Annotated in this window: 52 protein-coding genes (2 of these 52 cut by a window edge); 31 read left to right on the forward strand and 21 right to left on the reverse strand. The window is 71.8% G+C overall.

Going from position 1 to position 57671, the window contains the following annotated elements; translation table 11 throughout:
• Positions 1–98: the beginning of a sensor histidine kinase gene (locus tag V6R91_RS00195; protein WP_336393581.1), read on the reverse strand. It extends 1084 nt beyond the left edge of the window; the window shows 98 of its 1182 coding nt (coding positions 1–98); its start codon is at positions 96–98; the stop codon falls past the left edge of the window.
• 294 nt (positions 99–392) lie between these two features.
• Here V6R91_RS00195 and V6R91_RS00200 point away from each other — a divergent pair, with 294 nt between their 5' ends.
• The 9 genes from V6R91_RS00200 to V6R91_RS00240 all read left to right on the forward strand — a co-directional run bounded on the left by V6R91_RS00200 (position 393) and on the right by V6R91_RS00240 (position 10582).
• On the forward strand, positions 393–1241 hold the full coding sequence (locus V6R91_RS00200; protein ID WP_336393582.1) for a nitrilase-related carbon-nitrogen hydrolase: 849 nt from the start codon (positions 393–395) through the stop codon (positions 1239–1241).
• 33 nt (positions 1242–1274) lie between these two features.
• Positions 1275–2717 (forward strand): dihydropyrimidinase, encoded by a 1443-nt coding sequence (gene hydA / locus V6R91_RS00205; RefSeq protein ID WP_336393583.1) that lies wholly within the window; start codon positions 1275–1277, stop codon positions 2715–2717.
• A 32-nt stretch (positions 2718–2749) separates the two neighbouring features.
• Positions 2750–3766: a TIGR03842 family LLM class F420-dependent oxidoreductase gene (locus V6R91_RS00210; RefSeq protein WP_336393584.1), complete on the forward strand. Its 1017-nt coding sequence runs from the start codon at positions 2750–2752 to the stop codon at positions 3764–3766.
• A 13-nt stretch (positions 3767–3779) separates the two neighbouring features.
• On the forward strand, positions 3780–4709 hold the full coding sequence (locus V6R91_RS00215) for an ABC transporter permease (RefSeq protein ID WP_336393585.1): 930 nt from the start codon (positions 3780–3782) through the stop codon (positions 4707–4709).
• Entirely contained in the window at positions 4706–5497 is a 792-nt protein-coding gene (locus V6R91_RS00220) for an ABC transporter ATP-binding protein (RefSeq protein WP_336393586.1), read from the forward strand. The genes V6R91_RS00215 and V6R91_RS00220 overlap by 4 nt, the downstream gene beginning before the upstream one ends.
• Positions 5494–6327: an ABC transporter permease gene (locus V6R91_RS00225; RefSeq protein ID WP_336393587.1), complete on the forward strand. Its 834-nt coding sequence runs from the start codon at positions 5494–5496 to the stop codon at positions 6325–6327. Before V6R91_RS00220 ends, V6R91_RS00225 begins: the two co-directional genes overlap by 4 nt.
• Before the next feature lie 55 nt (positions 6328–6382).
• The gene (locus V6R91_RS00230) at positions 6383–7561 is read left to right on the forward strand and encodes an ABC transporter substrate-binding protein (protein WP_336393588.1); all 1179 of its coding nucleotides are present in this window, start codon (positions 6383–6385) and stop codon (positions 7559–7561) included.
• Between the two features lie 104 nt (positions 7562–7665).
• On the forward strand, positions 7666–8982 hold the full coding sequence (locus tag V6R91_RS00235; protein WP_336393589.1) for an aspartate aminotransferase family protein: 1317 nt from the start codon (positions 7666–7668) through the stop codon (positions 8980–8982).
• 67 nt (positions 8983–9049) lie between these two features.
• A complete protein-coding gene (locus tag V6R91_RS00240) occupies positions 9050–10582 on the forward strand; it encodes a CoA-acylating methylmalonate-semialdehyde dehydrogenase (protein ID WP_336393590.1) in 1533 nt (510 codons plus the stop codon).
• 19 nt (positions 10583–10601) lie between these two features.
• On the opposite strand, the gene V6R91_RS00245 is transcribed toward V6R91_RS00240, so the two are convergent.
• Together V6R91_RS00245 and V6R91_RS00250 are read right to left on the reverse strand one after the other, a co-directional pair.
• Positions 10602–11573 (reverse strand): diacylglycerol/lipid kinase family protein, encoded by a 972-nt coding sequence (locus V6R91_RS00245; RefSeq protein WP_336393591.1) that lies wholly within the window; start codon positions 11571–11573, stop codon positions 10602–10604.
• Positions 11574–11607: 34 nt separating this feature from the next.
• On the reverse strand, positions 11608–12054 hold the full coding sequence (locus tag V6R91_RS00250) for an Lrp/AsnC family transcriptional regulator (protein WP_336395005.1): 447 nt from the start codon (positions 12052–12054) through the stop codon (positions 11608–11610).
• A gap of 114 nt (positions 12055–12168) precedes the next feature.
• Here V6R91_RS00250 and V6R91_RS00255 point away from each other — a divergent pair, with 114 nt between their 5' ends.
• From V6R91_RS00255 to V6R91_RS00265, 3 genes are all read left to right on the forward strand, one after another.
• Positions 12169–13617, forward strand: a complete 1449-nt coding sequence (locus V6R91_RS00255; RefSeq protein ID WP_336393592.1) for a DUF6421 family protein — start codon at positions 12169–12171, stop codon at positions 13615–13617.
• Positions 13618–13777: 160 nt separating this feature from the next.
• Complete coding sequence (locus V6R91_RS00260) at positions 13778–14491, forward strand: SDR family NAD(P)-dependent oxidoreductase (RefSeq protein WP_336393593.1); 714 nt, start codon at positions 13778–13780, stop codon at positions 14489–14491.
• A 40-nt stretch (positions 14492–14531) separates the two neighbouring features.
• Positions 14532–15602, forward strand: coding sequence for a threonine aldolase family protein (locus V6R91_RS00265; protein WP_336393594.1), 1071 nt, complete (start codon positions 14532–14534; stop codon positions 15600–15602).
• A 52-nt stretch (positions 15603–15654) separates the two neighbouring features.
• Here the strand turns inward: V6R91_RS00265 and V6R91_RS00270 are convergent, their stop codons facing one another.
• From V6R91_RS00270 to V6R91_RS00280, 3 genes are all read right to left on the reverse strand, one after another.
• Positions 15655–17355, reverse strand: coding sequence for a hypothetical protein (locus tag V6R91_RS00270; protein ID WP_336393595.1), 1701 nt, complete (start codon positions 17353–17355; stop codon positions 15655–15657).
• Positions 17356–17578: 223 nt separating this feature from the next.
• Positions 17579–19492 (reverse strand): M3 family metallopeptidase, encoded by a 1914-nt coding sequence (locus tag V6R91_RS00275; RefSeq protein WP_336393596.1) that lies wholly within the window; start codon positions 19490–19492, stop codon positions 17579–17581.
• A 61-nt stretch (positions 19493–19553) separates the two neighbouring features.
• Positions 19554–20141 (reverse strand): NUDIX hydrolase family protein, encoded by a 588-nt coding sequence (locus V6R91_RS00280; RefSeq protein ID WP_336393597.1) that lies wholly within the window; start codon positions 20139–20141, stop codon positions 19554–19556.
• Between the two features lie 78 nt (positions 20142–20219).
• Between V6R91_RS00280 and V6R91_RS00285 the strand changes: the two genes are divergently transcribed.
• From V6R91_RS00285 to V6R91_RS00300, 4 genes are all read left to right on the forward strand, one after another.
• Positions 20220–20885, forward strand: coding sequence for an alpha/beta hydrolase (locus V6R91_RS00285; RefSeq protein ID WP_336393598.1), 666 nt, complete (start codon positions 20220–20222; stop codon positions 20883–20885).
• Between the two features lie 271 nt (positions 20886–21156).
• Positions 21157–22812, forward strand: coding sequence for an ABC-F family ATP-binding cassette domain-containing protein (locus tag V6R91_RS00290; protein ID WP_336393599.1), 1656 nt, complete (start codon positions 21157–21159; stop codon positions 22810–22812).
• A 114-nt stretch (positions 22813–22926) separates the two neighbouring features.
• Positions 22927–23109, forward strand: a complete 183-nt coding sequence (locus V6R91_RS00295; protein ID WP_336393600.1) for a PspC domain-containing protein — start codon at positions 22927–22929, stop codon at positions 23107–23109.
• A 48-nt stretch (positions 23110–23157) separates the two neighbouring features.
• Complete coding sequence (locus tag V6R91_RS00300; RefSeq protein WP_336393601.1) at positions 23158–23340, forward strand: PspC domain-containing protein; 183 nt, start codon at positions 23158–23160, stop codon at positions 23338–23340.
• Between the two features lie 9 nt (positions 23341–23349).
• On the opposite strand, the gene V6R91_RS00305 is transcribed toward V6R91_RS00300, so the two are convergent.
• Both V6R91_RS00305 and V6R91_RS00310 read right to left on the reverse strand, forming a co-directional pair.
• Complete coding sequence (locus V6R91_RS00305) at positions 23350–24225, reverse strand: hypothetical protein (protein WP_336393602.1); 876 nt, start codon at positions 24223–24225, stop codon at positions 23350–23352.
• A gap of 249 nt (positions 24226–24474) precedes the next feature.
• Entirely contained in the window at positions 24475–24945 is a 471-nt protein-coding gene (locus V6R91_RS00310; protein ID WP_336393603.1) for a hypothetical protein, read from the reverse strand.
• A gap of 118 nt (positions 24946–25063) precedes the next feature.
• Between V6R91_RS00310 and V6R91_RS00315 the strand changes: the two genes are divergently transcribed.
• The 11 genes from V6R91_RS00315 to V6R91_RS00365 all read left to right on the forward strand — a co-directional run bounded on the left by V6R91_RS00315 (position 25064) and on the right by V6R91_RS00365 (position 40616).
• Entirely contained in the window at positions 25064–29878 is a 4815-nt protein-coding gene (locus V6R91_RS00315) for an ATP-dependent helicase (protein ID WP_336393604.1), read from the forward strand.
• 38 nt (positions 29879–29916) lie between these two features.
• Positions 29917–30705 carry a DNA-formamidopyrimidine glycosylase family protein gene (locus tag V6R91_RS00320; RefSeq protein ID WP_336393605.1) on the forward strand — a complete coding sequence of 263 codons (789 nt, stop codon included), beginning with the start codon at positions 29917–29919 and terminating at the stop codon, positions 30703–30705.
• A gap of 285 nt (positions 30706–30990) precedes the next feature.
• A complete protein-coding gene (locus V6R91_RS00325; RefSeq protein WP_336395006.1) occupies positions 30991–32187 on the forward strand; it encodes an ABC transporter ATP-binding protein in 1197 nt (398 codons plus the stop codon).
• Positions 32188–32271: 84 nt separating this feature from the next.
• Complete coding sequence (locus V6R91_RS00330) at positions 32272–33456, forward strand: extracellular solute-binding protein (RefSeq protein WP_336393606.1); 1185 nt, start codon at positions 32272–32274, stop codon at positions 33454–33456.
• A complete protein-coding gene (locus V6R91_RS00335; protein ID WP_336393607.1) occupies positions 33449–34393 on the forward strand; it encodes an ABC transporter permease in 945 nt (314 codons plus the stop codon). Before V6R91_RS00330 ends, V6R91_RS00335 begins: the two co-directional genes overlap by 8 nt.
• Entirely contained in the window at positions 34390–35319 is a 930-nt protein-coding gene (locus V6R91_RS00340) for an ABC transporter permease (protein WP_336393608.1), read from the forward strand. The genes V6R91_RS00335 and V6R91_RS00340 overlap by 4 nt, the downstream gene beginning before the upstream one ends.
• 20 nt (positions 35320–35339) lie before the next feature.
• Positions 35340–36995: an amidohydrolase gene (locus tag V6R91_RS00345; RefSeq protein ID WP_336393609.1), complete on the forward strand. Its 1656-nt coding sequence runs from the start codon at positions 35340–35342 to the stop codon at positions 36993–36995.
• Between the two features lie 45 nt (positions 36996–37040).
• Positions 37041–37598 (forward strand): isochorismatase family protein, encoded by a 558-nt coding sequence (locus V6R91_RS00350; protein ID WP_336393610.1) that lies wholly within the window; start codon positions 37041–37043, stop codon positions 37596–37598.
• 158 nt (positions 37599–37756) lie between these two features.
• Positions 37757–39187: an NAD(P)/FAD-dependent oxidoreductase gene (locus V6R91_RS00355; protein WP_336393611.1), complete on the forward strand. Its 1431-nt coding sequence runs from the start codon at positions 37757–37759 to the stop codon at positions 39185–39187.
• Positions 39184–39534, forward strand: a complete 351-nt coding sequence (locus tag V6R91_RS00360; RefSeq protein WP_336393612.1) for a cupin domain-containing protein — start codon at positions 39184–39186, stop codon at positions 39532–39534. The genes V6R91_RS00355 and V6R91_RS00360 overlap by 4 nt, the downstream gene beginning before the upstream one ends.
• 41 nt (positions 39535–39575) lie before the next feature.
• The gene (locus V6R91_RS00365; RefSeq protein ID WP_336393613.1) at positions 39576–40616 is read left to right on the forward strand and encodes a zinc-dependent alcohol dehydrogenase family protein; all 1041 of its coding nucleotides are present in this window, start codon (positions 39576–39578) and stop codon (positions 40614–40616) included.
• A gap of 135 nt (positions 40617–40751) precedes the next feature.
• On the opposite strand, the gene V6R91_RS00370 is transcribed toward V6R91_RS00365, so the two are convergent.
• Together V6R91_RS00370 and V6R91_RS00375 are read right to left on the reverse strand one after the other, a co-directional pair.
• Entirely contained in the window at positions 40752–42305 is a 1554-nt protein-coding gene (locus V6R91_RS00370) for a DUF222 domain-containing protein (RefSeq protein ID WP_336393614.1), read from the reverse strand.
• A gap of 90 nt (positions 42306–42395) precedes the next feature.
• Entirely contained in the window at positions 42396–44057 is a 1662-nt protein-coding gene (locus V6R91_RS00375; RefSeq protein WP_336393615.1) for a PucR family transcriptional regulator, read from the reverse strand.
• A gap of 260 nt (positions 44058–44317) precedes the next feature.
• Here V6R91_RS00375 and V6R91_RS00380 point away from each other — a divergent pair, with 260 nt between their 5' ends.
• Both V6R91_RS00380 and V6R91_RS00385 read left to right on the forward strand, forming a co-directional pair.
• Complete coding sequence (locus V6R91_RS00380; RefSeq protein ID WP_336393616.1) at positions 44318–44725, forward strand: transferase; 408 nt, start codon at positions 44318–44320, stop codon at positions 44723–44725.
• Positions 44726–44786: 61 nt separating this feature from the next.
• Positions 44787–45353, forward strand: a complete 567-nt coding sequence (locus V6R91_RS00385) for a thermonuclease family protein (RefSeq protein WP_336393617.1) — start codon at positions 44787–44789, stop codon at positions 45351–45353.
• Positions 45354–45368: 15 nt separating this feature from the next.
• Here V6R91_RS00385 and V6R91_RS00390 read toward each other — a convergent pair whose 3' ends face one another.
• Positions 45369–45767 (reverse strand): DUF1304 domain-containing protein, encoded by a 399-nt coding sequence (locus tag V6R91_RS00390; RefSeq protein ID WP_336393618.1) that lies wholly within the window; start codon positions 45765–45767, stop codon positions 45369–45371.
• Positions 45768–45802: 35 nt separating this feature from the next.
• On the opposite strand from V6R91_RS00390, the gene V6R91_RS00395 reads away from it, so the two are divergent.
• Positions 45803–46552, forward strand: coding sequence for a LysR substrate-binding domain-containing protein (locus V6R91_RS00395; RefSeq protein WP_336393619.1), 750 nt, complete (start codon positions 45803–45805; stop codon positions 46550–46552).
• A 192-nt stretch (positions 46553–46744) separates the two neighbouring features.
• Here the strand turns inward: V6R91_RS00395 and V6R91_RS00400 are convergent, their stop codons facing one another.
• The 4 genes from V6R91_RS00400 to V6R91_RS00415 form a co-directional block, all read right to left on the reverse strand.
• A complete protein-coding gene (locus V6R91_RS00400) occupies positions 46745–49246 on the reverse strand; it encodes a CHAT domain-containing protein (protein WP_336393620.1) in 2502 nt (833 codons plus the stop codon).
• 58 nt (positions 49247–49304) lie between these two features.
• Positions 49305–51086 carry a S8 family peptidase gene (locus V6R91_RS00405; RefSeq protein WP_336393621.1) on the reverse strand — a complete coding sequence of 594 codons (1782 nt, stop codon included), beginning with the start codon at positions 51084–51086 and terminating at the stop codon, positions 49305–49307.
• Between the two features lie 69 nt (positions 51087–51155).
• Positions 51156–51623: a hypothetical protein gene (locus V6R91_RS00410; RefSeq protein WP_336393622.1), complete on the reverse strand. Its 468-nt coding sequence runs from the start codon at positions 51621–51623 to the stop codon at positions 51156–51158.
• Entirely contained in the window at positions 51613–52230 is a 618-nt protein-coding gene (locus V6R91_RS00415; RefSeq protein WP_336393623.1) for an RNA polymerase sigma factor, read from the reverse strand. The genes V6R91_RS00410 and V6R91_RS00415 overlap by 11 nt, the downstream gene beginning before the upstream one ends.
• A gap of 126 nt (positions 52231–52356) precedes the next feature.
• Here V6R91_RS00415 and V6R91_RS00420 point away from each other — a divergent pair, with 126 nt between their 5' ends.
• A complete protein-coding gene (locus tag V6R91_RS00420) occupies positions 52357–53100 on the forward strand; it encodes a glutamine amidotransferase-related protein (protein WP_336393624.1) in 744 nt (247 codons plus the stop codon).
• Position 53101: 1 nt separating this feature from the next.
• On the opposite strand, the gene V6R91_RS00425 is transcribed toward V6R91_RS00420, so the two are convergent.
• From V6R91_RS00425 to V6R91_RS00450, 6 genes are all read right to left on the reverse strand, one after another.
• On the reverse strand, positions 53102–53902 hold the full coding sequence (locus tag V6R91_RS00425) for a tryptophan-rich sensory protein (protein WP_336393625.1): 801 nt from the start codon (positions 53900–53902) through the stop codon (positions 53102–53104).
• Between the two features lie 81 nt (positions 53903–53983).
• Entirely contained in the window at positions 53984–54469 is a 486-nt protein-coding gene (locus V6R91_RS00430; RefSeq protein ID WP_336393626.1) for a glutaminase, read from the reverse strand.
• The gene (locus V6R91_RS00435; RefSeq protein ID WP_336393627.1) at positions 54466–55659 is read right to left on the reverse strand and encodes a cation:proton antiporter; all 1194 of its coding nucleotides are present in this window, start codon (positions 55657–55659) and stop codon (positions 54466–54468) included. Before V6R91_RS00435 ends, V6R91_RS00430 begins: the two co-directional genes overlap by 4 nt.
• Before the next feature lie 62 nt (positions 55660–55721).
• Positions 55722–56522, reverse strand: coding sequence for a GTP pyrophosphokinase (locus tag V6R91_RS00440; protein ID WP_336393628.1), 801 nt, complete (start codon positions 56520–56522; stop codon positions 55722–55724).
• A gap of 58 nt (positions 56523–56580) precedes the next feature.
• Complete coding sequence (locus V6R91_RS00445; protein WP_336393629.1) at positions 56581–57420, reverse strand: transposase; 840 nt, start codon at positions 57418–57420, stop codon at positions 56581–56583.
• Between the two features lie 76 nt (positions 57421–57496).
• Positions 57497–57671: the end of a class I SAM-dependent methyltransferase gene (locus tag V6R91_RS00450; RefSeq protein WP_336393630.1), read on the reverse strand. The gene runs 914 nt beyond the window's last position; 175 of the gene's 1089 nt are visible here — the last part of the coding sequence; its start codon lies off the right edge, out of view; it ends in the stop codon at positions 57497–57499.

Here is a 57671-nt window from a genome sequence, read left to right on the forward strand (position 1 = left end):
CCGGTGACGACGTGCTCGATCGGCCACGCCGCGAGGAAGAAGAGCACGCCCAGCGAGACGTCGACGACGAGCTGGTACGTCTTCAGGCGGCGGAACACCGTTTCACGTTACGGGAGACCAGCGGGCGCGGCATCCGTCCCGCGCTGTACCTGCGGCCCCGATGGCATCCTCCGCCGGATGTATCCATAAGGTCTGCTGGACCCACCATTGCGCGGCACCGGGTGAGGCTTTACTGTCGCGTCACAGGCCGAAACCGACGGGAAACGTGCAGTCGACAGGATCGTGGTGCGGGGCCGCCCCATCGATCGGACCCGTCGGTCCCAGCCCGAGGGATGCCCCCGCGGGGGCGCGGACGACGAGCCGGCGAGCGCCGGCTCACGAACGGAGACACGATGACGACGGTACGCGCGGCGATCTCGCAGACCACCTGGACGGGCGACAAGGAGTCGATGCTCGACAAGCACGAGGGCTTCGCCCGGGATGCCGCGGCGCAGGGCGCGCAGGTGGTGTGCTTCCAGGAGCTGTTCTACGGCCCCTACTTCGGCATCACGCAGGACAAGAAGTACTACGGCTTCGCCGAGCCCGCCGACGGGCCGATCGTGCAGCGGTTCGCCGCGCTGGCCAAGGAGCTGGGCCTGGTCACGGTGCTGCCGATCTACGAGGAGGCCGAGACCGGGGTCTACTACAACACCGCGGTGCTCGTCGACGCCGACGGCAGCATCCTCGGCAAGTACCGCAAGCACCACCTCCCGCACCTCGACCGGTTCTGGGAGAAGTTCTACTTCCGCCCGGGCAACCTCGGGTACCCGGTGTTCGAGACCGCCGTCGGACGCGTCGGGATGTACATCTGCTACGACCGCCACTTCCCGGAGGGGTGGCGCGAGCTGGGACTGAACGACGCGCACATGGTCTTCAACCCGAACGCGACCAAGCCCGGGCTGTCGAACCGGCTGTGGGAGGTCGAGGGTCCCGCCGCGGCCGTCGCGAACGGGTACTTCGTGCTGCAGCCCAACCGCGTGGGGCGCGAGGACAACGAGTACGGCGACCTCGCTGTCGACTTCTACGGCACCAGCCAGGTGATCGACCCGCGCGGGAACTTCGTCGGCGAGCGCGGATCCGGCGACCACGAGGAGCTGCTGGTGCGCGACCTGAACATGGACATGGTGCGTGAGATGCGGGACGACTGGCAGTTCTACCGCGACCGCCGGCCCGACTCCTACACGAAGATCGCGAAGCCCTGAGGGCCTGACAGGCTCGGCCACCGGAGGACTGACATGGCAACGACACTCATCAAGGGCGGCACCGTCGTCTCGGCGACGGGACGCGGCGAGGCCGACGTGCTCATCGACGGCGAGACCATCGCGGCCGTGCTCGCGCCCGGCTCGCAGCTGCTGGGCACGGATGTCGCGGCATCCGTCGACACGGTCATCGACGCGACCGGGAAGTACGTGATCCCGGGCGGCATCGACGCGCACACCCACATGGAGCTGCCGTTCGGCGGCACCAACGCGTCGGACACGTTCGAGACCGGGACGCGGGCGGCCGCGTGGGGCGGCACGACGTCGATCATCGACTTCGCCGTGCAGCGCTACGGCGAGCGCGTGCAGGACGGGCTCGCGGCGTGGCACGAGAAGGCCGCCGGCAACTGCGCGATCGACTACGGCTTCCACCAGATCGTCGGCGGCGTCGACGACGACTCCCTCGCGGCGATGCGGGGCCTGCTCGACGAGGGCGTCTCGAGCTTCAAGCTCTTCATGGCCTACCCCGGCGTGTTCTACTCCGACGACGCGCAGGTGCTCAAGGCCATGCAGGTATCGGCGGAGACCGGCCTGCTCACGATGATGCACGCCGAGAACGGCCCGGCGATCGACGTGCTCGCGGCGCAGCTGGCCGAAGCCGGCAAGAAGGCGCCGTACTACCACGGCATCGCGCGCGCCTGGCAGATGGAGGAGGAGGCCACGCACCGCGCGATCATGCTGGCGAACCTCACCGGCGCGCCGCTGTACACGGTGCACGTGAGCGCCAAGCAGGCCGTCGACCAGATCGCCTGGGCGCGCGACCAGGGCTGGAACGTGTTCGGCGAGACCTGCCCGCAGTACCTGTACCTCTCGCTGGAGGAGCAGCTGGGCGCGTTCAGCGAGGAGTGGGGGCAGTTCGAGGGTGCCAAGTGGGTGTGCTCGACGCCGCTGCGCAGCAGCAAGGAGGGCCACCAGCACCACATGTGGCAGGCGCTGCGCACCAACGACATCCAGATGGTCTCGACCGACCACTGCCCGTTCTGCATGAAGGGCCAGAAGGAGCTGGGTCTCGACGACTTCCGCGCGATCCCGAACGGCATCGGCTCGGTCGAGCACCGCATGGACCTGATGTACCAGGGCGTCGTCACGGGCAAGATCACGCTCGAGCGGTGGGTGGAGCTGACCTCCACCACACCCGCGCGCATGTTCGGCCTGTACGGCAGGAAGGGCGTCATCCAGCCGGGCGCCGACGGCGACATCGTCGTCTACGACCCGAACGGCCACACGTCGATCGGCCTCGGCGAGGGCCGCACGCACCACATGAACATGGACCACTCCGCATGGGAGGGCTACGAGATCGACGGGCATGTCGACACCGTGATCTCCCGCGGCAAGGTCGTGGTCGACGGCGGCCGGTACCACGGCTCCAAGGGCGACGGGCGCTTCCTCAAGCGCGGCCTCTCGCAGTACCTCATCTGATTCCCGGCGATCGAGCGGAGCGTATCGAGATCATGGACTTCGGCGTCGTCCTGCAGACCAACCCGCCCGCCGCGCGCACCGTGCAGCTCGCCAAGCTCGCCGAGGCGCACGGCTTCAGCCACGTGTGGACCTTCGACTCGCACCTGCTGTGGCAGGAGCCCTACGTCATCCACTCGGCGATCCTCGCCGAGACCAATCGCGTCACGGTGGGGCCGTTCGTGACGAACCCCGCGACGCGGGACTGGACGGTGACGGCCTCCGTGTTCGCCACGCTCAACGAGATGTACGGCAACCGCACGATCTGCGGCATCGGCCGCGGGGACTCGGCGGTGCGGGTGACCAACGGCAAGCCGGTGACGATGGCCGAGCTGCGCGAGTCCATCCACGTGATCCGCGAGCTCGCGAACTCGCGGCCCGTCGAGTACCACGGCTCGACGATCCGGTTCCCGTGGAGCCGGGGCTCGCAGCTGGACGTGTGGGTGGCGGCGTACGGGCCGATGGCGCTCACGCTCACCGGCGAGGTGGGCGACGGGTTCATCCTGCAGCTGGCGGACGTCGACATCGCCGCGTGGATGATCAAGACGGTGAAGGATGCCGCGGCCGCCGCCGGCCGCGACCCCGACTCGCTCGCCTTCTGCGTGGCCGCCCCGATGTACATCGGCGACGACGAGGCGCACATGCGCGACCAGTGCCGGTGGTTCGGCGGCATGGTGGGCAACCACGTCGCCGACATCGTCGCGAAGTACGGCCATCACGGCGCCATCCCCGACGCGCTCGCCGACTACATCGAGGGACGCAAGGGGTACGACTACAACACCCACGGCAAGGCCGACAACGACCACGTCGACTTCGTCCCCGACGAGATCGTCGAGCGCTTCTGCATCCTGGGCTCGGCATCCGACCACATCGCCAAGCTCGAACAGCTGCGCGAGCTGGGGGTCACCCAGTTCGCCGGCTACCTGCAGCACGACAACAAGGAGGAGACGCTCCGCGTCTACGGCGAGACCGTGATCCCGGCGCTGCAGACCCACGTGACGGCCAAGTCGTGAAGTCGGCACCGGCATGAGGCCCATCGGCTGGTCGGCGCGCCGTCAGGGCGAGCTCCGCGGCTGGATCGCCGCGGGCTGGGGCGCGGTGGGGGTGGTGGCGGTCATCGTGCTGTGGGAGCTGTACAAGTTCCTCGGACCCGCCGACGGCGTGGTCGTGGGCGCCGTCCCCGGCGAGTCCGGGTCGGGGCTCATGATCCTCCCGCGCACCCATGACCGGGCGATGCCGCACGTGTGGGACATGGTCGCGCGCCTGTTCGCCCCCACGAGCGGCGGCGACACCCCCGCGCTCTGGGTCTCGGTCGCCGGCGCCGCCCTCATCACCCTGGGGATCGCCGCCGTCGGATGGCTGATCGGCGTGGTCGTGGGCGCACTCCTGGGCCTGGTGATGCAGCGGTGGCGCCTGCTGGAGTGGGGCCTGCTCCCCTGGATCGTGGTGAGCCAGATCGTGCCGCTCATCGCGTTCGCCCCCGTCGTCAATGCGATCGGCAACCAGATCGACCGCGGCGGCGGCACGTGGCCGCAGTGGCTGTCGGTGGCGGTGATCGCGTCGTATCTGGCGTTCTTCCCGGTGGCCGTCGGGGTGCTCCGTGGCTTGGCGTCGCCGGACCGCATCCACCTCGACCTCATGAGCAGCTACGCCGCGGGGTACTGGCCGACGCTGTTCCGGCTGCGCCTGCCCGCGGCCGTCCCGCACCTGCTTCCGGCGCTGCGGCTCGCCGCCGCGAACGCGGTGCTCGGCGCGGTCGTGGCGGAGGTCTCCATCGGCATGCGCGGCGGCATCGGCCGCATGCTCATCCAGCTGGCGGGTCAGGCCTCGAGCGACCCCGCCGCTCCATGGGGGCCGACGTTCGGCTCGATCGCCCTCGGCCTGATCGCCGCCGGCTCGGTGGCCCTCATCGGCCTCGGACTTGCCAACTACCGCAGAGGAGAGGCCGCCGCATGACCGACCTTGCCGTTCACGCATCCGGCGTCGGGAAGGTGTTCCCGACGAAGACCGGGGAGGTCGTCGCGCTGACCGACGTCGATCTCGAGGTCGCCGGCGGTGAGTTCGTGTCGCTCATCGGCCCGTCGGGCTGCGGCAAGTCGACGCTGCTGCGCCTGATCGCGGACCTCGACCAGGCGACGTCCGGCACCCTCCAGATCTTCGGAAAGCCCGCCAAGCGCGCCCGCATCGATCAGGACTACGGCATCGCGTTCCAGCAGGCCGGCCTCCTGCCGTGGCGCTCGGTCGCCGCCAACATCGGGCTGCCGCTCGAACTGCACGGCACGGGCAAGGCTGCTCGCGCGAGCCGCGTGGCCGAGCTGGCGGAGCTGGTCGGTCTCTCGGACTTCGTCGATCGCTACCCCGACCAGCTCTCCGGCGGTATGCAGCAGCGCGTCGCGATCGCCCGCGCGCTGGCCGCCCGCCCGAAGCTGCTCCTCATGGACGAGCCGTTCGGCGCGCTCGACGAGATGACGCGCGAGCGCCTGCAATCCGAGCTGACGCGCATCGCCGCCGAGACCTCGGCGGCCGTCGTGTTCGTGACCCACTCGATCCCGGAGGCGGTCTTCCTCTCGGACCGCGTGGTGGTGATGAGCCCGCGTCCCGGGCGCATCACCGACGTGGTCCAGACCTCTCTCGGCGAGGTGCGCGACGAGGCGCTGCGCGAATCGCCGCAGTTCTTCGACCGCGTGACGGCCGTCCGCGAGGCCTTGCACGGCTCGCCCGTCACGAGGGCGAGTGAATCATGACGGATGCCGCGACCACGATGCTGCCCGCCCCGCCGGGTCCGGCGGGCGCGGGGGCGGGGCCCGGCGAGCGCGAGCTTCCGGGGTGGCTGAAGTGGGTGGCGCCCGTCGTCGTCGGCGTCCTGATCCTCGCGATCTGGATCTTCTGGGTCGATGTGCTCGGCACCGCGCCGCGGATGCTGCCGAGCCCGATCGCGATCGCCGAGGAGTTCGTCCGCCGGTTCCCGATCATCCTCGACGACATGATGATCACGGCCACGAACGCTCTGATCGGCCTCGTGGTCGGCTCCCTCCTCGCGCTGCTGTTCGCCGGGCTGGCGGCCGCGGCCAAGCCCGTCGACGGCATGCTCGCGCCGCTGGTGTCCGCCCTCGCCGTCATCCCGATCGTCGCGATCACGCCGATCCTCAACACGATGTTCGGCGCCTCGAGCCAGTTCGGACGTCAGGCGGTCGCGACGATCGCGGCCTTCATCCCGGTGTTCGTCAACGTGCTGCGGGGCCTCCGCCAGACCCGGCCCGTTCACCGCGACCTGCTGCGCTCGTCCGCGGCATCCGGCTGGCAGACGTTCCGCGTCCTGACGCTCCCGACCGCCCTCCCGTACCTCATGACGGGCCTGCGCATCGCCAGCTCGCTGGCGGTGATCGCCGCCCTCGTCGCCGAGTACTTCGGCGGGCCCGCCGACGGCATCGGCACGGCCATCGCCACCTACGCCAAGTCCGGCCGGGCCGCGCTGGCGTGGGCCTACGTGCTCGGCGGCATCATCATCGGGCTCGTGTTCTTCCTCGTGACCTCGCTCCTGGAGCGCCTGGCGACGAGGCGGTCGCCGGGATAGCCCGCCGGCGAGCACGTGCAGCACCACCCCGCAAGCACCACACGAAAGGAACGCCATGACACACAGCATCAGACGCGGCCTGGCCGCAGCATCCGCCGTCACCGTCGCCGCGCTCGCACTCGCGGCCTGTTCCGGATCGGGCGGCACCGACGACGGCGGAGGAGGCGGAGACGAGGACTTCGAGCCGCTCACCTCGATCAAGCTGCAGCTGCAGTGGCTGCCGCAGGCCCAGTTCGCCGGCTACTACGTGGCCCAGGAGCAGGGCTACTTCGAGGAGGAAGGGTTCGACGAGGTCGAGATCATCCCCTCCGGCGGCGACATCGTGCCGCAGGACGCGCTGGTCGCGGGCGACGTCGACTTCGCGATCGCGTGGGTTCCCAAGGTGCTCGGCACGCTCGAGGCCACGGGTGTCGAGCTCACCGACATCGCGCAGGTCTTCCAGAAGTCCGGGACGCTGCAGGTGTCGTGGAAGGGCGACGGGATCGAGTCCGTCGCCGACTTCGAGGGCAAGCGGATCGGCTCGTGGGGCTTCGGCAACGAGTGGGAGATCTTCGCGGCGATGGCCGCCGAGGACCTCGACTCGACGACGGTGTCGATCACGACGCAGGACTTCTCGATGAACGCGCTGCTGGACCGCGACGTCGACGCCGCGCAGGCGATGACGTACAACGAGTGGGCGCAGATCCTCGAGGTCGTGAACCCCGAGACCGGCGAGCTGTACCAGCCGGAGGACTTCGACGTCATCTCGTACGAGGAGACCGAGGGGGCCATGCTGCAGGACGCCATCTGGGCCGACACGCAGCGCCTCGAAGACGACCCGGCGTACGCCGACGCGGCGGTGCGGTTCCTCAAGGCCGTCACCAAGGGCTGGATCTTCGCGCGCGACAACCCCGAGGAGGCGGCGTCGATCGTCTACGACATCGCCTCGAACGCGGAGGCGGCGTTCCCGGTGGGTCCGGTGCACCAGCAGTGGATGATGAACGAGGTCAACAAGCTCATCTGGACCGGCGCCGACTTCGGGCTCGTCGACCAGGCGGCGTGGGACAAGACGGTGGCCGGCGCGCTGTCGGCCAAGAACCAGGACGACCTCGAGCTCATCACCACCGAGCCGGCCGAGTCGGCGTACTCGAACGAGTACATCGAGCAGGCGCTGGCCGAGCTCGAGGAGGAGGGCGTCGTGGTCGGCGGCGAGTACACGCCGATCCAGGTGACGCTCACCGAGGGCGGCCAGTAGCGGATGCCGCACCCGCGCGGCGACCGGACACTCCGGTCGCCGCGCGGGGCAAGGCAAGACGAAACGCCGTTGACCCGCCTTCCGCGAACAGGGAACGTGGACACATGACCGAAGACCTCGATGCCCTCGCGAAGGAGCTCGACCGCGAGCACGTGTTCCACTCCTGGTCCGCGCAGGCGGGCCTGGACCTGCCCGTCATCGCGGGCGGCAGGGGCACGGTGGTGTGGGACCACGCCGGCAATCGCATGCTGGACTTCTCGAGCCAGCTGGTCAACGTCAACATCGGGCATCAGCATCCCGCCGTCGTCGCGGCGATCCGCGAGCAGGCCGAGCGCCTGGCGACCATCGGGCCCGCCACGGCCAACCTCCACCGCGGTCAGGCCGCGCAGCGCATCCTCGACAAGGCCCCTGCCGGCTTCGCGAAGGTCTTCTTCACCAACGGCGGTGCGGACGCGATCGAGAACGCGATCCGCATGGCACGCCTGCACACCGGTCGCGACACCGTGCTCTCGACCTACCGCTCGTACCACGGCAACACCGGTGCGGCGATCGTCGCGACGGGCGACTGGCGACGGATGCCGAACCAGTACGCCCGCGGACACGTGCACTTCTTCGGCCCGTTCCTGTACCGCACCGAGTTCTGGGCGACCACGCCGGAGGAGGAGTGCGAGCGAGCCCTGCACCACCTCGAACGCGTGATCCAGTCGGAGGGGCCTTCCACGATCGCCGCCCTGCTGCTGGAGTCGGTGCCCGGCACCGCCGGCATCATGGTGCCGCCGCCCGGCTATCTGGCGGGAGTCCGCGCGCTGGCCGACGCCTACGGCATCGTGCTCATCCTCGACGAGGTGATGGCGGGGTTCGGGCGCACCGGCCGCTGGTTCGCCTTCGAGGGCCACGACGTCGTGCCCGATCTGATCACCTTCGCCAAGGGCGTGAACTCGGGCTACGTGCCGGTGGGCGGCGTGATCATCTCGCCCGAGATCGCGGCGACGTTCGACGACCGCGTCTTCCCCGGCGGCCTCACCTACTCGGGGCACCCGCTGGCCGCGGCCTCGATCGTCGCAGCGATCGACGCGATGGAGTCGGAGGGGATCGTCGAGAACGCCCGGCGCGTCGGCGAGGAGGCGATCGGCCCCGGTCTGCGCGACCTGGCGTCGCGGCATCCGCTCATCGGCGAAGTGCGCGGCGAGGGCGTGTTCTGGGCGCTCGACCTCGTGACCGACCGCGACACCCGTGAGCCGGTCGGCGCCGAGGTCGTGGGGAAGCTCAAGAAGGAGCTGACGTCGCGAGGGCTGCTGCCCTTCGCGGCGGAGAACCGCATCCACGTCGTGCCGCCCTGCGTGGTCACCGACGAGGAGGTGCAGGAGGCGATGTCGATCTACGATGAAGCCCTGACGAGCGTCGAAGGCGACCTCTTCTGACGCGTGCATCGCGTCGCGGCCGACCGACCGGGTCGGCCTGCGGCGCTTCCGAAGGAGGAACACGACAATGACGGACATGATGGAGCGCACCGACCCGGTGGGCGCCGACACGGCGGTCCTCGAGCACTGGGTGAACGGCGGGCCGTGGGCGGGGGCATCCGACCGCACCGGCTCGGTGTACAACCCCGCGCTCGGCACGGTCCAGAAGCGGGTGCGGTTCGCCACCCGCGACGACGTCGGATCAGCGGTGGATGCCGCGTCCGCGGCGTGGGCGCAGTGGCGCGACGCCTCGATCGCCAAGCGCCAGGCGGTGATGTTCGCGTTCCGCGAGCTGCTGAACGCGCGCAAGGAGGAGCTCGCCGAGATCCTCACCTCCGAGCACGGCAAGGTGCTCGCCGACGCGCGCGGCGAGATCGCCCGCGGCATGGAGGTGGTCGAGTTCGCGTGCGGCGTGGGGCACCTCACCAAGGGCGCGTACTCCGAGAACGTCTCGACCGGCATCGACGTCTACACGCTGCGTCAGCCGCTGGGCGTCGTCGGCATCATCAGCCCCTTCAACTTCCCGGCGATGGTGCCGCTGTGGTTCTTCTCGATCGCCCTCGCGGCCGGCAACGCCGTCGTGCTGAAGCCGTCCGAGAAAGACCCGAGCGCCGCGAACTGGCTCGCGGGCCTGCTGACGGAGGCGGGGCTCCCCGACGGCGTCTTCAACGTCGTCCACGGCGACAAGGAGGCGGTGGACGCGCTGCTGGAGCACCCGGACGTGCGGGCGATCTCGTTCGTCGGCTCGACGCCGATCGCGAAGTACGTCTACGAGACGGCGACCTCGCACGGCAAGCGCGTGCAGGCCCTCGGCGGCGCGAAGAACCACATGCTGGTGCTGCCCGACGCCGATCTCGACCTGGCCGCGGACGCCGCCGTGAACGCCGGCTTCGGCTCGGCGGGTGAGCGCTGCATGGCGATCTCGGTGGTGCTCGCCGTCGACACGGTCGCCGACGAGTTCGTATCGAAGGTGGCCGAGCGCATGTCCTCCCTGCGCACCGGAGACGGCACCCGCGGCTGCGACATGGGACCGCTCATCACCGGACAGCACCGCGACAAGGTGACGTCGTACATCGATGTCGCCGGCGCCGACGGCGCCTCGGTCGTGGTCGACGGTCGCGGCGTGGAGGTCGACGGAGACGCGAACGGCTTCTGGCTCGGCCCGACGCTGATCGACAACGTGCCGACGTCGTCGACGGTGTACACCGACGAGATCTTCGGCCCGGTGCTGTCGGTGGTGCGCGTCGAGGGCTACGAAGAGGGCCTCGACATCATCAACGCGAGCCGGTACGGCAACGGCACCGCCATCTTCACCAACGACGGCGGCGCCGCACGACGCTTCCAGCGCGAGGCGACGGTCGGCATGATCGGCATCAACGTGCCGATCCCGGTGCCGGTGGCGTATCACTCCTTCGGAGGCTGGAAGGCGTCGCTCTTCGGCGATGCGAAGGCGTACGGCCCGCACGGCTTCGAGTTCTTCACGGCCGAGAAGGCGATCACGTCACGCTGGCTCGACCCGTCGCACGGAGGGATCAACCTGGGCTTCCCGCAGCACGACTGACCCGCCTCGCCTCGCTCGCTCAGGGGCCCGGAGGAGCCGGTGCGAACACGGTCACCGCGCGAGGCACCGCGACGCACCGCAAGGTGAAGCCGCCCGCCTCCCGCTCCTCGAGTTCGCCGTCGTGCACGAAGACGGACGGATGCCCCGCCTCGGGGCGGACGCGGACGTCGAGCTCGCGCACGACGAGGCGCTCGACGTCCTCGTCGCGGGGGAACAGGCGCACCGCGCGCAGCACGGCCGCCGTGCGCTTGCCGAAGGCGAGCGAGGCGAGCGCGCGCACCTTCGACCCGCGCGCGTGGTGGATGCGGACATCGAGCACGCCGGCCTCGGTCTCCTGCCGCTGCATCGTGGCGACGCGATCGGGGTCGTTCCGCCCGACGCTGACGAACACCGACCACACGCGCGCGCGGCGTCCGCCCCGCACGATGGTGAGCGGCTCGGCTCGGCGCAGCGCGACCGCGGTCGCGACGACGCCGCCGATCCACTTGCCGAGGCTCGTTCGCCGCTCGCGCTCCCCGATGAGCTCCGGGTAGGCCCCGACCGAGACGACGTTGAGCACGGTGAGCGGCTCGTCGTCATCCGCCGTCGCATCCGCGACGCCGACCTCGGCCGTCGAGCCCGCCTCGTACGCGTCGATCGCGGCGTCGACGCTGTCGAGGCCCAGCGCGCGCACGAAGTGGTTGAACGTGCCGCCCGGCATGGCGAGGAGGGGCCGGTCGTACCGGCGGGCGAGGTGCGCCATGCGCGAGACCGACCCGTCGCCGCCGTAGACGCCGAGCACCGCGGGAGCGGGGTCGGCGGCCATCGCCTTCGCGACGACGTCTTCGAGGTCCTCGTCGTCGCCGAGCTCTCGGATCTGCGCCCCGGGCAGGCGCGCGGCGAAGATCGAGGCGGGGTCGGACCGGATGACCGCCGAGCCGGATGCCGCGTTCCGCACGATCAGCACTCCCCGGCCGCGATCGTCGGCGGGGGGAGGCAGAGCGGGGTCCATGCGCCGAGACTACCCACCGCTCGCCGGGAAAGGGTCAGGCGGGGAGGATCGGGCGGTTCTCGTAGAACGTCTGCAGCACGACGGTCGTGCGCGTGTTCACCGACGCGGCCGCGCGGATGTCGCGGATCAGCGATTCGAGGTGACGCGGGGTGGCCACGCGCACGAGGAGGATGTAGCTCGCGTCGCCGGCGATCGAGTGGCACGCCTCGATCTCGGTGAGGTGCTCGAGCAGCTCGGGCGCGTTGTCGGGCTGGCCGGGATCGAGCGGCGTGATCTCGACGAAGGCGGCGAGGGGCTTGCCGACCGCTTCGGCGTCGACGAGGGCCCGGTAGCCGGTGATGACGCCGCGGCTCTCGAGCCGCCGCAGTCGCGCCTGGACGGCCGACACCGACAGCCCGACCGCGGCGGACAGATCGGCGAGCGTCGCGCGCGCGTCGCGGGAGACCTCCCGCACGATGGCGGCGTCGGTCGCGTCATCCAGGCTCGGCATGCCTCGACTCTATCCCAGACAGGAAATTTTCCTGCTGAATCGTGTCGCTGGGGGAAGTTCTCTAGAATCGGGAGAGAAACCGCGCTCGAAGATCGGAGGTTCACCATGCCCGCTCCCACCCGCACCACGCAGGTCATCGTCGGCGAACCCGAGGTCGTCGAGGATGCGACCCGGTCATCGGCCGCCGAGCCCGTGGAGGCGTCGCCCGCCTGGTTGCGCCTGAAGGCGGCGGCGACCGCGATCCAGGACCTGCAGATCAAGGACGGCTCGATTCCGGATGCCGCGGCCCACGACCGGGCGCGCGCTCTGGTCGCCGAGATCATCGCCGGCATCCGGGCGCTCGCCCCGGCGTTCCCGCACGACGGGGAGTACCTCGCGGCCTCGGTGCGCGACTTCCAGCGGTGGGCCGACGAGGGCTTCGGCATCCCGGACTTCCTCGACTCGCTCATGGCGTTCCAGCCGCAGCGGCACCGGGTCGACGGCATCCGTCACCTGGTCGTCTTCCCCATGTACACGCAGAACGGATCGTCCGATCGTCGCGTCGAGGCCGTGCTCGTCGAGGTGATCTGGCCCGAGTTCATCGCCCAGCTGGAGGCCGGCGACTACGGCAACAAGCTCTTCGTGTCGCTGCGGTTCCTGGACTTCACCCCGGGCTACGACACGAACAGCGCCGTGCTCTTCCCCGAGACCGTCGCGATGCGCGAGATCCCGGCGTTCACGTGGGGCGCGATCTTCCAGGACCGCGAGGCCGCCCGCTACCGCCGGGTGGTGCGCGCGGCCGCCGAGATCACGAAGCTGGAGCTCCCCGCCGACGCCGCCCGCATGCTCGACGACCAGGCGCTCACCGAGAAGACGTTCGTGATGTGGGACATCATCCACGACCGCACCCACATGCGCGGCGACCTCCCGTTCGATCCGTTCATGATCAAGCAGCGGATGCCGTACTTCCTGTACTCGCTGGAGGAGCTGCGGTGCGACCTCACCGCGTTCCGCGAGTGCGTCGCGATCCAGCGGCGGCTGGCCGATCGACAGGCTCAGGGGGCGGAGCTCAGCGAGGCCGAGGCCGAGATGCTCGAGCACGCCAAGCTGGTGCAGTACGCGGTGATCTTCGACCGGATCTTCCGGTTCTCCATCACCGGCACGCGGGTGCGCAACTACGACGGGCTCGGCGGCCAGCTGCTGTTCGCGTGGCTGCACCAGCGCGACGTGCTGCACTGGACCGACACGGCCCTCGCCTTCGACTGGGAGGACGTGCCCGCCGCGGTCGTCGCGCTCGGCGACGCGATCGACGAGCTCTACTGGCGCTCGATCGACCGCCCGAAGACCGCGCACTGGCTCGCCGCGTACGACCTCGTCCGCGGCACCCTGACGCCGAACCCGGCGTCGCAGTGGGCACGCGGACTGCCCGACGAGATCCTCGCCGGCCCGCCGAAGGGCTACACCGACGCGGTCATGGACGACGAGTTCCCGCTGTCGATGTTCTTCGAGGCGCTCGAGCGGAAGATGAAGCCCGTCATCGAGTCGACCGCCGGCATCACCGGCCGCGACTCCTGAAGCGTCGTTCGGCCCATCGTTCTCGCCGAGATCGCACGTTCTCGCCGAGAACGCACGTCGTGGGCGCCGACGACGTGGTCATTCGACGAGATCGCACGATCTCGGCGATGGAGGGCGGAGTGGAGAGCGGAGTGGAGAGCGGGCGTGGAAGGGTAGGGGTATGAGCGTCTCAGGCAGACTCGTGGTCGTCTCGGGGGCCACCAGCGCGTCCGGTCTCGCCGCCACCCGCGAACTCGTCGCGGCGGGCGCGCGCGTCATCGCGGTGGGGCGGAGCTCCGAGAAGCTGGAGGAGCTCACCTCCTCCCTCGGCGCCGGGCCGGGCGTCGCCGACGTCGACCCGGCCAGCAGCGTCCGCACCGAGGTGTGCGACCTGACCGATGAGGCCGACGTCGCCGCACTCGCCGAGCGGATCCACGCGGCCGACGGAGCCGTCGACGGGGTGCTGCACCTCGTGGGCGGCTGGCGCGGCGGCGGCGGTCTGGCGGGGCAGACCGACGACGACTACCGCTTCCTCGAGCGCTCGCTGACCGCGCTGCGCCACGTCAGCCGGGCATTCGACGCCGACCTGCGGAGGTCGTCGTCCGCGCGCACCGCGATCGTCTCCTCCACCGCCGTGGAGCGCCCGCTCGCCGGCGGCGCCAACTACGCCGCGGTCAAGGCGGCGAGCGAGGCGTGGGCGCGCGCCGTCGCTCAGGGCTTCGCGAAGGCCGCGAAGGACTCCGGGCGGCCGCTGGCCGCGGCATCCGTCATCTTCCGCACCAAGAGCCTCTCGGGACTCGAGGAGGCCCTGGCGCAGCGCTTCGCCGACCTGTGGATGACCGACGCCTCCGAGACCAACGACACGATCGTCGACCTCACCGACCCCTCGCTGTGACACCGCCGCGCCCGCCGTCGCCGCGGGAGAATGGATACCCGTGACCACCATCCACGACCCCAACCTGCGCGGATTCGCGTCCGACAACTACTCCGGCATCCACCCGGAGGTGCTCGCGGCCATCGCCGCCGCCAACGACGGACACCAGGTCTCGTACGGCGAGGACGTCTACACCGAGCGCCTGCAGGAGGTCATGGCCCGGCACTTCGGCGACGGCGTCGACGCGTACCCGGTGTTCAACGGGACCGGCGCCAACGTCGTCGGGCTGCAGTCGATGCTGCCCCGCTGGGGCGCCGTGATCACGGCCGGGACCGCGCACATCAACGTGGACGAGGGCGGTGCGCCCGAGCGCGTGGCCGGCATCAAGCTGCTCACCGTCCCGACCGACGACGGCAAGCTCACGCCCGAGCTCATCGACCGCGAGGCGTGGGGCTGGGGCGACGAGCACCGCGCGCAGCCACTCGTCGTCTCGATCACGCAGTCGACCGAGCTCGGCACCCTCTACTCCGTCGACGAGATCGCCACGATCGCCGCGCACGCGCACGGCCTCGGGATGCACGTGCACATGGACGGCTCGCGGATCTCGAACGCCGCCGCGTCGCTCGGCGTGCCGTTCCGGGAGTTCACGCGCGACGCGGGCGTCGACGTGCTGAGCTTCGGCGGCACCAAGAACGGCGCCATGCTCGGGGAGGCCGTCGTCGTGCTCAACCCCGAGGCCTCGCAGGGCCTGAAGTTCCTCCGCAAGCTCGACATGCAGCTCGCCTCGAAGATGCGGTTCGTCTCGGCGCAGCTGCTCGCGCTGCTCGAGGGGGATCTGTGGCTGCGCAACGCCTCCCACTCGAACGCGATGGCGCAGCGCCTGCGCGCCGGCATCGAGCGCGGCCTCGCCGACGGGTCGATCCGCGGGGTCGCGTTCACCCAGCCGACGCAGGCCAACGGCGTCTTCGCGACCCTGCCGGCCGGCGTCGCCGATCGTCTGCGCGCGTCGTTCCGGTTCTACGACTGGGATGCCGCGAAGAACGAGGTGCGGTGGATGTGCAGCTTCGACACGTCCGAGAACGACATCGACGCGTTCCTCGCCGCGATCGCGCGGGAGACTTCGGCCTCGTAGCCGGACCGCGCGGCTCCCGGACCGCGGGGCGCGCGGTCCGGGACCCGGGGGCTCAGCCCTCGTGCTGCTCGACCTCGGCCTCGTGCTGCTCGGCCTCGGCCTCGTGCGACTCTGCTTCGGCTTCGTGCGGCTCGCCGCCCCCAGCCGTGTCCTCCCGTGACTCGCCGCTCTCGGCCGGGTCATCCTGCGACTCACCGTCCACGGCCGCGTCCTCGCTCGGCTCCGGCACGACCGCCGCGTCCTCGCTCGGCTCCGGCACGACCGCCGCGTCCTCGGCGGAATGGCCGGGGGCGGCATCCGTTGTCTCCTCGTCCGGCTGATCTGCAGAGGTGACGGATGCCGGCGCGAGGGCGGTCTCGGGCCGGATGAGCTCCTTCACCTCGGCCATGAAGCTCATGAGCTGGTGCTGCTGCCAGCGAAGCGTGCGCGTGCGGTCCTCGGCGTCGCGGAGCACGGACTGGGAGTGCGACGTGACCAGGGCGATGATGCGCTCGGCCTTCACGTGCGCCTGCTCGAGGTGCTCCCGGGCGCGTAGCTGCGCGTCGGCCTCGATCTGCTGCGACTGGGCGCGCATCAGACGCTCGAAGTCCTCCGCCTTCGCCGAGACCCGCTGCGCGTGCTCCAGCGACGCCGTGACCTGCTCGTTGGCATCCTGCGTGATGCGCTCGGCATGGGCGACCGCCTGGTTGTGGAGCACGAGGAACTCCTGGTGCGCATCGTCCTGGCGACGGGTGAGGGATGCCTCGAACTCCAGCACCCGCAGGCGCAGCTCGCGCACCGCCTCCTCGGCCTCGGACCGGTCGCGCGCCGTCTCGCGGGCGACCGTGGAGCGCAGCACGGCCGCGCCCTTCTCGGCCTCCGAGCGGATGGCGGCGGCCTCGCGCTCGGCCTGCGAGATCTTCTCGGCGGCGTGCGCGGACTCGCGCTCGATGCGGGCCTCGTGCGCGGTCAGCTCGGTGTCGATCTTCAGCCGGATCTGCTGCGCCTCGTGCTGGGCCTGCGAGACGATGCCGTCGGCCTCGGCCTGCGCGGCCGTGCGCCGGTTGGCGATCTCTTCGCGCGCCGCCTCGAGCAGGCGGTCGCCCTGGATGGAGGCGTTGCGGATGAGGAGACTCGCCTGGTCCTCCGCGACGCGCAGCACCTCCTCGAACTGCTGGCGGTTCGGCGACTCGCCCGTGGCGCCGACAAGCTCGTCGCTGAGCGCCTGGACCCGCTGCTCGGCGTCGGCCAGCCGGGCATTGGCGAGTTCGAGCTCGGCCTGCAGGCGCTGCAGGGCGTCGCCCTCCTCCTCCCGGGCGGCGGATGCCTCGGCCTCGGCGCGCTCGCGCTCGGTGCGGCGGTTCTCGTCCGCTGCCGCGAGCTCGGCCTGCAGCCGGTCGATCTGCTCCTGTCGCGCGGCGAGCTCGGCGTCGACCTCGGCACGGTGGGCGGCGATGGCGGCGTCGATGTCGGCCTGACGCCGCTCGTTCGCGACCTGCAGCTCCGCCTCGAGACGCTCGGCCTTCGCCCGGCTCTGCGCGACGGCGGCGCCGGCCCGCCGCTGGTGCTGCTTCAGCTGCGCGACTTCGTCGGCCGCGGCGCGCACGCGCGCGTCGAGGCCGGCGATCGCGGCATCCACCTCTTCCTTGTCGTAGCCGCGGAAGGTCGTGGTGAAGCCCGATCCGAACGTCGTCGACGTCTCGCCGATGATCGTGTCGAAGGGGCTGGGGTCTTCCGGACCAGTGGTGCCGGGGTTGACGGCGTGCTCGGACATCGAGTGACTCTGCTTTCTAGGGGCGAGGGGAATCACTGTGTCGGCGACCGCATACAGCGGCGGCGGTGCGTTCCGCCGGTCGCACGGCGAACGGGTCGCCGGGCGCGGCCGACGGAGGCCGCATCGCCCTCGACGACACCGGGGGGTGAGTGTCGCAGGGGTGACTGCGCTCAGGGTGACTGAACCCTACCGCGCCTCGCCGTGTGCGCGAAACGCGCGGCGCTCACCGCCCCGCGAGCCACTCCTGGTACGCGTCGAACGACGACGCGCGCCCGAGGAACGCCTCGACGAGCTCGCGTGCGTCGCGGGATCCTCCGCGCTCGAGCACCTCGGTGCGGTAGCGGCGCGCCGCCTCGGGATCCATCAGTCCCTCGCCGAAGCCGCTGAGCAGGTCGCGGGCGATCACGAGGCTCCACTGGTACGTGTAGTAGCAGGCGCCGTAGCCGGTGAGGTGGCCGAAGCCGGCATAGGAGTGCTGGCCGGGCAGCGGCTGGACCGGGCTCGTCGCGGCGTAGATCCGCTCGGTCTCGGCCTGCAGGTCGGAGGGACGGTCGACGTGCAGGCGGTACGACACGTTCGCGTGCCCCAGCTGGCGCCGCACTTCGAGTGCGCGACCGAACCCGTCGGCCGTGCGCATGCGGGCCACGAGATCGGCCGGGATCGGGCGGCCGTCCGCGTCGCCGCTGAAGGAGGCCAGCACGTCGGCGTCCCACGCCCATTCCTCCAGCAGCTGGCTGGGCGCCTCGACGAAGTCCCACTCGGTGGCCACGCCGCTGAAACGGGCGAACCGCTGGTGGCCGCCGAGGATGTCGTGCACGAGGTGCCCGAACTCGTGGAAGAACGTCACGACCTCGTCGTGCTCGAGCAGTCCGCGCGAGAAGTTGCACAGGAGCGCGGCCTCGGGGAGCACCCGACCCGCCACGCCCGGAGCGAGCGGGAAGCAGGCCGCATGGCTGAACTTGCCCTCGCGGGGGTGCAGGTCGAGGTGGATGCGGCCAAGGCGGACTCCTCCGCGCACCACGTCGAAGGACTGTACGTCGTCGTGCCACGCCGGAGCGTCGACCGGCAGGTACTCGACGTCGAGGAGGCGGCCGGTGACGTCGAGGACGCCCGACACGACTCGCTCGAACGGGAAGTACGACCGGACGAGCTGGGCGTCGACGTCGTACTGCTCGCGCTTGATCGCTCCCACCAGGTACCAGTAGTCGGCGATCGTGACGGCGTCCACGTCGGGCACATCGCGGCGCAGCCGCTCGAGGAGCAGCGGGTACTCGGCGTCGGCGGCCGGCTTCGACGCGTCGTCCAGGCGCGAGAGGAAGACCGGGATCTCGGCACCCGCCCCGATCATCCGCGTCTCGGTCTCGTAGTCCGCCCAGTCGGGGTAGCCCAGCAGGCTCGCGCGCTGCGCGCGCACCGCGAGCAGCTCCGCCAGGACGGGGTCGTTCTCTGGCCAGGCGAGGTCGTTGTAGGCGCCCACCAGCGCCAGGCGCGTCGCACGGTCGGAGGCGTAGTCGCGCACCGGCATGAGGTCGGGGTAGTCGGTGCTCAGCGTGACGAAGCCGCGCTCGTCCGCGGGGTGCGCGTCGACGAAGTCCTGCGGCAGTCCTGCCAGGCCCGCGACGGGCACCTGGACCTCGCGCCGGCCGTCGCGGATGTTGCGCGAGAACGTCAGCGACAGCTCGGTGTCGCGGTCCGCCAGCTCGCGCGCCCGCTCCCGCTCGTCGTCGGCGAGCTCCACGCCCCCGCGACGGAAGTCGCGGAGCAGGTGCGAGAGCAGCCGCGCCTGGTCGGCGTCGAGGCCGTCCGGCGGGGCATCCGCGAACACGCTCCACAGCTCGCGGTCGAGCAGGCGCGCGGCCGACAGCGACTCGACGGCCTGCACCTGCCCCTCGGCCAGCTCGCGCACCTCCGCGTCGGGGTGCGCCTCGCTCAGGAGGTACGCCTCGCTGAGCGCCTCGGCGAGCGCGAGCTCGGTGTCGTTCCACAGCTCGAGCCGGTCGGCCGTAGACAGGGCCGGCTCGCCCTTGAGCCGCTCGTCGAGCTCCCGCACGCGGGCGATGCGCTGAGCCGGGCGCTCCGAGACGAAGTCGGCCCATCCGGCGGCGTCAGCGGGGAACGGCAGCGGTTGGAGGGTCATCCTGCGAGCCTAGGGGGCGGGGCGGACGCTCCGCGAGAGCCGGCTGGATGACGCGGATGCCTCAGCGCAGCGCGCCCACGCTGGCCAGCGCGAGCCGCACGAGCGTGCCCCTGCCGCCCTCCATCTCGGCCGACAGCGCGTCGGAGGACGCCTCCTCCGGCGTCAGCCACGTCACCTCGAGGGCGTCCTGCCGCGGCTCGCACGTCCCGGTGACGGGAACGACGAACGCGAGCGAGACGGCGTGCTGACGGTCGTCGTGGAACGCGCTGACCCCCGGGAGCGGGAAGTACTCCGCGACCGTGAACGGTACCGGCTGCGGCGGCAGGAGGGGAAACGCCATCGGCCCGAGGTCGTTCTCGAGGTGGCGGAACAGCGCGTCGCGCACCGTCTCGCCGTACCGCACGCGGCCCGACACGATCGTGCGGGTGATCTCCCCCACCGGAGTCGCCCGCAGCAGGATTCCGACGGCGGTCACCTGCCCCATGCCGTCGGTGCGCACCGGCACGCCCTCGACGTAGAGCATCGGCAGGCGGCGGCGGGCCTCCTCGAGCTCGATGTCGCTCAGCCAGGCGGGGTTCGAGACGTTCCCCGCGGGCGGGCCGAACGGTTCGTCGCCCGCAGGTTCGGGGTCGGGGGTGCGTACGGACATGACTCCTGTATACCCCGGGTGCGCCGCCGGCGCCCGAGGTCCACCGGACGTGTCGACGTCAGGTGGGAGGATGGGGGCATGCCGGAAGCGCTGGTCCTCGACGCCGACGCCGTGCTGTGGTCGGCCGATCGCAACGACCTCGCCGGGCGCCATCTGCTGCTGCTCCTCCACGGCTACGGCGCCGACGAGCACGATCTCTATCCCCTGCGCGCGTACCTGCCCGAGCCGTTCGCCGTGGCGAGCCTCGCCGCGCCGCTGTCACCGCCGTGGCCGGCTCCCGGCCGCTCCTGGTATCCGATCGACGGCCTGGACGGTCGGGATCCCTCGCACGTCACCCGCGCCGCCGAGGCCGTCCTCGCCTGGGTCGACGCGCACGTGCCGGGCGCGGCATCCGTGGGTCTTCTCGGCTTCTCGCAGGGCGCCGCGGTGTCCCTGCAGGCCATGCGCCTCGACCCGCATCGCTTCGCCTTCGCGGTGAACCTGTCGGGCTACGTCACCCCCGGCGAGCTGCCCGGCGACGCCGAGCTCGCCGAGCGCCGCCCGCCGGTCTTCTGGGGCCGCGGCACGAACGACGACGTCATCCCCGGCTTCCTCGTCGAGCACACGACGCAGTGGCTTCCCGAACGCGCCGAGCTGAGCGGACGCGTCTACCCCGGCCTCACCCACAGCGTGTCGGAGCAGGAGCTCGCCGACGTGCGCGTCTTCCTCGACAAGCAGCTCGAGGCCCTCGACGCCGCGGACTGAGCGCACGGCGGTCACTGGTCATGCCCGGCATGGTCCGCTATGGTGTCTCACGGCCTTTGTCCCCTCGGTGAGGAACTCCCTTGAAGCTGATCGACGCGACCGCGCTGTAATCGCGCTGCTCCGTCGACCTTCGACGCGTCAGCGCTTGAATCCTTCGCGCTGGCCGTCGATCCGCCGCTTCTCTCCTGCGGTGCTGCGCCCTTCGATGGGCCGGCCCGCCTGGGCGACCTCCGCGGTGTCGGTGTCAGCGCCTGACCGACCTGGAGGCCTCATGCCCGCTCACACCCTCACCCCTGCCATCATCCTCGACCGGGTCTCGCTCTCGTGGCCCGACGGCACCACCGCGCTCTCCGACGTCTCGGGGTCGTTCGGTGCCGGTCGCACCGGCCTCGTCGGCCGGAACGGCTCCGGCAAGTCCACGCTCCTGCGCCTGGTGGCCGGAGAGCTGGCGCCGACCGCCGGCCATATCACCCGGACGGCGGATGCCGCCTACCTGCCGCAGCGCCTCACGCTCGACGTCGACCGTCCCGTCGCCGACCTGCTCGGCGTCGGTGCGCCCCTGCGCGCGCTGCGCGCGATCGAGTCCGGCGACGCTGATCCGCGCCACTTCGACGCGGTCGGCTCCGACTGGGACATCGAGGCGCGCGCGCACGCCGCCCTGGCCGAGGCCGGGCTCACCCCCGACATGCTCGACCGCAGCGTCGGGCAGCTGTCGGGGGGCGAGGCGGTGCTCACCGCGATCGCCGGCATCCGTCTGCGCGGCGCGTCGATCGCCCTGCTCGACGAACCCACCAACAACCTCGACCGCGACGCCCGGGCACGCCTGTACGACATGGTGCGCTCGTGGCGGGGCGCGCTCGTCGTCGTCAGCCACGACATCGCGCTGCTGGAGCTGGTCGACGACACCGCTGAGCTGTACGACAACGAGCTCTCGGTGTTCGGCGGCCCGTACTCGCAGTGGCGGGCGTGGCTGGATGCCGAACAGGGCGCCGCCCGCGACGCCGAGCGCGCCGCGCGGCAGGCCGTCAAGCGCGAGAAGCGCCAGCGGATCGAGGCCGAGACGACCATCGCCCGCCGTGCGGCGATGGGCCGCAAGGCCCAGCTCGAGAAGCGGGTGCCGCCGATCGTCGCCGGCAACCTCAAGCGGGCCGCTCAGGTCTCGGCCGGCAAGCTCCGGGGCGAGAAGGCCGACCGCGAGGCGTCCGCCCGCGAGACGCTCGATGCCGCGGAGCGCCGCGTGCGCGACGACGACATCGTGAGGATCGACCTTCCCGATCCCGGCGTGCCCGCGGGCCGCCGGATCGCGACCCTCGGTGACGGCGAGCGCTCGTGGATCGTCCAGGGACCGGAGCGTGTCGCCCTCATCGGCCCGAACGGCGCCGGCAAGACCACTCTGCTGGAGCGGCTGGTCGGCTCCGGTGTCGAACCGGCGGGCGGATCTGCACCGCGCGTGTTTCCTGGTCCGGCTGAAGGTCCGTCGATCCCGCTGCTTGCACGGGCCGAGCTGCACACCGACCGCGTCGGCTACCTGCCGCAGCGGGTCGACGGTCTCGACGACGGCGCCTCGGTGCTCGAGAACGTCGCGCCCTCCGCGCCGAAGGTGACGATGGTCGAGCTGCGCAACCGGCTCGCGCGGTTCCTCATCCGAGGTGCGGCGGTCGAGCGCCCGGTCGGCTCGCTGTCCGGCGGCGAGCGGTTCCGGGTGGCGCTGGCCCGGCTGATGCTGGCCGACCCGCCGCCGCAGCTGCTGATCTTCGACGAGCCGACGAACAACCTCGACCTCGACACGGTCGACCAGCTCGTCGCCGCCCTCGCCGCCTACCGCGGCGCGGTGCTCGTCGTCAGCCACGACGACGCGTTCCTCGAGCGCATCGGCGTCGACCTCGTGCTGGAGCTCGACCGCGACGGCACGCTCACCGAGCGCTGACGCAGGGTCGCGGCATCCGTCCTCAAGGAAGGCGACGGATGCCGCGGCCGGCCCCCTCTCGGTTCGGGGGCCACCCCCAGTGCGCGCGGGCGTCCCTGCGCGCAGGATGGGGTCATGAACTCATTCGTCAGACCTCAGAACGGCCGCTGGATCGCCGGCGTCTGCCTCGCCGTCGCGAACCGCTTCGGCTGGAATGTCACGCTGATCCGGATCCTCACCGTGGTCGCGATGATCTTCTTCGGCCTCCCGCTGTGGATCTACATCCTGCTGTGGATCCTCGTGCCCTCCGAGCGCTGACGCACGGCACATCTGGCGCGCACGGGCGGGCCGGGCGATGATGAACGCATGCATCGGCTGGTGCGTCCCGTTCGGGGACGGATGATCGCGGGGGTGTGCCAGGGCATCGCCGACCGCTTCTCGTGCAGCGTCGTGCCGGTGCGGGTGCTGTGGGTCGCCTCGACCGTGTTCTTCGGCGTGTCGATCCTGATGTACCTGCTGCTGTGGATCCTCCTGCCCGACGAGCGCTGACGCCGGCGGTCAGGGCGCGACGAAAGTCTCCGCGATGAGCGCGGCGAGCTCATGCGGCGACCACCCGCTGTCTGGGGCGATCTCGACGTTCATCCCGTTGACGCCGTCGGTCGCCTCGTACACCTCTCCGCCCAGATAGCCCCCCTGCGTGGAAGAGAACGCCTGCACGCCGGGCACTCCGAGATCCACAGGCTGTCCAAGCCCTGCCCAGGGCAGGTCCCAGGCGACCCCGGACTCGAAGACCGCGAGCGCGAGCTGCCGCCCCTCGGTCGAGAACCCGCACCACGTGCGATGGCTCGCGATGTCCGCCAGGATGGTCGCGGGGCTCGGAGGATCGTGGTAGCCGGCCTCCTCTGCCGTCACGACCGCGCCCAGGTGCGAGCCGAGCTGTGTCGCGAGGTCCGCGCAGTCCGCCGCCGGCCACCAACGCGCGCTGTCGCGCTGCCATCCGAGTCCGGCCTCCGCCGTGCGGGAGGCGATGCCCATCCCGACCTCGGCACCGATCCGGTCGGCCTCCTCCCGACCGCGGTCGGCGAGGTCGCTCGAGTAGCCCATCACCGAGAAGTCGGCGGATTCCCATTGCCATGAGCAGTTCCAGTCACAGGGGCCGAAGTACGTGTCGGACACCTCAGCGGGCAGCTCCGCGCCGCCGAGGCCGACTTTCGGGAGGATCGTGACGTTGCCGCTGACGCCGTCACCCTGCCACTCGCACACCAGTCCGCCGACATTGTCGATCGAACGCGTCCACGTCTGATCGCGGCGGGTGACCTCGATTCCGTCGATCCCGGTGGCGGCGATCAGCCCCGCAGCCGGCAGGGCGACCGCGCAGTCGCCGCCGAACACCGCAGGAGGTGCCTGTCCGCCTGCGACGATCTGGATGGTCAAGGCCGGCGTCGGGGCCGCTTCGCCCGATGGAACCGGATCCGGCGTCGCGGTCGCGCCGGGCTGCGCCGTCGGCGCACAGGCGGTGAGGACGCCAAGCACTGCCAGCGCAGCGAAGGCGAGGGGAAGCGGACGTCGCACGGTATCTCCATCGAGCAGGTGCCGCGACTCTATCGGCGGCGGGGCACGGCCGCCGAGCACCTTTCACAACGGTTGACTAACGGTCGACCGCTCGCGCGAAGCCTGCCCTCATCAGGGACTCTTGGGCGGTTTCGTACGGCCCGGCGCGCTGCCGCTGTTCCCGGGGGCATCCTCGACGGGCTCGTCGACCGCGGGCGGATCGGTCGCCACGGGCGACGGCGCGGGCGCGGGCGCGGGCTCGGTCGCCCCCTCCTCGGGTGCGGGCTCCTCGGCCTCGGGGGTCGCGACCACCTCCGGCCGCGGAGCGGGCGTGGACGGCGTGCTGCTCGGCGTCGGCCGGGGTGTGACCCGCACGTCCGAGGCGGGGGCCGGCTCGGGCAGCAGGGAGGGCCGGTCGCCGGAGGCGGCGAAGATCGAGGTCACCACGACCACGAGCGACAGGGCGAGGGCCCCGCAGAGGGCGCCGAGCCCGAAGGTGCGCACCCGGCGCGAGGCCGGCCATGAGCGGACGGCGAGGGCGGGGTTCGTGCGGCGGGTGAGCGGCGTCGGCGATTCCGGCCTGCTCGACGGCGTCGACTCCATGGAGGATCCTCGGGCGGTGCGGGCGTGCGGGGGGACACGCACCCACCCGAGCTTACGCGAGGCCCGCCCATCCGTCCCCGCCTGGCCCGATGTCGGAGATCGCGACGAAGATGGAGGGATGGGCGATGTCCTGGAGCGATTCGGTCCTGCCACGCGGGACTGGTTCCGCGGCGCGTTCGCGGCTCCGACCGACGCGCAGAAGGGCGCCTGGGCGGCGATCTCCGCCGGAAAGCACGCGCTCGTCGTGGCCCCGACCGGCTCGGGCAAGACGCTGTCGGCGTTCCTGTGGGCGATCGACCGGGTCTTCCACGACAAGGCGACCGCACCTTCATCCGTCGCCCCGTCGGGCCGCAAGAAGCGAGCGGATGCCCCCGCCCCCGCCACGCGCATCCTCTACATCTCGCCGCTCAAGGCGCTGGGCGTGGACGTCGAGCGCAATCTCCGCTCCCCGCTCGTGGGCATCGGCCAGTCCGCGCGCCGGCTCGGTCTCACGGTGCCCGACGTCACCGTGGGAGTGCGCTCCGGTGACACCCCGGCGGGTGACAGGCGCAAGCTCGTGCAGGCGCCGCCCGACATCCTCATCACGACGCCCGAGTCGCTGTATCTCATGCTGACGAGCCGCGCGGGCGAGACGCTGCGCGACGTCCACACCGTCATCGTCGACGAGGTGCACGCGGTCGCGGCCACCAAGCGCGGCGCGCACCTCGCGGTGAGCCTCGAGCGCCTCGACGCGCTCCGTCGCTCGTTCGCGCCCGATGCCCCGCCCGCGCAGCGCATCGGGCTGTCGGCGACGGTGCGACCGATCGACGAGGTGGCGCGCTTCCTCGGCGGTGCCGAACCGGTGGAGATCGTCGCCCCCCGCGCGTCGAAGGCGTTCGACATGCGGGTCGTCGTGCCGATCGACGACATGCTCAACCCGCCGCCTCCGCCGAGCGCCTACCAGTCCGAGCCCGTCGCGTGGACCGGCACGGATGCCTCGGCCGAGGCATCCGCCGATCCCGGCGCCGAGCCGATCGACGAGGACTGGTTCAACGACGGCTCGTCCGGGCGCCCGCGCGCGGCGGACGGCGGTGAGACCGAGATCACCGGCTCGGTGTGGCCGCACGTCGAAGAGGCCATCGTCGACCGCATCCTGCTGCACCGCTCCACGATCGTGTTCTGCAACTCCCGGCGCCTCGCCGAACGGCTCACCGGCCGGCTCAATGAGATCTACTCCGAGCGTTTCGGGCTCGAGCTCCCAGACCCGTCGGTTCCCGCGGCCATGATGGCGCAGGCGGGCACGACGGCCGGCGCCGACCCCGTGCTGGCCAAGGCCCACCACGGGTCGGTGTCCAAGGAGCAGCGCGCGCAGGTCGAAGAGGAGCTGAAGTCCGGGGTGCTGCGCTGCGTCGTCGCGACCTCGAGCCTCGAGCTGGGCATCGACATGGGCGCCGTCGACCTGGTGATCCAGGTGGAGGCGCCGCCGAGCGCCGCATCGGGTCTGCAGCGCATCGGGCGCGCGGGCCACCAGGTGGGCGAGGTCAGCCGCGCTGCGCTGTTCCCCAAGCACCGCGGCGACGTGCTCCACACCGCGATCGTGACCGAGCGCATGCTCGCGGGGCAGATCGAGGCGATCGCGATCCCGCAGAACCCCCTCGACATCCTCGCCCAGCAGACCGTGGCGGCCGCCGCGATCGGGCCCGTCGACGTCGAGGGCTGGTACGAGACGCTCAAGCGGAGCGCCCCCTTCCGCTCGCTCCCGCGCTCCGCTTACGAGGCGACGCTCGACCTCATCGCCGGGCGCTTCCCGTCCGACGAGTTCGCCGAGCTGCGTCCGCGCGTGGTCTGGGACCGCGACCTGGGCGTGCTGACGGGGCGCCCGGGCGCACAGCACATCGCGGTGACGAGCGGCGGCACGATCCCCGATCGCGGGTTGTTCGGCGTCTTCATCGCGGGCGAGTCCCAGAACGCGCGCGTCGGCGAGCTCGACGAGGAGATGGTCTACGAGTCGCGCGTCAACGACGTCTTCACCCTCGGCACGACGAGCTGGCGCATCGTCGAGATCACCCATGACCGCGTCAACGTCGTGCCCGCGTTCGGCCAGCCGGGCAAGGTTCCGTTCTGGCACGGCGACGGCATCGGACGTCCCGCCGAGCTCGGTGAGGCGCTCGGCAAGTTCTCGCGCGAGGTCTCCACGGCCAAGCCCGACAAGGCCGAGGCGCGTCTGCGCGACGCCGGCCTCGACGAGTACGCACAGGACAACCTGCTGGCCTACCTCGCCGAGCAGCGCGAGGCCACGGGCACTCTGCCGACCGACCGTCAGCTCACCGTGGAACGCGGGCGCGACGAGGTCGGCGACTGGCGCGTCATCCTTCATTCCCCGTACGGCATGCAGGTCCATGCGCCGTGGGCGCTGGCCGTCAACGCCCGCATCCGCGAACGCCTCGGGGTCGACGGCTCCGCCGTCGCCAGCGACGACGGCATCATCGCCCGGATCCCGGATGCCACGGCCGAGCCGCCGGGCGCCGACCTCTTCGTCTTCGACCCCGATGAGCTCGACCAGATCGTGACCGAGGAGGTCGGCGGCTCCGCGCTGTTCGCCTCGCGATTCCGCGAGTGCGCGGCGCGGGCGCTGCTCATGCCGCGGCGCAACCCCGGCAAGCGCACACCGCTGTGGCAGCAGCGGCAGCGGTCCGCGCAGCTGCTCGAGGTGGCCCGCCGCTACCCGACGTTCCCGATCATCCTCGAGACGCTGCGCGAGGTGCTCCAGGACGTCTACGACGTGCCCGCGCTGCTGCGGCTCATGCGCGGGATCGGCGAGCGGCGCATCCGGCTCATCGAGACCGAGCCCGCCCAGCCCTCGCCGTTCGCGCGCGACCTGCTGTTCGGCTACGTCGGCGCCTTCATGTACGAGGGCGACTCTCCGCTCGCCGAGCGGCGGGCGGCGGCGCTGTCGGTCGATCCGGCGCTGCTGTCGGAACTGCTCGGCAAGGTCGAGATGCGCGAGCTCCTCGACCCCGACGTCATCGCGCAGTTCGAGCGCGAGGCGCAGCGCCTCGATCCCGAGCGCCGCGCACGCGGGCTCGAAGGGGTCGCCGACCTGCTGCGCATCCTCGGCCCGCTCGACGCGCCCGAGGTGGCGGCGCGGCTCGAGCCCGCCGCCGACGGCTCCTCCGACGGGCACGCCACGGCGGATGAGGCATCCGCTCTCCTGGACGCCCTCGTGACGGCGCGCCGGGCCATACCGGTGACGATCGCCGGCATCACCCGGGTGGCCGCGATCGAGGACGCCGGCCGGCTGCGCGACGCGCTCGGGGCCGCCCTGCCGGTAGGCATCCCCACCGCGTTCCTCGAGCCCGTCGCCGACCCGCTCGGCGACCTCATCGCCCGGTACGCACGCACGCACGGCCCCTTCACGGCGGATGCCGCGGCCGACCGCCTCGGCATCGGCGTGGCGGTAGCCCGCCACACCCTGCAGCGGCTCGAGTCGCAGGGCCGGGTGACGAGCGGCTTCTTCCTGCCCGATCCGCCGCCCGGCTCGGGGGACGGCTCGGCGACGCGGGGCGACGAGGCGGAGTGGTGCGATGCGGAGGTGCTCCGGCGGCTGCGCATGCGGTCCCTCGCGGCGATCCGCGGCAGCGTCGAACCGGTGCCGCAGCAGGCGTACGCCCGGTTCCTTCCGGTGTGGCAGCACGTGACGCGGCCTCTCGACGGCGTCGACGGGGTCGCCGCCGTCGTCGAGCAGCTGGCCGGTGTGCCCATCCCGGCCAGTGCGTGGGAGTCGCTGGTGCTCCCCGCACGCGTGGCGGACTACACGCCGGGGATGCTCGACGAGCTGACGGCGACCGGCGAGGTCGTCTGGTCGGGTCACGGCAGCCTGCCGGGCAGGGACGGCTGGATCGCGCTGCATCCAGCGGATGCCGTGCCGCTGACGCTGACGCTTCCCGACGAGGCGGACGAGCCCGCTCCGGGCTCGCTCGATGCCCAGCTCCTCGCGGCGCTCTCGAGCGGGGGCGCCTACTTCGCGTCGCAGCTGAAGCAGACCACGGGCGCGGAGAACGAGCAGTCCGTCGTCGAGGCGCTGTGGCGGCTGACCTGGTCCGGGCGCGTCACGAACGACACCTTCGCGCCGGTGCGCTCGCTCGTTTCGGGCGGCTCGCAGGCGCACCGCGTGAGCCGGCGGGCTCCGCGCGCCCGCCTGTACCGTGGCGCAGCAGTGCGCACCGTGGCGTCCTCCGTGCCCGCGCGCCCGCCCGCCATCGGCGGCCGGTGGTCGCTGCTGCCCGAGGCGGAACACGATGCGGCGCTGCGGGCGACGGCGACGGCGAGCCTGCTCCTCGACCGGTACGGCGTGGTGACGCGCGGCGCCGTCCAGTCCGAAGGCGTGCCCGGCGGCTTCGCCCAGGTCTACCGCGTCCTGGCCGGCTTCGAGGAGGCGGGTCACTGCCGCCGGGGGTACGTGATCGAGAAGCTCGGCGCGGCGCAGTTCGCAGCCTCCGCCACCGTCGACCGGCTGCGCGAGTTCGCCGGCCTGCCCGATCCGCCGCCGCTGCGCGCCGTGACCCTCGCCGCCACCGACCCCGCCAACCCCTACGGCGCCGCGCTGGCGTGGCCGGCGCTGGAGGGGGTCGGACACCGTCCGGGCCGCAAGGCCGGCGCGCTCGTGGTGCTGGTCGACGGAGAGCTCGCGCTGTACCTCGAGCGGGGCGGCAAATCGGCGCTGGCGTTCACCGCGGACGAGTCCGTGCTCTCGGCCGCTGCCCGGGACCTGGCCGCGACGTCGCGCGCGCGCCGGCTCGACACCCTCACCGTCGAGCAGGTCAACGGGGCGTTCGTCTACGGCACCGGCGTCGGACGGGCGCTGCGGGAGGCGGGATTCGTCGAGTCCCCGCGTGGTCTCACGCTGCGCCGCCTCACTGCCGGGGACGTGCTCCGCGAGGGCGCGCGTGCCTGACGCGCCGCGCCGGCGCCCGGTGCCGGGCAGGAGGTGCCGTGCCTGAGGGCGACACCGTGTTCCGTGCGGCGCGCCGGCTGAACGCGGCGCTCGCGGGCGCGACCGTGACGCGCTTCGAGCTTCGCGTACCGCAGGCGGCGACGGCGGACCTGCGCGGCGAGGTCGTGCACGACGTCGTCGCGCGCGGCAAGCACCTGCTGCACCGCATCGGAACGTGGACCCTCCACACGCATCTCAAGATGGAGGGCGAATGGCACGTCTACCGGCGCGGCGAGCGCTGGCACGCCGCGGGGTTCCGGGCCCGGGCCGTCATCGGCGCGACCGCGCCCGACGGGGCGGAGTGGGAGACGGTAGGGTTCGACCTCGCCGACATCACGCTCGTTCCGACCGCCGAGGAGGACGCGCTCGTCGGCTACCTCGGGCCCGACCCCCTCTCGGCCGCATGGGACCCCGCAGAGGCGGCGAGACGGCTCGCGGCCGACACACGCCCCATCCACGTCGCCATCCAGGACCAGCGCAATGTGGCCGGCTTCGGGAACGAGTACGCCAACGAGATCCTCTTCGTGCGCGGCATCCTGCCCACCACCCCCGCGAACCAGACCGACACCGCCGCCGCGGTGGACCTCGGGGCACGCATGATCCGCGCGAACCGCGACCGCTCGGGGCGCACCTTCACCGGCGACGCGCGACCCGGCCGCTCCACGTGGGTGTACCGTCGCGAAGGCCGCCCGTGCCGGCGCTGCGGGACGCTGATCCGCGGCGGCAGCCTCGGCGCCGACCCGACGCGCGAGCGCATCGTGTTCTGGTGCCCGACCTGTCAGCGCTGACCGCACGGCCACGCTTTCATCACGATGCGCGACGGACGAACTGTCGCCCGACGGCCACCGACGCGGACGCACTCGACGTCGAGCCGTTGAAACGCCGCGGTCGCCTGCCCGTTACACAACTCCGGACGATCTGTCAGGCGCGGGCCATGGGACGCCTCGGATCGTCTGGTTCGCTCTCGGGCGCATTGCAGGGGGGCACCGCTCGATATTGAATACGTGACACACCCGATAGGGGTCGCGCAACGTCGCGCGACCCGATGATCAGAAGGACCTCACGAGGTGACGATGTCCACAGGCACGGCGACCGCGGCGAATCCGGCGGAGCAGGTTCCCACCGACAGCGAGGCCGCCCGCGGCGCCGTCGTCCTCTCGGGAGTGACGAAGTACTACGGCGACCAGATCGCCGTCGACGACCTCTCGCTCACGGTGCAGCCGGGCGAGTTCATCTCGCTGCTGGGCCCGTCGGGCTGCGGCAAGACGACGACCCTGCGCATGATCGCAGGATTCGAGCAGCCGGATGCCGGCGACATCCGCATCTCCGGACGCCCCGTGCGCGGCGTCCCGCCGTACCGTCGCGACGTCAACACGGTGTTCCAGGCCTACGCGCTGTTCCCGCACCTGTCGGTCGCCGAGAACGTCGCATACGGACTCCAGCAGCGGCGCACGCCGAAGTCCGAGGTGCGCGAGCGGGTCACGCAGGCCCTCGACCTGGTGCAGATGCGGCGCTTCGGCGACCGCAAGCCGGCGCAGCTCTCCGGCGGCCAGCAGCAGCGCATCGCCCTGGCGCGCGCCCTCGTGAACCGGCCCGCGGTGCTGCTCCTCGACGAGCCCCTCGGCGCGCTGGACCGGCAGCTGCGCGAGGAGATGCAGCTCGAGCTCAAGCTCCTGCAGTCGCGGCTGGGCATCACCTTCATCTTCGTGACGCACGACCAGGGCGAGGCGCTCTCGATGAGCGACCGCATCGCCATCATGCGGTCGGGTCGCATCGAGCAGCTGGCCGACGCCGACACGGTGTACGCCCGTCCCGCGTCCGCCTATGTCGCCGCGTTCGTGGGGCAGCAGAACTTCTTCCGGGGTCCCACCGCCGAGGCCGGCGCCGCGATCTCCTCCCCGCACGCGCTCGTGCGGGCGGCCTCACCCGTGCTCACGACGACCAATCTGGGTGAGGCGGCCGTCCGCCCGGAGTACATCCGCATCGAGCGCGACGCGTCTGCCGCGGAGCCGGGCGCGGGCCTCTCCGACGCGAACACCTCGCGCGGCGAGCTCATCGGCGTCTCGCACCTCGGCGACACGATGCAGTACCTCGTGCAGCTCGGCGCCGACCAGAGCCTCATCGTCCGACGCCCGACGCCCGACGCGCCGCCTCTCGCCGTCGGCGACCGGGTGGTCTGCACGTGGGCAGCCCACCACGTGCTGCTGTTCCCCGCCGCCGATGACGGCGCCGCCGAGCAGGGCGGCTACATCGCACCCCCGACCGTCTGATCCACACCCGAAACCCGTGCCCGACGAGCCGGCCGCCGCCGCGGCATCCGCTCTTCCCACATCCGACCCGAACCAGGAGTACTCGTGACCCAGCCCCGGAACCCGCTGCGCATCCTCGCTCCCGAAGGATCCGCGCCCTCGATCGTCCGCGAGCTGTCGCGCCGGCGCTTCCTGAGCCTGGCCGCCCTCGCCGGCGGCGCCACCGTGCTCGCCGCCTGCTCTCCCGGCGGCGGCGGCTCCCCCGCCCCGCAGGCGACCGGCGGCGACCTCGAGGACAGCCTTTCCATCTACACGTGGGGCGACTACGACTCGCCCGACGTCATCGCCGCCTTCACGGACCAGCTGGGACCCAAGGTCACGCTCGACTCCTACTCCTCGAACGAGGAGCTCATCGCCAAGCTCGTCGCCGCCAAGGGGACCTCCGGCTACGACATCGTCGTGCCCACCGGCGTCTTCATCCCGCAGATGATCGAGAACGAGCTGCTGACCAAGTTCAACAAGGACCTGCTGCCCAACATGTCGAACATGGACCCCGCGTTCCTCGGTCGTGCATGGGACCCGGAGAACGACTACTCGGTCTGCAAGGCGTGGGGCACCACCGGATTCGTGTACGACAAGACGGTCATCACCCGCGAGCTCAGCACCTGGGGGGACTTCTTCGACGCCGCGCAGAACGAGGCGAGCGGCAAGACCGCGATGTCGGACGACCCCGCCGGCATCATCGGCGCCTACTTCTGGGCCAACGACATGGACTGGAACACCGACGACCCCGAGGAGCTCGAGGCCTGCCGCCAGTTCCTCGTCGAGCAGATCGCGCCGCACATCTCGGCGTTCGACTCGTACCCGGGCACCAACGCGATCCCCCAGGGCACGCAGGTCCTCATGCAGGCGTGGAACGGCGACGCCCGTCTCGGCCTGCTCGAGTCCAGCGAGCCCGAGCGCTGGCAGTGGGTCCTCCCCGGCCCGCAGACGGAGCTGTGGATGGACAACTGGGCCATCGCCGCCGGCGCCCCGCACCCCGAGGCCGCCCACGCGTTCATCGACTTCTCCATGACACCCGAGAACCTCGCGCTGAACCTGGACTACATCGGCTACAACGTCGGCGGCAAGGACATGGAGGCCGCGGCCACGGAGGGCGGCCTGGAGCTGGCCGACATGATCTTCTTCACCCCCGAGCAGCTCGAGACGATGCACGAGCAGGAGCTCAACGACTCGCAGACCACGCGGGTCGAGATCTACAACGAGATGAAGGCCGCAGCAGGTGCGTGAGAACCGCTCCGCAGGGGCCGCGCTCGCCGTTCCGGCGTGGGCGTGGCTCCTGCTCTTCTTCGTCGCGCCGGTCGCGATGGTGGTGTGGTTCAGCTTCGGGTACAAGCCGGGCGTCTTCGGCACCCACGCCAACGACATCCTGTCGTTCGACCGGTACGTCGAGGCGGTGTCGCCGACCTTCTTCGCGACGTTCGCGAACACGCTGTGGGTCGGCGTCATCGGCACCGTGCTCTGCTTCCTCATCGGAGCGCCGGTGGCGTACTGGATGGCCTTCAAGGTCAAGCCGCAGCGCCGCGGCATCCTCATCGCGCTCGTGCTCGTGCCGTTCTGGACGAACTTCCTCGTGCGCACGATCGGGTGGCAGGTCATCCTCGCACCGGATGGCTGGCTCTCGTCGCTGCTGCAGGGCATCGGCGTGCTCGACGGCCCGCTGGAGCTGCTCTACACCCGCACGGCCGTCGTCATCGGCGTCGTCTACAACTACCTGCCGCTGATGATCCTGCCGCTGTTCGTCGCGTTCGACCGCGTCGGCCCGGCGCTGCGCGAGGCCTCCAAGGACCTCGGCGCCGGCAAGGTGACCACCTTCTTCCGCGTGACGCTGCCGCTCTCGCAGCCCGGCATCGTCGCCGGCGTGCTGCTGGTGTTCATCCCCCTGATGGGCGACTACATCACCGCGACCGTGCTCGGCGGCGCCAAGGGCAACATGGTCGGGCAGCTCGTCGCGAGCCAGTTCCAGACCGCACAGAACTGGGCGCTCGGCTCGGCGATGGCCGTGCTGCTGATGCTCGTGATCATGCTGACCATCGGCGTCGCCGCCGTGCTCATCTGGCTCATCGCGCTGCCCTTCCGCAGCCGCGACCGGCTGGTGCTGGGTCCCGTGTCCGAGACGGCGACGACGGATGCCGCGCCCGCGGCGACCGTGGAGGTGACGACATGACTCCCCCCGAGACGATGACCGCGACCGAGACGATCCTGCAGGCGCAGCAGCGCGACACCCGCACGGCGGCGGCGCCGCGGCGCCGCGCACGCCGATCGTGGTCGGACATCGCCTTCACCGTGTGGGGCGTCCTGGTGATGCTCTTCCTGTTCCTGCCGATCATCGTGATCGTCGTCTACTCCTTCAACACCGGCCGCCTGCTCGTGTCGTGGGACGGCTTCGGGTTCGACGCCTTCGGCACGATCCTGGCCAAGCCCGCGATCCAGAGCGCGGTGCGGGTCTCGCTCATCACCGCCTTCATCGCCGCCGTCATCGCGACGGTGCTCGGCACCCTCGCCGGCATCGCCATGGCCCGCCACCCCGGCAAGTGGGTGTGGTGGTTCCTGGGCCTGCTCCTGCTGGTGTCGGTGACCCCCGAGATCGTCGACGCCGTGGCGCTGCTGCCCTGGCTGGTGTTCCTCGGCCAGGACCTCGGCCTCTCGATGTTCAACGACGGCATCGTGCGCCTCTCGGTGGGCTCGTCGCTGTTCGCCACGGCCGTCGTCTCGTACATCGTGCGGGCGCGCCTGGTGGGCCAGGACTCCCATCTGGAGGAGGCATCCGCCGATCTGTACGCGAAGCCGTTCACGACGTTCCGCAGGGTGACGCTGGCGCTGGCCATGCCGGCGGTGCTCGCCGGCTTCCTGCTGGCCTTCACGCTGAGCCTGGACAACACGATCGTCGCCGCCTTCGTGCAGGTCTCGGGCACCACCCCGTGGCCGGTGTACGTGCTGAGCGCGGTGAGGTCGGGCCTGCGCCCCGAGATCGCCGCCGTCTCGACGATCATGCTGCTGCTGACGCTCGTGGCCCTCGCGCTCGTCGCGCTGGTGCTCAAGCGGGCGGGCGACTCTGCCACGCAGATCGCCCGCACCATGACGGGCGGCTGACCTTCAGAAGGAGACCTTCCGTGGCCCACGCCGACCTCGTCTTCACCGGCGGACCCGTCTTCACGGCGAACACCGTGCGCTCCCGCGCGAGCGCTGTCGCGGTGAGGGCCGGCCGCATCGTGGCGGTCGGCGGCGACGACGTGCGCGAGCTCGTCGGGCCGTCGACGGAGCTCGTGGATCTGCGGGGGCGGATGCTGATCCCCGGGTTCCAGGACGCGCACGTCCACCCCGTGTGGGGCGGCCTCGACATGCTGCGCTGCGATCTGTCGGAGCTCGGCACCGCCGCCGAGTACCTCGAGGCCATCGCCGGCTACGTCGCCGACCATGCGTCGGACGAGTGGATCCTCGGGGGCGGCTGGCAGATGTCGGCCTTCCCCGGCGGCACCCCCACGGCCGCCGCCCTCGATGCGGTGACCGGCGAGCGCCCCGCGTTCTTCCCCAACCGCGACGGGCACGGCGCGTGGGTGAACTCGGCCGCGCTGCGCCTGGCCGGCATCGACCGCGAGACCCCCGACCCGGCCGACGGCCGCATCGAGCGGGACGCGGACGGCACGCCGTCCGGAACGCTGCACGAGGGGGCCATGGCCCTGGTCAACCGCCTGCTGCCGGAGGAACCGCTCGAGCGGCTCACCGACGCGCTGCTGCTCGGGCAGCGGTACCTGCACTCGTTCGGCATCACCGCATGGCAGGACGCCATCGTCGGGTCGTACGGCGACGCCGGCGACCCGGGCCCCGCCTACCTCCAGGCCGCCGCAGACGGCACCCTGACCGCGCGGGTCGTCGGCGCCATCTGGTGGGACCGCACGCAGGGCCTCGAGCAGATCCCGTCGATCCTCGAGCGCCGCGACCGCTACCGCGCCGGCCGGTTCGCGGCGACCTCGGTCAAGGTGATGCAGGACGGCGTCGCAGAGAACTTCACCGCGGCGATGCTCGAGCCCTACTGCGACGGACATGGTCACTTCACCGACAACTCCGGCATCTCGTTCGTCGACCCGGCCGTGCTCGCCGAGGCGGTGCCGATCCTCGACGCCGAGGGCTTCCAGGTGCACTTCCACGCGATCGGCGACCGCGCGGTGCGCGAGTGCCTCGACGCGGTCGAGCGCGCGATCGCGCTCAACGGCCGGAGCGACAACCGTCATCACATCGCCCACATCCAGGTGGTGCACCCCGAGGACGTCCCCCGCTTCCGCGAGCTGGGCGTGGCCGCCAACATGCAGTCGCTGTGGGCGACGTACGAGCCGCAGATGGTCGAGCTGACCCTGCCGTTCCTGGGCGAGCCGCGAAGCGCGTGGCAGTACCCGTTCGGCGATCTGCTGCGAGCGGGAGCGGTGCTCGCCGCCGGCAGCGACTGGTCGGTCTCGACACCCGACCCCATGGCGGCCATCCACACCGCGGTGAACCGCACGGCCGCCCCCGGCCATGAGGAGGGCGAGTACGACGCGTTCCTCCCCGAGCAGGCGATCGACCTGGCGACGTCGCTGACCGCCTACACCGCCGGCTCGGCGTGGGTGAACCACCTCGACGACGTCACGGGCACCATCGAGGTCGGCAAGCTCGCCGACCTCGTCGTGCTCGACCGCGATCCGTTCGCCGGGCCCGCGGAGGAGATCGGCGCGACGCATGCGCTGCAGACCTTCGTCGAGGGCGAGCGCGTCTTCGCCGCTCCCGACGCCTGATCCCCGGTCGCCGGTTCGGCGGTCGCCGACTTCTATGCTGTTGCGGTGACCCGACTCCTGCTCCTCATCGACATCCAGCGCGACTACTTCCCCGGTGGCCGGCACCCTCTCGTGGGCGCGGATGCCGCCGCCGACGCCGCCGCCCGGCTCCTCGCCGCCTTCCGCACCACGGGTGAGCGGGTGGTGCACGTGCAGCACCTGTCGGACGATGCGGATGCCTCCTTCTTCGCACCGGGGACACCGGGCGTGGAGATCGACCGGCGGGTGGCGCCGGACGGCGAGGAGCACGTGGTCGTCAAGCACGAGCCGAACGCCTTCCTCCGCACCGGCCTGGAGGCGCTGCTGCGCGCGGCTGCCGCGGACGAGGTCGTGGTGGCCGGGATGATGTCGAGTATGTGCGTGGATGCCACCGTGCGCGCGGCATCCGATCTGGGCTTCTCCGTCGCGGTGGCGGAGGACGCGTGCGCGGCGCCCGACCTCGCATACGACGGTCGCACCGTGCCGGGCGAGCAGGTGCACGTGGCGTTCATGGCCGCGCTGGACGGGACGTACGCCCGCGTCCGCAGGGTGGACGCGCTCGTCGGCGAGCTCACCGCTCGCTGACCTCGCGGGTCCGGGACGACCGGGCGCCACGCACCGATCAGTGGGCGGCACGACACAACCTGTCCGACCGCGGCGGCAACTCCCGACACCGCCCGCCGCCTCGCGTGACGGCGAGCGGCCAGGATGGGAGCACCTCTCATGCATCGGAGTTGATCCCCGTGGGCACCACCGTCTTCGAACGACAGCGGCCGGCGGCATCCGTCGTCCAGCACTCCCTCGCCGAGGCGAAGCACTCCGTCTTCTGGCGCGACGACCTCCCGCAGAGCCTCACTCCCAACCGGCCGTCGCTGGCCGGGACGACGCGGGCCGACCTCGTGGTGGTCGGCGGCGGGTACACCGGCCTGTGGACGGCGCTGCTGGCCACCGAGCGCGACCCCGATGCGAAGGTCGTGGTCATCGAGGCGCAGCGGGTCGGGTGGGCCGCCTCGGGGCGCAACGGCGGGTTCTGCGAGGCGAGCCTCACGCACGGCCACGAGAACGGCATGGCCCGGTGGCCGCGCGAGATGCCGACGCTCGAGCGTCTCGGGCGGGAGAACCTCGACGCGATCGAGGCGTCCGAGTCCCGCTACGGGATGGACTTCCAGTTCGAGCGCACGGGCCAGCTCGCACCGGCCGTCGAGCCGCACCAGGTCGAGTGGCTCGAGGAGTGGGCCGCCGAGGGCGAGGAGGGCGTGGTCTACCTCGACCGCGACGAGGCGCAGGCCGCCGTCCACTCCCCCACGTACCTCGCAGCGGTGTGGGAGCGGAACACCTGCGGCATGGTGCACCCCGCCCGGATGGCCGCGGAGCTCGCGCGCGTGTGCGAGGAGCGCGGCGTCGAGATCTTCGAGCGCTCGCGCGTCACCGCACTCGACACGAGCGGCGTCGGCGTCGTGGCGGTGACGGAGGACGGCCGGGTGGAGGCATCCCGCGCCGCACTCGGCACCAACGTCTTCCCGTCCCTCATCAAGCGCAACCGCCTGATGACCGTGCCCGTCTACGACTATGTGCTGATGACGGAGCCGCTCACCGACGCGCAGCTCGCCTCGGTCGGCTGGCAGGACCGCCAGGGGATCGGCGACCTGGCCAATCAGTTCCACTACTACCGGCTCAGCAAGGACAACCGCATCCTGTTCGGCGGCTACGACGCGATCTACCGCTACGGCCGCCGGGTCGACCCCGCCTACGAGCACCGGCCCGAGACCTGGCAGAAGCTCGCGAGCCACTTCTTCACGACCTTCCCGCAGCTCGAGGGCCTGCGCTTCACCCATCAGTGGGCCGGCGCGATCGACACGTCGACGCAGTTCACGGCGTTCTTCGGCACCGCGCGCGACCGCCGCGTCGCCTACGCCGCGGGCTTCACCGGACTCGGCGTCGGCTCCACCCGGTTCGCCGGAGAGGTGATGCTCGACCTGCTCGACGGGGTGTCGAACGAGCGCACCGAGCTCGAGATGGTGCGCAAGCGCCCGCTCCCGTTTCCGCCGGAGCCCGCCGCGTCGATCGGCATCAATGCCACCCGCTGGTCCCTCGACCGCGCCGACCACAACAGGGGCAGGCGCAACCTGCTGCTGAAGACGCTGGACGCGCTGGGACTGGGGTTCGACTCGTGACGTCGCCGTTCGACGGCCTCGAGCCCGGGACGGTGACGGATGCCGTCGCCCTGACGCTCCCCCTCGAACCGCTGCCTGCCGAGCTGGTCGTGGCGGGCGCGCCGGCCGCCGGCCTCGTCGAGCTGACCGACACGATCGGGGTGTGGGAGCACACGCCGGGCACGTCCACGGATGTCGAGGCGGACGAGGTGTTCGTCGTGCTGGCGGGCGCCGCCACTGTGTCGTTCGACGACCCGGCTCTCGAGCCGATCGAGCTGCGGCCTGGATCGGTCGTGCGGCTCACCGCGGGGATGCGCACGGTGTGGACGGTGCGCGAGACGCTGCGGAAGGTGTACCTCGCGGGCTGATCCCGTCGGTCGTGGCGCGAACCGGATGAGAGGATGTCGCGGTGCGAGCTGTCGTGTACGACGCCATCGGTGTGATGCCCGAGGTCCGGGACATCCCGGTTCCGAGCGCGCCGGACGGCGGGGTCGTGGTGCGCGTCCACGCGACCGGCCTCTGCCGCAGCGACTGGCACGCCTGGGCGGGGCACGACGAGGTCGCCCTGCCGCACGTGCCCGGGCATGAGCTCGCCGGAGTGGTCGCCGAAGTCGGCGCAGGCGTCGAGAAGTGGGCGGTCGGCGACCGCGTGACCGTACCGTTCGTGTGCGGGTGCGGGCGCTGCGAGTGGTGTCTGAACGGCGAGGCACAGGTGTGCCCGGATCAGCAGCAGCCCGGTTTCACACACCGGGGTTCGTTCGCCGAGTACGTCGCCCTGCACGCGGCCGACATGAACCTCGTCGCGGTCCCCGAGTCCGTCAGCTTCGAGGCGGCCGCGAGCCTCGGCTGCCGCTTCGCCACGGCATACCGCGGACTCGTCGGTCGTGCGCGTCTCGCGCGCGGCGAGTGGGTCGCGGTCGTCGGGGCCGGCGGCGTCGGACTGAGCGCGGTGATGATCGCGAAGGCGCTCGGGGCGCGCGTGGTCGCGGTCGACCGGAACCCGGCTGCGCTCGACGTGGCTCGGTCGCTCGGCGCCGATCGCGTGCTCGTGGCCGATGGCCGGGACGTCCCCGCCGCCGTCCACGAGCTCACGGGAGGTGGCGTGCATGTGTCGGTCGACGCGGTCGGCAGCGAGGAGACCTGTGCCGACGGCATCCACAGCCTCCGCCGCCGCGGCCGGCACGTGCAGATCGGGCTGTTGCCTCCGGTCGAAGGGCATCCGCGCGTGCCGATGGCGCGCGTGATCGCGTGGGAGCTCGACATCCTCGGCAGCCACGGCATGGCCGCCGCCGACTACCCCGGCATGCTCGCGCTGATCGAGAGCGGTGCCCTCGACCCCGAGCGCCTCATCGAGCGCGTCATCGACCTCGACGAGGCGGCCCGGATGCTGCCCGGCTTCGACCACGCCACGCCCGCCGGCATGACGATGATCGACCCGCACCGCGTGTGAGGCACGCCGCACGCTCGGGTGGGGTGCGCGGCAAGCTCGGGTGGTGTGCGCCGCAAGGCCGGCGTGATCGCCCACCGGTGGAACGGGCGTGCGCACGCAGGTGTCCAGCACGTGAGGGTCGATGCCGAACCCGGCTCAGGCGCTGCGCCGGAAGATCGGTTCCTGCGCAGGCGAGGCGGGCGGGGTACGCCATCCTGTTCGACCGGGCGGTGGATCCCAGAGCAACCGCAACGGAGACTTGGAGCGCAGCCGGATCGGCTTGTCATCGACGTTCGGCGGCGGATGAAGCATGAAGGCGCTGCCGCCATCGCCGCTGATCCGCCACCCGCGGTTGTGGAGGTGAAGATGGTGGAATCGACAGAGCAGGACGCCGACACTGCAATCCGTACGGCCACCGTCCGACCACCGTTCGCAATGATGCGCCTCGCAGTATGCGGGTGGGCGATCGCAGCCTGGCCAGAGACATCCACCATCTCTGATCCCCAGCGCCAGTCGTTGCTTCGCCGTGAAGAGGCGACTCTCACGGCCGGCATCAAGCGGATTGCCTGACGTGTCGATCGTGACCTCGACAGTGCCCGTCGCACAGATCGCGCGCTCCAGAGCCGACCCCGGAAGCGTGACGGTGCCGTCGTCGGAGTGCGCCGTGGTCACGAGACGGCCGAATACATCTCGCCGCACGAGCTCGCCGGTTACGGCATCCGTCATCGTGACCAGCCGCACACCCGCCTCTTTCGTGCCGTACACGTCGACGGCGTCGGCGAGCGCGCCCGCGCGAAGGACGTCCACGAGCAGGTCATAGGCGAGCTGCTCGTTGGTGCGTGGATCGCGCACGAGGTCTTCCGCCGCCGCTCTCTCATCCTCGGCGACGAACCGTGGGCCGCCACGTCGAGGGGCGAGTCCCGCATCGAGCAGGCCGCGAACCCAGGCACCCATCTCGTCGTCGAAGGTGATGATCGCCCGCGGCAGCCCTTCTGCGCCGGTGGTCCATCGAAGCCCACGCTGGCTGAATCGCGCGGCGAACCTCTCTTCGGCTCCCGCCGGGTCGAGCATGTCTTTCAGCGCGCGGGCGCGAGCCGAGAGGTCTTCGACAGTGCACGTCTCGGCGTCTGCGACCAGCTCCCCCGCCGCCGCGCGCCACGCCGCGATCACGGCATCCGGTTCGCGTCCATCGATGACCGGCGGCTCGCCGAGTCCGCTGCGGACGGCGTGATGCTGGGCCGTCGTGATCAGGCCTGCCAGCACGGCTTCGCGCAGCGGCTCATGCCAGAGGGGCGAAATCACGGGCGTTTCCTTGCCCCCGGTCGCATCCGTGTCCAGCGCAGAGTCGACGCCATCGTCACTCCCGAGGCCGTCGAGTAGCGCTTCGCCGACCTTCACCGCCCGCGTCGCCTCGCCGCGCGTCGCACCGGTCAGGTCGCGCAGGAGTTCGACGGCATTGCGGTGCCCGGTCTGCTGCGTGAAGCCGGTGTGGCCGCGGTCGCGAGCAGAGCGCGCCGATGCGACCCCTGCGAGCACGGCCTGCAATGCGGCGATCTGCTTCGCGAGTCCGCTCGTCTCGGCGAGCAGCTCGCGCACAGATCCATCGCTCAGCCGCGACGCAGACGCGGGAAGCTCGCCCGCCTCGACATCCAATTCCCCGAACACGCGAAGCCGGTCGACAGCGTCGCACATATGTTCGATGAATGTCATGACTTCAGTGTGGCGACCACGTCCGACATCGCGCACGGCACTCCGTGGGGTCTGCAGGAGGCGCCGTGGTGGCGCTCAGCAACGGAGAACTCACCGCCCCGCCGACCTGCGCACGAGCAGAGCGAGGTGCAGCGCCGTCTGGGTCTCGCCGTCGTCGAGGTCGACGCCCAGCAGCTCCTCGATGAGCGCGATCCGCTGGTAGAACACCGATCGGGAGAGATGGGATGCCGCCGCCGCCGCCGTGCGGTTGCCGGGGTGGGCGAGCATGGCCTCGAGCACGTCGAGCAGGTCGCCGGAACGGGAGAGATCGTGCGCGATGAGCGGCGCCAGCATGCGCTCCCCGTGCTCGAGCACGCGATGGTCGTCGCGCAGCGCCGTCACGAGCTGGACGAGCGGGCGGTTCTCCGCGCGACGCAGCTGCGGCCCGCGACCGGGGCGGCGCCGACGGCCCCCGGCGAGGTCGACGGCCTCATGCACCGACGCGAGCGCCGCGTCGATGCCCTCGGACGCGCGCCCGACCGACACCGTCACGCGCTCGGCGTCCGCGGGTTCGACGAGCGACCGCGCGAAGGCGAGGACGGCGTCGTCGTCGAACACTGCGTCCACCGGCAGGGACAGGAGGACGGTCGCGGCGGGCGCGACGACCCCCGACGGAGCCGAGCCGGCGAGGGCTCGGCCGCGCAGGGCGCGAGCCGCGGCATCCGCCCGCTCCGCCGCGACGGGGGCCCCCGAGATGACGAGGCCGTACAGCTTCGCCCCGCGCAGCGGCAGGCCGGCGGCCTCGAGTCGCGCCGCGGCCCCTCCGACTCCCGCGAACCGACCGGCGAGGAGACCGTCCACGAGGCGGCGGCGCCCGATACGGGCCCATTCGTCCGCGTCGCCGTCGGCGAGCCGACCGACCGCGAGGGCGATCGCGCCCTGCTCGAGCACGGCAGTGCGCCCGGCAGGATGCTCGGGCCCGGGCAGCGCGATGAGATTCCCCCAGCGGATGCCGCGGGCCTCGACCGGCACGATGAGCCAGTCCTCGGCGCCGGCGGCCACGCCGCGCTCGCGGCGCTGCTCGGAACGCCGGTGGGCTGAGCGCGACCGCAGCTCCCACTCCGTGAAGAGCTCCTCCTCCATCGCGAGGGGGACCTCGGCGGCCACGACCTCGTACCCGAGGTTCTCCAGGACGATGGGAGCGCCGAGCGTCTGCGCCAGCTGGTGGACGATGAAGTCCGCGGGGGAGCCTCGCAGCACGAGCGCCGTGAACCGCTCGCGCACCTCGTCGCGGGCGCGGAGCGCATCCGTCTGCCCCGTGATGATGCGGGCATGCACGGCCTCGGTGATCGTGATGAACTTCAGCTCGCGGTGGAGGATGATCAGCGGCAGCCCCCGCTCCCGCGCCGCCTCGACCACCGCCGGCGGCACGTCGCGGTAGTGGGTGCCGAGCTCGAGGATCAGGCCGGAGAGCCCGGCGTCGTCCAGCTCGCCGATGAATCGCCGCAGATCGGCCGCGTCCTCGGGCCACGACGCACCGGTGGAGAGCAGCAGCTCGCCGCCGTCGAGGAGCCGTGCCACACCGGCGTTGTCGGACACGTGGAGCCACCGCACGCGGCGCTCGAGCGCCTGGTCGCCCACGAGCACCTCCGGCACCCCCTGGACGACGGCGTCGAGCGCGATGACCTCGCGGATCGTCGGAAGGGTCTCGAGCGCCGATCCCGCGACCAGACGGTCCGTATGGATGGAGCGATCCTCGCGACGGTCGGGCACCGTTGCACCACACTTCTGCTCGAGGGATGGGTGATTCCACAGCCTAGAGCAGAACCGGTCGATCTGTCCGGGAAGACCCCCGCGGCAGCATCCCGGTGCGCGCTCGACCCCCTCGCGGACGCGGGCGCAATCCGCTTCATAGCCCGGTTCCGAATATTTGGCAACCCCGTGCATCCAAAGCATCCGATGCGCGGGAATGAATCATCAAGGGTTGAGGTTATTCCTGTACTCAGCGCCTTCCGGTGCTGCAGGAGGGGACAGTGGGCAAGAACTACGTCGACATCGAGAACGACCAGGGCGAGACGCTGCGCTATCGCAAGCACGCCAATGGCCGTGGCCTTATCGCGCATGGAGCGAAGGTGCACCCGAGCGCCATCGTCGAAGCGGGGGCATATGTCGAACCGGGGGTGCAGATCGCCGCGGGCGCGCACGTCGGCCGCGGCGTGTGGGTGGAATCGGATGCGGTGATCGGCCCCGACGCGGAGATCGCACCGCACGCTCACATCGGTCCCCGAGCGGCCATCGGACCGCGCGCCAAGATCGGCGTCCGCACGCACGTCGGGCACGACGCCCGCGTGGCCGGCGGTTCGCTCATCGGCGACGACGAGACGATCGGCGACGGCGAGCGCGTGGCCACCGACAAGCGGGGGCTCCGCCTCGCCGCCTGAGCGCCGGGCGCCCGCCCACCTCGAGACGGCGCACGTCGCCGCCAGGCTCTAGGCTCGCCGCGTGGTCAAGCGCGTCCTCGTCGGCATCCTGCTCGTCGTCCTCGCGGGCACCGCCCTGTGGTGGTTCATAGGCCGCGGCGACGCGCCCGAGGCCGCTCCGACGGCAGGGGCCACGACGGCCGCGATGCCGGCGATCCCGGCCGACGCGTTCGAGATGACCGTCGAGAGCGTCCACGACGGCGACACGCTGCGCGCTCACGTGGCCACTCCCAACCGGGTTGTCACCGATCAGGAGTCGACGCGCGTGCGTCTGCTGGGTGTCGACACGCCGGAGGTCTCACCCGAGGTCGAGTGCTGGGGCGCGGAGGCGACAGCGAGCCTGACGTCGCTCGTTCCGGTGGGATCCACCATCTGGGTCACCACCGACGTCGAGCCGCAGGATCAGTACGGCAGGACCCTGCTCTATGTCTGGACCCCTGACGGCCGCTTCGTGAACGGCGAGCTCGTCGCCGGCGGTGATGCGCGCGTGGAGGTCTACTCGCCCAATCGCACCCACGAGGAGCTGCTGCGCTCGCTCGAGTCCACCGCGGTCGCCGCCTCGGCCGGCCGCTGGGGCGCGTGCGACTGAGCCGTCGGCGGCGCGTCAGGCGAAGAGGAACAGCACGAAGCCGATGAGCGGCAGCGTCCCCTGGATGAGCGCCGCGCGCAGGTACTTCATGCCGGTCGTCAGCAGCACGAGGGCGGCCGCCACCATCGAGCCCAGGCTGAAGAGCACGAGCGCGAGGCCGGCCGCGCGCAGCGGGGCGGAATCCGCACCGGCGTAGACCAGCACCAGACCGATGACGACGCCGACGGCGAGGAACAGGTTGTAGAAGCCCTGGTTGTACGCCATCGGCTTCGTAATGTCCGCGGCCGCCTGGTCGGCCACCCCGAACCGCCGCCAGATCCGCGGCTGCGTCCACTGCACGCTCTCCATCACGAAGATGTACACGTGCAGCAGCGCGGCCAGCGCTGCGAAGACCGTCGCCAGGATCGCCACCATGAGCGAACGATAGCGCCCCGGCTACGCTGAACGGTATGGCGAAAGGCGGGGCACGCGCGGGTGGGCGGGGACGGGGCACGCCGCCGAAGCGCGGCAACACCGCCGGCCGTGCGCAGAAGCCCGGGCCCACCCGGTCCCGGCGGCCGCAGCCGTCGCCCGCTCCTTCCCCCGTACCGCCCGGCGATCCGGCGCCGCCGGTGTTCACGCTCGGCGCGATCGCCGGGGCGACGCCCGGCAGGTGGATCGACACGTGGAACGAGCGGATGCCGCGCACCGCGCTGGAGCTGGTGCCGCTGGCCACCGACGACGAGCGGCGGGCCCTGCTGGACGGCGATGTCGACGCGGCGCTGGTGAGGCTCCCGATCGACAAGGACGGGCTGCACGTCATCCCGCTGTACGACGAGGTGCCGGTCGTCGTCTGCGCCGCGGACTCGCACCTCACCGCGGCGGACGAGCTGGACACAGCCGACCTCGTGGGCGAGGTGCTCATCGTGCCCGGGGACGACGTGCTCGGCATCCGGATCCCCGGCACCCTCTCGCCGGCCTTCGACCCTCCCGCCGAGACCGCCGATGCGATCGCCACCGTCGCGGCCGGGGTGGGGATCGTGGTCGTCCCCATGTCGCTGGCTCGCCTGCACCGGCGCAAGGACGCGGACTACCGGCCGCTCATCGACGGCCCCTCGTCGACGGTCGCGCTGGCGTGGGTGGCCGAGCGGAGCACGGCCGCCGTGGAGACCTTCGTCGGGATCGTGCGAGGTCGCACCGCCAACTCGTCGCGCGACTGACTCCGCAGGGCGAGGAGAGGGGTGCCGCCCCAGTTCCCACGCGGCACCCCTCGCGGACCGGCGCCGAGACGCGCAGCCCGATCTGCGTTCCCCAATGCCTCGCGTCGCACCCGACCCCCCGTCGGCATGCCGAGCCTGTCCGATGATGAGGAGTGCGCGGCATCCGTCCTGATACACGCGCGGTGGATCGGGTCAGAAGCCGGCGCCGTGAACCTGGAACGGGGCGACGATGCCGGTGCGCTCTGACGCCTCGGCGAGCGCGACCGAGGGCGCGGTGCCCGCTGCGAGCCCCTCGTGGACGGCGCCCAGCAGCTCGCACGCGTTGTCGTCCGCGACGACCACCGGAGCGGCGATCACGCTGCGCGTCCCGGCGTGCAGCCAGATGCGGGTCATCCCGAGCGCCTCCTCGCCCCACCGGACCGACGAGCGTCCGACCTCGCACGCCGAGAGGACGACGGTGTCGGGCACACGCGGGATGAGATCGATGTCATATCCGAAGAGCGCGCCGTCGGCCAGCTCGAGACCCGAGAACATCGGGTTGTCGGCGGCGTGCCTGCCGTGCGCGGCGACGTGCAGGACGTCCACGCGCGAGGCCAGGGCAGTGACGTCCGCGACCGTGGCGCCGACGCCCGTCCGCACCTCGGCCTGCCGCCAGGCCGCCGAACCGGCCGTCACCTCCTCCTCGCCGCGGGCGACCCGCGGTCCCGCCGCGAAGCCGGCCGACCCAGGAGGCGTCCACTCGCGTGAGCGCTCGCGGAGCCAGGCCGAGACCGAGGAGGCGATCGAGATCGGCTGCCGCCGCAGCGCCGGCAGCATCATCCAGGGCACTCCCGAGAGCACGCCGGGCGCAGTGATGAGGACGCGCTCTGCGCGCCTGAGCAGCCCGTCGACCGGTGTGCAGAGCACCTGCGACAGCGTCTCGAGACGCGCGTCCAGGCCGCGGCGGACCACCGCGGCCATCGGCCCGACGACGGTCGCCGACATGTCGAGGTCTGCGCGCAGGCCGCCCAGCGCCGAGCGCGCCGCCGCCCAGTCCAATCCGACGAGCTCGCTGCCCTGCTTCGACACCACGAGCGCCGCCAGCTGGTTGCCGTCGAACACATATGAGACGAGCACCTCGCCGTCGCCGAGCTCGCCGACGGCGTCGTCGAGCGACGCGCGTCCGGTCTGCTCGCCGGCGGCGGTCTGAGACCACTGGCGCTGGCGGGCGCGGTCGCTCAGCAGCGAGGCACGACGGTCCGACAGCCAGTCGCCGTCGGGGTGGGCGGTGCGCAGCACCCGCAGCTCGGCGAGGTCGGCGGCCAGCTGCGGGTCGGGCGGGGGCCGCAGCGGCAGCACGAAGCCCGTCAGTGCCCGTGCGCGCTCCGACCACTCGAAGACGGCGGCATGGCTGCCCGACCGCAGCGCCGACGAGAGGCCCGTGGTCGCCAGCCCGATGCCGCGCATGGCGGCCGACACCTGCAGGTCGAGGCTGCCGAAGGACTGCCGGTTGCGGTCGAGGAGGTCGAGCCCCGCCGCGGCGTGCCGGCGGGTGTCACCCTCCCGGCCGCGGTCGGCGGCGCGCGCCGCGCGCAGCTCGTGCGCCAGCAGGCCCACCTCCAGGGGCGTGCGCGGGCCGACGCGGGTGCCCGGATCCGACGCCGCCCCCCGGCGGTTCGCGCGCAGGCGCGCCAGCGCATCGGTCAGCCGGAGCGCCTCGGCCTCGGAGCGGAATCCCTGCGCCTCGAGCTTCTCGGCGACGGCGGCGACCTTCGCGCGCGAGGGCAGCCGGCGGGCCACCCGCACCGGCATCCCGCTGCGGTCCAGGCGGCCGACGGCCAGGCGCGCGCGGAGCCCGATCGCGTCGGCCCGCACCGCCCAGCCCGGACTGCCGATGGCGGCGAAACGGCGGGCGGACGCAGCGGCGACGGCGGCCGCGCGCGCCGGGTCGTGGCTCAGCAGCGACCGCGCGAGATGGTAGTCGGCGGTCGCCCGGTCGCGCGGCGCACGGTGCCGACCGAACGCCGCCGACACCGCTGACAGGCTCCGTTCGGCCTCGGTCACGAGGCCCGCCTCGCGGAGCACCTCGGCACGGTCGAGCTCGTTGACCGCCGCCCACATCGTGGAGGCGTCGTCCAGCGGCTCGCGAACGGACTGCATCGTCTGCAGCGCGGCCACGAGATCACCCGCGAGCATCAGGGTGTAGCCGCGGTTGTGCACCGCGAGGTTCGCCTCGGTGGTCATCCCCGCCTCGCGGTACGCCTGCTCGGCCGCGGCGAGGTCGGCCAGCGCCGTGTCGAGCTGACCGCGCTGCATGTCGACGAGGCTCCGGTTGATCCTCATGTTGGCCTGGCGCACCGGCTCGTCCCGAAGCCCCCGGATGCTCTTGTCGAGCCACGCCGCCGCGTCGTCGAGCAGACCGCGCTCGAGGGCGAGGGCGCCGAGCTGCCCGTGGAGCTGCGCGATCGTCACGGCGTCCAGGCCGTCCTGACCGAGCGCGTCCAGGCAGAGCCGCTCGCCTGCGTCGACGTCGCCGGTGCGCGCGAGCACATACGCGGTGGTGCCCGCGATGCGGGCCGTCAGATTCCGGTCGCCGTCTCGCTCGGCGGCGGCGCTCGCCTCGGCGAGCACGCGCTTCGCGTCGGTGTAGCGACCCCGATTGGCCAGCTCGACCCCGCGGGCATACGACGCCCCCGCGTCGAGACCAGTCCCCATGGAGCAATCATGGCGCGAAGAGGGCCCGCGGAGCGACGACGGATGCCGCGCTCCGCCGCTACCCGGAGGGGAGCCGCGATCGGTCCAGCGCCGTGATCGCCTCGACCGCCTCGTCCACGGGGTGCTTCCTGCGTCCGGCGACGGCGGCGCCCATCAGCTGCGGGGCGAGTTTCGCCGCCACCGTTCCCGCGACGTACGGCGCGGCGAACGAGGTGCCGCTCCACACGGCGAACCCTCCCTCGTCGCCGTTGTCGAAGTCGTCCGGATCGAGGCTCTGGCGACGGCGCTGCCCGCGGTCGTTGCGCGAGCCTGCCTGGAGGCCGCCCTCGAAGGACGGGAAGACGCTCAGCACCGACGTCCCCGGGGCGTAGAGGTTCACCCAGTCCCCGATGTTGCTGAACAGCGCGACCGAAGTGCGCTGCGGGTTGAGCGCACCGACGGCGAAGTGCCGCGCGGCGTCGCCGTCCGGATCGTCGAAGCTGAGGAGCGGGTCTCCCCAGTTGTACAGCGCCGCCGGGAAGGTGGGACGCTCGGTCGCGTCGTTCCCGGCCGAGCAGACGATCACGCAGCCGCGGGCTCGGAGGCTGCGCAGCGCCTCGTACATGCGCAGGCTGAACCGTCCGTCCTCGGGGGTCTCGTGGTAGTAGCCGAGCGAGAGGTTCAGCACGTCCACAACGTGCGGCTCCGCCTCCGTCCCCGCGTCGATCCAGTCCGCCAGCTGCTCGAGGGCCGTGATGAGCTCGCTCTCGAGGACGCTGCCGTTGCTGTCGGCGACCCGGATAGCGATGAGGTCGGCGTCGGGACAGACCTGGCGCAGCACGCCCGCGACGAACGTCCCGTGCCCGGCGGCATCGTCGAGGAACCCGTCGAGCGGGCCGGCGAGGTCGCCGAAGCGCTCGGGGTCGGTCGCCGGGTCGTTCACGCCGATGACGCCGGAGCCGTCCGCGGCGTCGATGGTGCGCACGACGGACCGGCCGTCGGGCGCGGTGAACCAGGGGTGCTCGCCGCAGCCGGTGTCGGCGAAGGCGATGACGGGTCGCCGGCCGCCGTTCGCGAGCGCGTGGCGGTCCGCAGGTGCCGCACCGATGAAGGTGACCAGCTCGAGCCCGCCGGAGCCCGGGTACGCGTAGCCGTCGGTGCCGCTCGGGTTGGTGCGCCCGTGCGGATTCGTCCGCCCGTGCGGATTCGTGCGGCCGTGGGGGTTGGTGCGGCCGTGGGGATTCATGTCGATCGGGTCGACGCCGAGCACGTGGTCGAGGCTGACCTGTGCGAGCACGGGATCGTCGACGGCGCGGGCACGCCGGGTCTTCACCTCCGGCTCGGCCGCGGCCTCGGCGCGGTGGGGCGGGTCGTTGGCGATCGCCGCCTCGAGCGACACGCTGCGCGTCGCGGCCGCACGCGCCGCGGAGTCGACCTCCTCCGCGGCCGCCTCCCGCCGCGCGAGGGTGCGGGGGGAGACGCCGAGGCGCTCGGCGATGAGCACATCGCGGCGCGCCTGCTGCAGCAGACGCCAGGCGTCCACGGGCGGCACGGGCTCGTCGTCGCGGTTCTCCCGCGGCGCCTGGACGATCCACGCACGCGAGAGCGCCGCGGTGTCCTTCCCGCTCGGGAGCGGCTCCACCTCGACGTCCCAGCCGAGCTTGGCCGCGGCCCCCTTCAGGGCCTCCTCGGCGGCGGCGGGGTCTCCCGAGATCACCAGGTGCCCCGGCACGTACACCGTGTCGTACGCCTGAAGGCCGGGGACCGGCTCGCGGCGGGGGTCGAGGACCACGCCCTTCGGTTCCCCCGCGACCTCTCGCTCCCGCCAGGTGCGCCGCTGCGCGCTCTCGCCCTTCGCCATGTCTTCTCCCTCATCACATGCGGAATCCGCGGCCCCCAGGCCGCGGCATCCGTCTCTCGGAACTGCGTGTCAGACTTCGAACTGCGGGGTCTGGAAGTCGTGCATCGCCCCATCGGCGTCGCGGACCACCAGGCGAAGCCGCGCCACCCCTGGCGTGACCTCCTCGAAGGCGAACCGACCGTGCTCGCCGGGTTCGGCCGACCATTCGCGGTCGTCCTGGACGAGCCGGATGGCCAGCGCCGTGGCATCCACCCATCCGTCCACGCGCCGGCCGCCGCCCTCGGTGGCCGTCACGTGCAGCAGCACGCTCGTCGTGCCGTCGCTGAACTGCAGCGTCGCGGTATCGGTCTCTCCGCGCACCGCCGCGAGCGTCCCCTCCACGAGGGTCAGCAGCGCGTACTCGCGCGAGAGGTCCTCGACGGCCACTGCGGCGACCATGCGGTCGACCAGGTCGGCGGGAACCGGATCGACGTCCTCCCACATCCGGCGCATGCGTGCGAACAGTGCGGCATCGGCCGCGAAGTCCTCAGTTTCCATCGTCGTCCCCTCTCCATCCGTCGCCCTCGAGAACGGCGCGCAGCTTCGCGAGACAGCGCTGACGGGTCGGTCCGATCGATCCGATGGGCATCGCCAGGTCTTCGGCGATGCGGGCGTAGTCGGGGCGGTCCTCGAACGCGACGATCCGCAGCAGGCGCTGGCATCGGTCGTTGAGCGTGCCGACAGCGGTCCAGAGGCGACGCGTCTCGTCGTCCTGCGCTGCCGTCTGCTCGGCGGATTCGTGGACAGGAAGGTGCGGTTCGAGCGACTCGGCCTCGGTCGCATCGGCGCGCCGATGCTGCTTGCCGACCCGCCACGCCTCACGGCGTGCGCACATCGTGAGCCACCCCGACACCGCGAGCGGGTCGAGGATGGTCTCGTGACGGCGAACGAGCGTCAGCCACGTCGTCTGCACGACGTCCTGAGCGAGCGCGTGGTCGAGACCGTACGCCCGGACGACGTGCCACAGCGGCGGCGTCATCAGGCGGACGAGCTCATCCATCGCACGGCTGTCACCCTCGCGCCACCGCACGAACAGTGCGGCGGCTCGCTCCCATCGCGCCGGCTCCACGGAGTCGACGGATGGCTCGGCGCCCGTATGCGTCATAGCGCCCATTCTGTCCACACCATGCCCGAGCACGGAAGTGTCGGTCTGATACACGCGACGACCTGACCGATTCCGCAGATTTCGGCCGCCTCGCCCGCCGTGCGGGCGGAGACCTAGACTGCGTGCATGACCACCCGGCCGCTGCTCTATGTCTGCGTGCGCCCGCAGCTGAACGCGGCGGCAGCCGAATACGAGTCCTTCCGCGCCGCGATGCGCGTGGACGCGGACGCCCTGGCCCGCCACGATCTGGTGCGCGATCCGCTGCCCGCCGGCGTGTTCGACCAGTACGCCGGCTTCCTGATCGGCGGGAGCCCCTTCAACGTCGCCGACCCCGAGTCGACCAAGACCGACGCCCAGCGGCGGCTCGAGGCCGAACTCGAGCGCATCGCCGAGCACGCGGCCTCGGGCATGGGTCCGGCGGCGCTGTTCACCTGCTACGGGATCGGCGTCGCGACCCGTACGCTGGGCGGACGGGTGAGCCGCGCCTTCCCCGAGGACACCGGCCCCGTCGCGATCGAGCTCACCGACGCCGCCTTGGCCGACCCGGTGTTCGGCGGCCTCGCGGACCGCTTCACCGCGCTCACCGCGCACAAGGAGGGCACCGAGGAGCTGCCGCACGGAGCGGTGCTGCTCGCGTCGAACGAGGAATGCCCCGTCCAGGCGTACCGCGTCGGCGACCGGCTCTACGCCACCCAGTTCCACCCGGAGCCCACGACGAAGGCCTTCACCGAGCGCATGGCGGTCTACCGGGACGACGGCTACTTCGAGTCGGCGCACTTCGACACGATCGCCGCGCGCGTGCTCGCGGCGTCCGTGACCGAGCCGGCACGGCTGCTGCAGGCCTTCGCCGCCCGGTTCGCGAGCGCCTGACTCACGCCGACGCGTTGCGGACGGACGCCGCTTCGCGCAGGATCGTGCCGATCACGGCCGCCGCGAGGACCACGAAGGCGACGATGAGCGCGGTGATGCCGATGGCCGTGCTCGGCGGTTCGCCGGACAGTCGTCCGACGGCGAGCCATGACAGTCCCCAGGCGATCGCCAGCGCCGGGCCGAGCCGCCAGCCGCCGGCGGCCTCGATGCCGAGGCCGATCACCGCGACGGCGATCAGCACGACGACGCCCCAGAGATCGGCGGATGCCTCCCACTCGGGTGGGCCGATGACCGTGAGCCACGCCGTGATGTTGGCCACCGTCGCGAGGGTCACCCAGCCGAGGTGGAGACCCGTGACACCGTCGACGAGCAGCCGGTCGAGCCAGCCGTCGGCCGGGTCGATGACCGTCCGGTGGAAGGTCACCCCGAGGAGGGCCAGCAGCACGATGATGACGAGCACGGTGAGCGCCAGCGAGCCGAACTGGGCCGCGACGAGCCACAGCCCGTTCACCATCATCGTGCCGGCGATGAGCCACCCGAGCGTGCGCTGCCGGTCGCTGCGGCGCTGGGCCGGCAGCGCCTGCCAGATCGTGTAGGCGAAGAGCCCGAGGTAGATCACGGACCAGATCGCGAACGCCGGCCCCGCGGGGGCGAGATACGAGCCGTCCTCGTCCAGCGCGCCGTCCTGCAGGTTCTCCACAGATGTCCCACCGAAGACGCCGGAGCCGACCATCGCGGCGACGATCATGAAGCAGAACGCGCTGATGACGACGATCTGCCGGAGGAGGTCGCGTCGCGCCATGGTCTCACCGTAGGCGCGCGCGAGAGGCCCGGCCACCTCTTGACCCGACCCAGGCCCGTTGGTAAGCGCTTGGCGGGCGCTCTACGCGCCGGTGGGCGGATCGAGCAGCAGTGCGACCCGCTCGGACAGGTATGCCTCGAGCGGCATGAGTCCGCCTGAGATGCTCCAGCGGATGCTGGGAGCGCCGTCGTCGGAGATGAGCGGACCGGATGCCTCTCCCCTGTCGACGGCGTCGGGCCGCAGCATCCGCCATCCGATGTGGACGGTCTCGCCCTCCGCGAAACCGCCGCGGCGTGCCGCCGCCGCGAGCTCGGCGCGGTGACGCTGGGACTCGGCGGTGTACCCGCGCCGAGCCTCCGCACGGGCACGGACGATGTCGCCCGTCGCGCACACGGCGTCGTCGGCGAGCAGCAGCACCCCCAGGTGCCACGCGGTTCCCCGCGGCTCGATTCGCGGCGGTCGCGAGACGCCGAGGATCCGCCGGGGCACGACGAGCTCGCCGAGGGCCTCGCGCGGGGCTCCGGCAAGCTGCGCGCGGGCCCGGTCCAACAGCTCGGCGGTGGTCATGCCATGTCGTCCTGGAGCACGTCGCCGGCGACGCGGTCCCCCCGCAGCGCCATCGCCACGACGGGGAAGAGCAGCACCGACAGCATGCCGGTGGCGATGAGGGCCGCCTGGTGCCCCGTCGATAGGACGCCCTCTTCGACGCCGATCGCGGTGACGGCGACGATGATCGGGAGGCCTGTCGCCCCCAGGAGCGCGATCGAGAGCCGATCGCGCGGCGTCGAGCCCTCGGGCGCGGCGAGCGTCGACGGAAGACCGCGGATCACCAGCAGAGCTGCAAGACCGACCGGAAGCATCAGGAACAGCGAGGGCTCGTCGAGCAGCGCCTGGAGGTCGAACGTCACTCCCGTGTAGACGAAGAAGATCGGCACCATGAACCCGAACGCGACGCCCTCGATCTTGCTCTCCACGGCCGCGGCGTCCTCCTCTCCGGCGTCGCGCATGAGGAGGCGCCAGATGATCCCGGCGGTGAAGGCGCCGAGGAGGAAGTCCAGGTCGAACACGATGCTCAGCGACACGAGTGCCGCGAGGATCAGCAGCACGACCCGGATGGCGAACTGGCCCGACGTGTGCAGGGTCGACGCGACGAAGGCGTGCATCGCCCCGTGCGGGATGCGGAACGCCAGCCAGATCGCGCCGGCGGCGATGAGCGCGAAGGCGATCAGGACGAAGGTGGACAGGCCGGGGTTGCGGCTTCCCAGGAAGATCGAGATCGCGATCAGCGGCCCGAACTCCCCTACGGCGCCGAGCGCTCCGACGGTCCGGCCGAACGGGGTGTGCAGCTCGCCGGCGTCGCGCAGGATCGGCAGCAGCGTCCCGAGTGCCGTCGAGCAGAGCGCGATGCCGATCACGATCGCCGCTTCGCCCGGTGCGATGAGCCACCCCAGGCCGATGCCGAGCACCAGGCTCACGATCCACCCGAGGCCGGCCCGGCGCCCCAGCCGGCCGCGGAACGACCCGAACGCGATCTCGGTGCCGGCGACGAAGAACAGCATCGCCAGGCCGAAGTCGGCGAGCGTCTCCACGAACGGGTTCTCGCTCGCCCAGCCCAGCACCGAGGGGCCGATGACGATCCCGAGCACGAGCTCGAACACCACGATCGACACCCGCAGCCACCGGCCGACCAGCCGCGCGAGAACCGGAGCCAGCACCGCCACCGCCGGGATGAGGATGAGCGTGGGTTCCAGATGCACGGGTTCAGGGTAGCGGCAGGCCTCCGGCGCGCACCCGGCCTTCGCGCGGGGCGACCGAGCGGCTACAGCGAGACGGACCGGTCCCGGGCGTCGCGGGGCCGCGCGGGCGCGGCATCCGTCGACGGACCCGGCGCGACGACGGCGGCGATCTCGCGCACCGCGACGGGTGCGGCAGCGCCTGCGCCGCCGCCCTTGATCTCACGGTGCAGGCGCTCCATGCGCTCGTCGAGCTCGGCCGCGCTGTCGGCGGCGTCCTTGAGGCTCGCGAGCAGCTCATCGGGCACGCGCGTGGCGTACTTGTAGTAGATCTTGTGCTCGAGGCTGGCCCAGAAGTCCATCGCGATGGTGCGGAACTGCACCTCGACGGGCACCTCGATGCGTCCGGTCGAAAGGAACACCGGCACCTCGAGGATCACGTGCAGGCTCTTGTAGCCGTTGGGCTTCGGTGCGGCGATGTAGTCCTTCACCTGGATGACGCGCACGTCGTCCTGCGCGGTGAGCAGGTCGAACAGCCGGTAGACGTCGGCGACGAAGCTGCACGTGATGCGGATGCCGGCGATGTCGGTGATGCTGCGGCGGATGGAGGCGAAGTCCCCGTCGATGCCCTTGCGCTGCACCTTCTCGACGAGGCTGTCGGGGGACTTCACCCGGCTCGAGACGTGCTCGATCGGGTTGTAGTCGTGCGTCAGCAGGAACTCCTCGCGGAGGATCCCGATCTTGGTCTCGACCTCCTGCAGCCCGAAGCGGTACTCCATCATGAACCGCTGCAGCTCGTCGCGGAGCTCACGCAGCTCGCTCGGCGAGACCGTGATCTCACCCTCGTCGGTCGCCGTCACGGACACCACGGGTGCGGGAGTCGCCATGGGTCTCACGGTAGGACGGCGGCCTACGAGTGTGCTGTGAGTGGCGGCGGGACGACCTTCAGAGGTCGTCGAGCGCCTGCTGCGCGCGCTCGGACTCCTTCGCGGCGGCGCGCGCCTTCGCGACGGCATCGGCCCGCTCGCGCTCGATCGCGTCGAGCTTGCCGACGGCGGCATCCTCATCGGCCTCGAGCGCGGCCAGATCCCTGCGGAGATCGTCGATGCGCTCCCGCACGTGATCGACCCGCTCCTGGGCCTTGGCCTGGCGCGTCTCGACCCGGGCGAGCTCGCGCTCCGCCTCGCCGGCCAAGCGCTCGGCCTCCCGCGCGGCCTTCTCCGCCGCGCGGCGCGCGCGCCGCTCGGCCAGGTCGTCACGCGGCGGCGGCGCGACGACTCCCGGCACCGAACCGCCGACCGCGTCGGCCAGCGCGCTCGGGTCGATGTCGCCCGCCTCCAGCGCCTTGACGAGGCGCCCGGTGAGCACGGCGGCGGCGGCGGCGGCATCCATCACCGCCGCGTTGATCGTCTTCTCGGCCTCCTCGCGGGCCGCGGGACTGAGCGCGACGCCGGCGTCGGCGGCGAGGCCGGCTGCCTGCTTCGCCAGGGCGGCGACCAGCTGGCGCCGCTGCTTGCCCAGCCGCGACAGCTCGGCCGCGTCGAGGTCGTCCTGTGCCTCGCGGAGCGCGGCCGAGAGCTCGAGTGCCTCCGAGAGCTGCCCTTCGCGCGCGAGCAGATTCACGCTCCACGCCGGCACGGTGGGCTTGCGCAGCGCTTTCAGCTGCTTGGCGAGGCCCGGCGCGGCACGTCCCGCACGGGCGTTGCGGGCGGCCGTGAACTGCGCGGGTGGCAGCGCGTACAGCTCGGCCGCGATCGCATCGAGGTCGTCGGCATCCTTCGCCATCCCCTCATTGTGGCCGCTCCCCGCGATCCGACCCGCGCCCTGCCGGGCGCGGGTCGGAAAGTTCTGCGGCGTCGGGTCAGACGATCTCGTAGAACCGCCACAGCCCGAACTCGGGCACGAGCACGCGGATGTCGCTCCAGCCGGCGGATCGCGCGTAGCCGCGGAGGGTGTCCGGGCGCATGACGGTCCCGGTGCCGGCGCTCGGCTGGTGAGAGAGGCCGTCGGGGAGGCACACGAAGATGCTGAAGCCG

Source organism: Microbacterium sp. CCNWLW41 (genome assembly GCF_037083505.1).

What these genes read in the sequence shown, in the direction of transcription:
- V6R91_RS00200 (WP_336393582.1), top strand. Translation starts at nt 393, where the DNA reads ATGACGACGGTACGCGCGGCGATCTCGCAGACCACCTGGACGGGCGAC.
- hydA (WP_336393583.1), top strand. Translation starts at nt 1,275, where the DNA reads ATGGCAACGACACTCATCAAGGGCGGCACCGTCGTCTCGGCGACGGGA.
- V6R91_RS00210 (WP_336393584.1), top strand. Translation starts at nt 2,750, where the DNA reads ATGGACTTCGGCGTCGTCCTGCAGACCAACCCGCCCGCCGCGCGCACC.
- V6R91_RS00215 (WP_336393585.1), top strand. Translation starts at nt 3,780, where the DNA reads ATGAGGCCCATCGGCTGGTCGGCGCGCCGTCAGGGCGAGCTCCGCGGC.
- V6R91_RS00220 (WP_336393586.1), top strand. Translation starts at nt 4,706, where the DNA reads ATGACCGACCTTGCCGTTCACGCATCCGGCGTCGGGAAGGTGTTCCCG.
- V6R91_RS00225 (WP_336393587.1), top strand. Translation starts at nt 5,494, where the DNA reads ATGACGGATGCCGCGACCACGATGCTGCCCGCCCCGCCGGGTCCGGCG.
- V6R91_RS00230 (WP_336393588.1), top strand. Translation starts at nt 6,383, where the DNA reads ATGACACACAGCATCAGACGCGGCCTGGCCGCAGCATCCGCCGTCACC.
- V6R91_RS00235 (WP_336393589.1), top strand. Translation starts at nt 7,666, where the DNA reads ATGACCGAAGACCTCGATGCCCTCGCGAAGGAGCTCGACCGCGAGCAC.
- V6R91_RS00240 (WP_336393590.1), top strand. Translation starts at nt 9,050, where the DNA reads ATGACGGACATGATGGAGCGCACCGACCCGGTGGGCGCCGACACGGCG.
- V6R91_RS00245 (WP_336393591.1), bottom strand. Translation starts at nt 11,573, where the DNA reads ATGGACCCCGCTCTGCCTCCCCCCGCCGACGATCGCGGCCGGGGAGTG.
- V6R91_RS00255 (WP_336393592.1), top strand. Translation starts at nt 12,169, where the DNA reads ATGCCCGCTCCCACCCGCACCACGCAGGTCATCGTCGGCGAACCCGAG.
- V6R91_RS00260 (WP_336393593.1), top strand. Translation starts at nt 13,778, where the DNA reads ATGAGCGTCTCAGGCAGACTCGTGGTCGTCTCGGGGGCCACCAGCGCG.
- V6R91_RS00270 (WP_336393595.1), bottom strand. Translation starts at nt 17,355, where the DNA reads ATGTCCGAGCACGCCGTCAACCCCGGCACCACTGGTCCGGAAGACCCC.
- V6R91_RS00275 (WP_336393596.1), bottom strand. Translation starts at nt 19,492, where the DNA reads ATGACCCTCCAACCGCTGCCGTTCCCCGCTGACGCCGCCGGATGGGCC.
- V6R91_RS00280 (WP_336393597.1), bottom strand. Translation starts at nt 20,141, where the DNA reads ATGTCCGTACGCACCCCCGACCCCGAACCTGCGGGCGACGAACCGTTC.
- V6R91_RS00285 (WP_336393598.1), top strand. Translation starts at nt 20,220, where the DNA reads ATGCCGGAAGCGCTGGTCCTCGACGCCGACGCCGTGCTGTGGTCGGCC.
- V6R91_RS00290 (WP_336393599.1), top strand. Translation starts at nt 21,157, where the DNA reads ATGCCCGCTCACACCCTCACCCCTGCCATCATCCTCGACCGGGTCTCG.
- V6R91_RS00295 (WP_336393600.1), top strand. Translation starts at nt 22,927, where the DNA reads ATGAACTCATTCGTCAGACCTCAGAACGGCCGCTGGATCGCCGGCGTC.
- V6R91_RS00300 (WP_336393601.1), top strand. Translation starts at nt 23,158, where the DNA reads ATGCATCGGCTGGTGCGTCCCGTTCGGGGACGGATGATCGCGGGGGTG.
- V6R91_RS00310 (WP_336393603.1), bottom strand. Translation starts at nt 24,945, where the DNA reads ATGGAGTCGACGCCGTCGAGCAGGCCGGAATCGCCGACGCCGCTCACC.
- V6R91_RS00315 (WP_336393604.1), top strand. Translation starts at nt 25,064, where the DNA reads ATGGGCGATGTCCTGGAGCGATTCGGTCCTGCCACGCGGGACTGGTTC.
- V6R91_RS00325 (WP_336395006.1), top strand. Translation starts at nt 30,991, where the DNA reads ATGTCCACAGGCACGGCGACCGCGGCGAATCCGGCGGAGCAGGTTCCC.
- V6R91_RS00340 (WP_336393608.1), top strand. Translation starts at nt 34,390, where the DNA reads ATGACTCCCCCCGAGACGATGACCGCGACCGAGACGATCCTGCAGGCG.
- V6R91_RS00370 (WP_336393614.1), bottom strand. Translation starts at nt 42,305, where the DNA reads ATGACATTCATCGAACATATGTGCGACGCTGTCGACCGGCTTCGCGTG.
- V6R91_RS00390 (WP_336393618.1), bottom strand. Translation starts at nt 45,767, where the DNA reads ATGGTGGCGATCCTGGCGACGGTCTTCGCAGCGCTGGCCGCGCTGCTG.
- V6R91_RS00395 (WP_336393619.1), top strand. Translation starts at nt 45,803, where the DNA reads ATGGCGAAAGGCGGGGCACGCGCGGGTGGGCGGGGACGGGGCACGCCG.
- V6R91_RS00400 (WP_336393620.1), bottom strand. Translation starts at nt 49,246, where the DNA reads ATGGGGACTGGTCTCGACGCGGGGGCGTCGTATGCCCGCGGGGTCGAG.
- V6R91_RS00405 (WP_336393621.1), bottom strand. Translation starts at nt 51,086, where the DNA reads ATGGCGAAGGGCGAGAGCGCGCAGCGGCGCACCTGGCGGGAGCGAGAG.
- V6R91_RS00410 (WP_336393622.1), bottom strand. Translation starts at nt 51,623, where the DNA reads ATGGAAACTGAGGACTTCGCGGCCGATGCCGCACTGTTCGCACGCATG.
- V6R91_RS00415 (WP_336393623.1), bottom strand. Translation starts at nt 52,230, where the DNA reads ATGACGCATACGGGCGCCGAGCCATCCGTCGACTCCGTGGAGCCGGCG.
- V6R91_RS00420 (WP_336393624.1), top strand. Translation starts at nt 52,357, where the DNA reads ATGACCACCCGGCCGCTGCTCTATGTCTGCGTGCGCCCGCAGCTGAAC.
- V6R91_RS00425 (WP_336393625.1), bottom strand. Translation starts at nt 53,902, where the DNA reads ATGGCGCGACGCGACCTCCTCCGGCAGATCGTCGTCATCAGCGCGTTC.
- V6R91_RS00430 (WP_336393626.1), bottom strand. Translation starts at nt 54,469, where the DNA reads ATGACCACCGCCGAGCTGTTGGACCGGGCCCGCGCGCAGCTTGCCGGA.
- V6R91_RS00440 (WP_336393628.1), bottom strand. Translation starts at nt 56,522, where the DNA reads ATGGCGACTCCCGCACCCGTGGTGTCCGTGACGGCGACCGACGAGGGT.
- V6R91_RS00445 (WP_336393629.1), bottom strand. Translation starts at nt 57,420, where the DNA reads ATGGCGAAGGATGCCGACGACCTCGATGCGATCGCGGCCGAGCTGTAC.